Annotated in this window: 48 protein-coding genes, 7 tRNA genes and 1 pseudogene (2 of these 56 cut by a window edge); 13 read left to right on the top strand and 43 right to left on the bottom strand. The window is 72.3% G+C overall.

Annotation, left to right across the window (positions count from 1 at the left end):
• From relA to pgsA, 15 genes are all read right to left on the bottom strand, one after another.
• A protein-coding gene (gene relA / locus AB0J12_RS16740; protein WP_363265024.1) for a GTP pyrophosphokinase crosses the window boundary here: on the bottom strand, positions 1-542 show its beginning. Its footprint begins 1,996 nt before the window's first position; only the first 542 of its 2,538 coding nucleotides appear in the window; it begins with the start codon at positions 540-542; the stop codon falls past the left edge of the window.
• 173 nt (positions 543-715) lie between these two features.
• Positions 716-1,255 (bottom strand): adenine phosphoribosyltransferase, encoded by a 540-nt coding sequence (locus AB0J12_RS16735; RefSeq protein ID WP_363265023.1) that lies wholly within the window; start codon positions 1,253-1,255, stop codon positions 716-718.
• Positions 1,252-2,358, bottom strand: a complete 1,107-nt coding sequence (secF, locus tag AB0J12_RS16730) for a protein translocase subunit SecF (RefSeq protein ID WP_363265022.1) — start codon at positions 2,356-2,358, stop codon at positions 1,252-1,254. Before secF ends, AB0J12_RS16735 begins: the two co-directional genes overlap by 4 nt.
• Before the next feature lie 3 nt (positions 2,359-2,361).
• Positions 2,362-4,152, bottom strand: coding sequence for a protein translocase subunit SecD (secD, locus tag AB0J12_RS16725; protein WP_363265021.1), 1,791 nt, complete (start codon positions 4,150-4,152; stop codon positions 2,362-2,364).
• Positions 4,153-4,288: 136 nt separating this feature from the next.
• Positions 4,289-4,807, bottom strand: a complete 519-nt coding sequence (gene yajC / locus AB0J12_RS16720; RefSeq protein WP_363265020.1) for a preprotein translocase subunit YajC — start codon at positions 4,805-4,807, stop codon at positions 4,289-4,291.
• Positions 4,808-5,003: 196 nt separating this feature from the next.
• The gene (gene ruvB / locus AB0J12_RS16715; protein ID WP_363265019.1) at positions 5,004-6,074 is read right to left on the bottom strand and encodes a Holliday junction branch migration DNA helicase RuvB; all 1,071 of its coding nucleotides are present in this window, start codon (positions 6,072-6,074) and stop codon (positions 5,004-5,006) included.
• A 42-nt stretch (positions 6,075-6,116) separates the two neighbouring features.
• A complete protein-coding gene (gene ruvA, locus AB0J12_RS16710; protein ID WP_363265018.1) occupies positions 6,117-6,722 on the bottom strand; it encodes a Holliday junction branch migration protein RuvA in 606 nt (201 codons plus the stop codon).
• On the bottom strand, positions 6,719-7,258 hold the full coding sequence (gene ruvC, locus AB0J12_RS16705) for a crossover junction endodeoxyribonuclease RuvC (protein ID WP_363265017.1): 540 nt from the start codon (positions 7,256-7,258) through the stop codon (positions 6,719-6,721). Before ruvC ends, ruvA begins: the two co-directional genes overlap by 4 nt.
• 125 nt (positions 7,259-7,383) lie before the next feature.
• Positions 7,384-8,136: a YebC/PmpR family DNA-binding transcriptional regulator gene (locus tag AB0J12_RS16700; RefSeq protein ID WP_363265016.1), complete on the bottom strand. Its 753-nt coding sequence runs from the start codon at positions 8,134-8,136 to the stop codon at positions 7,384-7,386.
• Between the two features lie 57 nt (positions 8,137-8,193).
• Complete coding sequence (gene pdxT, locus AB0J12_RS16695) at positions 8,194-8,790, bottom strand: pyridoxal 5'-phosphate synthase glutaminase subunit PdxT (protein ID WP_363265015.1); 597 nt, start codon at positions 8,788-8,790, stop codon at positions 8,194-8,196.
• A 34-nt stretch (positions 8,791-8,824) separates the two neighbouring features.
• Complete coding sequence (gene pdxS / locus AB0J12_RS16690; RefSeq protein WP_363265014.1) at positions 8,825-9,730, bottom strand: pyridoxal 5'-phosphate synthase lyase subunit PdxS; 906 nt, start codon at positions 9,728-9,730, stop codon at positions 8,825-8,827.
• 171 nt (positions 9,731-9,901) lie between these two features.
• Positions 9,902-10,444: a hypothetical protein gene (locus tag AB0J12_RS16685; RefSeq protein ID WP_363265013.1), complete on the bottom strand. Its 543-nt coding sequence runs from the start codon at positions 10,442-10,444 to the stop codon at positions 9,902-9,904.
• A 125-nt stretch (positions 10,445-10,569) separates the two neighbouring features.
• Positions 10,570-11,736 (bottom strand): glycosyltransferase family 4 protein, encoded by a 1,167-nt coding sequence (locus AB0J12_RS16680; RefSeq protein ID WP_363265012.1) that lies wholly within the window; start codon positions 11,734-11,736, stop codon positions 10,570-10,572.
• Positions 11,733-12,641 (bottom strand): phosphatidylinositol mannoside acyltransferase, encoded by a 909-nt coding sequence (locus AB0J12_RS16675; protein ID WP_363265011.1) that lies wholly within the window; start codon positions 12,639-12,641, stop codon positions 11,733-11,735. Before AB0J12_RS16675 ends, AB0J12_RS16680 begins: the two co-directional genes overlap by 4 nt.
• Positions 12,638-13,318, bottom strand: a complete 681-nt coding sequence (gene pgsA / locus AB0J12_RS16670) for a phosphatidylinositol phosphate synthase (RefSeq protein WP_363265010.1) — start codon at positions 13,316-13,318, stop codon at positions 12,638-12,640. Before pgsA ends, AB0J12_RS16675 begins: the two co-directional genes overlap by 4 nt.
• 272 nt (positions 13,319-13,590) lie before the next feature.
• Between pgsA and AB0J12_RS16665 the strand changes: the two genes are divergently transcribed.
• Both AB0J12_RS16665 and AB0J12_RS16660 read left to right on the top strand, forming a co-directional pair.
• On the top strand, positions 13,591-15,789 hold the full coding sequence (locus tag AB0J12_RS16665) for an elongation factor G-like protein EF-G2 (protein ID WP_363265009.1): 2,199 nt from the start codon (positions 13,591-13,593) through the stop codon (positions 15,787-15,789).
• Between the two features lie 184 nt (positions 15,790-15,973).
• On the top strand, positions 15,974-17,629 hold the full coding sequence (locus tag AB0J12_RS16660; protein ID WP_363265148.1) for a hypothetical protein: 1,656 nt from the start codon (positions 15,974-15,976) through the stop codon (positions 17,627-17,629).
• 42 nt (positions 17,630-17,671) lie between these two features.
• Here the strand turns inward: AB0J12_RS16660 and AB0J12_RS16655 are convergent, their stop codons facing one another.
• From AB0J12_RS16655 to AB0J12_RS16640, 4 genes are all read right to left on the bottom strand, one after another.
• A complete protein-coding gene (locus AB0J12_RS16655) occupies positions 17,672-18,220 on the bottom strand; it encodes an HIT domain-containing protein (protein WP_363265008.1) in 549 nt (182 codons plus the stop codon).
• A gap of 82 nt (positions 18,221-18,302) precedes the next feature.
• Positions 18,303-20,279, bottom strand: a complete 1,977-nt coding sequence (gene thrS / locus AB0J12_RS16650; RefSeq protein ID WP_363265007.1) for a threonine--tRNA ligase — start codon at positions 20,277-20,279, stop codon at positions 18,303-18,305.
• Positions 20,280-20,517: 238 nt separating this feature from the next.
• Positions 20,518-21,726: a hypothetical protein gene (locus AB0J12_RS16645; protein ID WP_363265006.1), complete on the bottom strand. Its 1,209-nt coding sequence runs from the start codon at positions 21,724-21,726 to the stop codon at positions 20,518-20,520.
• Positions 21,723-22,289, bottom strand: coding sequence for a DUF4365 domain-containing protein (locus tag AB0J12_RS16640; RefSeq protein WP_363265005.1), 567 nt, complete (start codon positions 22,287-22,289; stop codon positions 21,723-21,725). Before AB0J12_RS16640 ends, AB0J12_RS16645 begins: the two co-directional genes overlap by 4 nt.
• Before the next feature lie 168 nt (positions 22,290-22,457).
• Here AB0J12_RS16640 and AB0J12_RS16635 point away from each other — a divergent pair, with 168 nt between their 5' ends.
• The gene (locus AB0J12_RS16635; protein WP_363265004.1) at positions 22,458-23,183 is read left to right on the top strand and encodes a 3'-5' exonuclease; all 726 of its coding nucleotides are present in this window, start codon (positions 22,458-22,460) and stop codon (positions 23,181-23,183) included.
• 46 nt (positions 23,184-23,229) lie between these two features.
• On the opposite strand, the gene AB0J12_RS16630 is transcribed toward AB0J12_RS16635, so the two are convergent.
• Together AB0J12_RS16630 and AB0J12_RS16625 are read right to left on the bottom strand one after the other, a co-directional pair.
• A tRNA-Val gene (locus AB0J12_RS16630) sits at positions 23,230-23,301 on the bottom strand.
• A gap of 39 nt (positions 23,302-23,340) precedes the next feature.
• Positions 23,341-23,787 carry an SRPBCC family protein gene (locus AB0J12_RS16625; protein ID WP_363265003.1) on the bottom strand — a complete coding sequence of 149 codons (447 nt, stop codon included), beginning with the start codon at positions 23,785-23,787 and terminating at the stop codon, positions 23,341-23,343.
• Between the two features lie 100 nt (positions 23,788-23,887).
• On the opposite strand from AB0J12_RS16625, the gene AB0J12_RS16620 reads away from it, so the two are divergent.
• Positions 23,888-26,269 carry a hypothetical protein gene (locus AB0J12_RS16620; RefSeq protein ID WP_363265002.1) on the top strand — a complete coding sequence of 794 codons (2,382 nt, stop codon included), beginning with the start codon at positions 23,888-23,890 and terminating at the stop codon, positions 26,267-26,269.
• Between the two features lie 16 nt (positions 26,270-26,285).
• Here the strand turns inward: AB0J12_RS16620 and AB0J12_RS16615 are convergent.
• The 7 genes and pseudogenes from AB0J12_RS16615 to AB0J12_RS16585 form a co-directional block, all read right to left on the bottom strand.
• Positions 26,286-29,020: pseudogene (locus tag AB0J12_RS16615) on the bottom strand (Tat pathway signal sequence domain protein).
• A gap of 126 nt (positions 29,021-29,146) precedes the next feature.
• Complete coding sequence (locus tag AB0J12_RS16610; protein ID WP_363265001.1) at positions 29,147-29,794, bottom strand: hypothetical protein; 648 nt, start codon at positions 29,792-29,794, stop codon at positions 29,147-29,149.
• 10 nt (positions 29,795-29,804) lie between these two features.
• Positions 29,805-30,713 (bottom strand): carbohydrate ABC transporter permease, encoded by a 909-nt coding sequence (locus AB0J12_RS16605; RefSeq protein ID WP_363265000.1) that lies wholly within the window; start codon positions 30,711-30,713, stop codon positions 29,805-29,807.
• Positions 30,710-31,666, bottom strand: a complete 957-nt coding sequence (locus AB0J12_RS16600) for a sugar ABC transporter permease (RefSeq protein ID WP_363264999.1) — start codon at positions 31,664-31,666, stop codon at positions 30,710-30,712. Before AB0J12_RS16600 ends, AB0J12_RS16605 begins: the two co-directional genes overlap by 4 nt.
• Positions 31,667-31,700: 34 nt before the next feature.
• A complete protein-coding gene (locus AB0J12_RS16595; protein ID WP_363264998.1) occupies positions 31,701-32,987 on the bottom strand; it encodes an extracellular solute-binding protein in 1,287 nt (428 codons plus the stop codon).
• Between the two features lie 1,050 nt (positions 32,988-34,037).
• Positions 34,038-34,109: transfer RNA gene (locus tag AB0J12_RS16590), tRNA-Val, on the bottom strand.
• Between the two features lie 94 nt (positions 34,110-34,203).
• Entirely contained in the window at positions 34,204-34,665 is a 462-nt protein-coding gene (locus AB0J12_RS16585) for a TIGR02611 family protein (RefSeq protein WP_363264997.1), read from the bottom strand.
• Between the two features lie 190 nt (positions 34,666-34,855).
• On the opposite strand from AB0J12_RS16585, the gene AB0J12_RS16580 reads away from it, so the two are divergent.
• Together AB0J12_RS16580 and AB0J12_RS16575 are read left to right on the top strand one after the other, a co-directional pair.
• Positions 34,856-35,269, top strand: a complete 414-nt coding sequence (locus AB0J12_RS16580) for an SsgA family sporulation/cell division regulator (RefSeq protein WP_030011909.1) — start codon at positions 34,856-34,858, stop codon at positions 35,267-35,269.
• A gap of 357 nt (positions 35,270-35,626) precedes the next feature.
• The gene (locus AB0J12_RS16575; protein WP_363264996.1) at positions 35,627-36,187 is read left to right on the top strand and encodes a CGNR zinc finger domain-containing protein; all 561 of its coding nucleotides are present in this window, start codon (positions 35,627-35,629) and stop codon (positions 36,185-36,187) included.
• Between the two features lie 53 nt (positions 36,188-36,240).
• Here the strand turns inward: AB0J12_RS16575 and AB0J12_RS16570 are convergent, their stop codons facing one another.
• The gene (locus AB0J12_RS16570; RefSeq protein WP_363264995.1) at positions 36,241-36,408 is read right to left on the bottom strand and encodes a hypothetical protein; all 168 of its coding nucleotides are present in this window, start codon (positions 36,406-36,408) and stop codon (positions 36,241-36,243) included.
• Positions 36,409-36,570: 162 nt separating this feature from the next.
• Positions 36,571-37,011: a hypothetical protein gene (locus AB0J12_RS16565; RefSeq protein ID WP_363264994.1), complete on the bottom strand. Its 441-nt coding sequence runs from the start codon at positions 37,009-37,011 to the stop codon at positions 36,571-36,573.
• Between the two features lie 286 nt (positions 37,012-37,297).
• On the opposite strand from AB0J12_RS16565, the gene AB0J12_RS16560 reads away from it, so the two are divergent.
• Entirely contained in the window at positions 37,298-37,843 is a 546-nt protein-coding gene (locus tag AB0J12_RS16560) for a DsbA family protein (protein WP_363264993.1), read from the top strand.
• A 69-nt stretch (positions 37,844-37,912) separates the two neighbouring features.
• Here the strand turns inward: AB0J12_RS16560 and AB0J12_RS16555 are convergent, their stop codons facing one another.
• The 3 genes from AB0J12_RS16555 to AB0J12_RS16545 are packed head-to-tail and all read right to left on the bottom strand — an operon-like array spanning position 37,913 to position 40,735.
• Positions 37,913-38,737: a GNAT family N-acetyltransferase gene (locus AB0J12_RS16555; protein ID WP_363264992.1), complete on the bottom strand. Its 825-nt coding sequence runs from the start codon at positions 38,735-38,737 to the stop codon at positions 37,913-37,915.
• Between the two features lie 52 nt (positions 38,738-38,789).
• Positions 38,790-39,611 carry an aminodeoxychorismate lyase gene (locus AB0J12_RS16550; protein WP_363264991.1) on the bottom strand — a complete coding sequence of 274 codons (822 nt, stop codon included), beginning with the start codon at positions 39,609-39,611 and terminating at the stop codon, positions 38,790-38,792.
• The gene (locus AB0J12_RS16545) at positions 39,608-40,735 is read right to left on the bottom strand and encodes a chorismate-binding protein (RefSeq protein ID WP_363264990.1); all 1,128 of its coding nucleotides are present in this window, start codon (positions 40,733-40,735) and stop codon (positions 39,608-39,610) included. Before AB0J12_RS16545 ends, AB0J12_RS16550 begins: the two co-directional genes overlap by 4 nt.
• 199 nt (positions 40,736-40,934) lie before the next feature.
• Here AB0J12_RS16545 and AB0J12_RS16540 point away from each other — a divergent pair.
• The 5 genes from AB0J12_RS16540 (at position 40,935) to AB0J12_RS16520 (ending at position 41,415) form a co-directional block, all read left to right on the top strand.
• Positions 40,935-41,007, top strand: a tRNA-Gly gene (locus AB0J12_RS16540).
• 40 nt (positions 41,008-41,047) lie between these two features.
• Positions 41,048-41,121, top strand: a tRNA-Cys gene (locus tag AB0J12_RS16535).
• A 1-nt stretch (position 41,122) separates the two neighbouring features.
• Positions 41,123-41,194: transfer RNA gene (locus AB0J12_RS16530), tRNA-Val, on the top strand.
• Between the two features lie 48 nt (positions 41,195-41,242).
• A tRNA-Val gene (locus AB0J12_RS16525) sits at positions 41,243-41,314 on the top strand.
• A 29-nt stretch (positions 41,315-41,343) separates the two neighbouring features.
• A tRNA-Val gene (locus tag AB0J12_RS16520) sits at positions 41,344-41,415 on the top strand.
• Between the two features lie 50 nt (positions 41,416-41,465).
• Here the strand turns inward: AB0J12_RS16520 and AB0J12_RS16515 are convergent.
• The 3 genes from AB0J12_RS16515 to AB0J12_RS16505 all read right to left on the bottom strand — a co-directional run bounded on the left by AB0J12_RS16515 (position 41,466) and on the right by AB0J12_RS16505 (position 43,720).
• On the bottom strand, positions 41,466-41,759 hold the full coding sequence (locus tag AB0J12_RS16515) for a zf-TFIIB domain-containing protein (RefSeq protein ID WP_363264989.1): 294 nt from the start codon (positions 41,757-41,759) through the stop codon (positions 41,466-41,468).
• An 81-nt stretch (positions 41,760-41,840) separates the two neighbouring features.
• The gene (locus tag AB0J12_RS16510) at positions 41,841-42,824 is read right to left on the bottom strand and encodes an aminoglycoside phosphotransferase family protein (RefSeq protein WP_363264988.1); all 984 of its coding nucleotides are present in this window, start codon (positions 42,822-42,824) and stop codon (positions 41,841-41,843) included.
• A gap of 701 nt (positions 42,825-43,525) precedes the next feature.
• The gene (locus tag AB0J12_RS16505; protein WP_361625205.1) at positions 43,526-43,720 is read right to left on the bottom strand and encodes a hypothetical protein; all 195 of its coding nucleotides are present in this window, start codon (positions 43,718-43,720) and stop codon (positions 43,526-43,528) included.
• Positions 43,721-44,335: 615 nt separating this feature from the next.
• Here AB0J12_RS16505 and AB0J12_RS16500 point away from each other — a divergent pair.
• Positions 44,336-45,784: a serine/threonine-protein kinase gene (locus tag AB0J12_RS16500; protein ID WP_363265147.1), complete on the top strand. Its 1,449-nt coding sequence runs from the start codon at positions 44,336-44,338 to the stop codon at positions 45,782-45,784.
• Between the two features lie 34 nt (positions 45,785-45,818).
• Here AB0J12_RS16500 and AB0J12_RS16495 read toward each other — a convergent pair whose 3' ends face one another.
• The 7 genes from AB0J12_RS16495 to AB0J12_RS16465 form a co-directional block, all read right to left on the bottom strand.
• Positions 45,819-46,637 (bottom strand): RNA methyltransferase, encoded by an 819-nt coding sequence (locus tag AB0J12_RS16495; protein ID WP_363264987.1) that lies wholly within the window; start codon positions 46,635-46,637, stop codon positions 45,819-45,821.
• Between the two features lie 116 nt (positions 46,638-46,753).
• On the bottom strand, positions 46,754-47,980 hold the full coding sequence (gene cobA, locus AB0J12_RS16490; RefSeq protein WP_363264986.1) for a uroporphyrinogen-III C-methyltransferase: 1,227 nt from the start codon (positions 47,978-47,980) through the stop codon (positions 46,754-46,756).
• A 143-nt stretch (positions 47,981-48,123) separates the two neighbouring features.
• Positions 48,124-52,545, bottom strand: a complete 4,422-nt coding sequence (gene cobT / locus AB0J12_RS16485; RefSeq protein WP_363264985.1) for a nicotinate-nucleotide--dimethylbenzimidazole phosphoribosyltransferase — start codon at positions 52,543-52,545, stop codon at positions 48,124-48,126.
• 344 nt (positions 52,546-52,889) lie between these two features.
• Positions 52,890-54,101, bottom strand: coding sequence for a precorrin-6y C5,15-methyltransferase (decarboxylating) subunit CbiE (gene cbiE, locus AB0J12_RS16480; protein ID WP_363264984.1), 1,212 nt, complete (start codon positions 54,099-54,101; stop codon positions 52,890-52,892).
• A gap of 85 nt (positions 54,102-54,186) precedes the next feature.
• Positions 54,187-54,825, bottom strand: coding sequence for a GNAT family N-acetyltransferase (locus AB0J12_RS16475; protein WP_363264983.1), 639 nt, complete (start codon positions 54,823-54,825; stop codon positions 54,187-54,189).
• 140 nt (positions 54,826-54,965) lie between these two features.
• Positions 54,966-55,799 carry a MetQ/NlpA family ABC transporter substrate-binding protein gene (locus tag AB0J12_RS16470; protein WP_363264982.1) on the bottom strand — a complete coding sequence of 278 codons (834 nt, stop codon included), beginning with the start codon at positions 55,797-55,799 and terminating at the stop codon, positions 54,966-54,968.
• A 72-nt stretch (positions 55,800-55,871) separates the two neighbouring features.
• Positions 55,872-56,009, bottom strand: partial view of a methionine ABC transporter permease gene (locus AB0J12_RS16465; protein WP_363264981.1) — the final stretch only. It continues 606 nt past the right edge of the window; the window shows 138 of its 744 coding nt (coding positions 607-744); its start codon lies off the right edge, out of view; the stop codon is at positions 55,872-55,874.

Raw genomic sequence — 56,009 nt, 5'->3', positions numbered from 1 at the left:
GTGTCCTCGACGGTGTCGTGCAGCAGGCCGGCCATCAGGGTGGCCGGATCCATGCCCAGCTCGGCGAGGATGGTGGTGACGGCGAGCGGGTGCGTGATGTACGGGTCGCCGCTCTTGCGCTTCTGGCCGCGGTGCCAGCGCTCGGCGACCTGGTAGGCGCGCTCGATCTGGCGCAGCGTGGAGTTCTCGATCTTGGGGTCGTTGCTGCGGACTATCCGCAGCAGCGGTTCCAGGACCGGGTTGTAGGGGTTGGCGCGCTGGACGCCGAGGCGGGCCAGACGGGCGCGGACGCGGTTGGAGGAGCCGGAGCGGGCGGGCGGGGCAGCGGGCGTGCGGACCACGGGAGAGTTGACGGGCTGCTCGGGGGGCGCGGGCTTGGGGCGGGTCTCCTCGGCCGGCTTGTCGACGGGCGCCGACTGGGCGTGCTGGACCGGCCCGCGGGTGTCGTTCTTCGCGTGCGGCGCGGTCGGCGCGGGCTGCGCCGCGGATCCCGGGACGGGCTCGGGCTTGGCGGCGGTCAGGTGCTGGGCCTCGTCTGGCAAGAGGACTCCTCGTGCGCGATCCGGGTCCCCCGGTCAGGCTCCGGAGTCCCCATCGTAGCGAGCCTGGGCTCCAGGATCGCCTTCAGGCCACTGTGCGACCCGTGTACCCCGAAAACACAAGGGGCGGGCGCCGGATTCCTCCGGGCCCGCCTCTCGGGTGAACGACAGGTCGCTCAGACGGTGAGCAGCGCCTCCAGCGGGGCCTCACCGAGGGCGGCCTGCAGGCGTGGGCGGCCCTGGAGGAAGCTCAGCTCCATCAGCACCGCGGCGCCCGTGACCCGGGCACCCGCCCGCCGGATCAGCTGGACCGCGGCCTCGGCGGTGCCGCCGGTGGCGAGGACGTCGTCGACGATCAGAACGCGGTCGTCGGCGGTCAGGTCCTCGGCGTGCACCTCGATCTCGGCCGAGCCGTACTCCAGGTCGTAGGACTGGCCGAGGGTGGCGCCGGGCAGCTTGCCCGCCTTGCGCACCGGGATGAAGCCGAGGCCCGCGCGGACGGCGACGGGGGCGCCGAGGATGAACCCCCGCGCCTCCAGGCCGACGATCTTGGTGGCGCGGGTGCGCTCGGCGATCTCCGCGAACGCGTCGGTGAGCGCGGTGAACGCCGCCGGGTCCGCGAGCAGCGGGGTGATGTCCTTGAACATCACGCCCGGCTCCGGGTAGTCGGCCACGTCCCGGATACGGCTGAGCAGCAGCTCTCGCATCTCCGTCATCGGCGCTTCCCCGAGGGTCGGCCACGGCCGCGGTTGCGGGCGGCGGACTGGTCGCGGGGGCCGACGACCGCCGGTGCGGCGTCGTCGGAGTCGGCGGCACCGGTGCGGGCGCCGGCGAACTCCTCCTGGGAGCCGGCCTGGGCCCGCTTGGCCAGCACGCGCTTGCGCAGGGCCTTCATCTGCGGCTCGCGCTCCTTGAGGTCGGCGACGAGCGGCGTGGCGATGAAGATCGAGGAGTACGCACCGGCCGCGAGGCCGACGAACAGCGACAGGGAGATGTCGTTGAGCATGCCCGCGCCGAGGAAGCCGCCGCCGATGAACAGCAGGCCCGCGACCGGCAGCAGCGCGACCACCGTGGTGTTGATGGAGCGGACCAGGGTGCCGTTGATGGAGCGGTTCGCGACGTCGCTGTAGGTCCACCTGGTCTGCTTGGTGATGTCCTTCGTCTGCTCCTTGAGGCTGTCGAAGACGACGACCGTGTCGTAGAGCGAGTAACCGAGGATGGTCAGCAGACCGATCACCGTGCCCGGCGTGACCTCGAAGCCGACGAGGGCGTAGATGCCGGTGGTGATGGTGATGTCGTGGATCAGGGCGACGAGCGCGGCCACGGCCATGCGCCACTCGAAGGCGATCGCCAGGTAGATCACGACGAGGACCATGAAGATGCCCAGGCCCTGCCACGCCTTGTTGGCGATCTGCTCGCCCCAGCTGGGGCCGACCAGGTCGGCGTTGATCTTCTCCGCGTCGACCTTGAGGTCCTTGGCCAGCTCGTTCTTGATCTTGGTGGCGTCGCTGGTCTCGATGCCCGCGACCTGGATGCGCAGGCTGCCGTCACCGAGCTTCTGGACGATCGCGTCGTGGCCGGAGGCCTCCTGCGCGTAGTTCTCGGCGCCGGCGACCGAGACGGACATGTTCTTCGGGGTGGTGAAGACGGCACCGCCCTGGAACTCGATGCCCATGTTCAGGCCGCGCACCGCCAGGCCCAGGATGGCCGTGATGGTGATCAGGATCGAGACGCCGTACCAGATCTTGCGCTTGCCGATGAAGTCGTAGCCGATTTCGCCACGGTGGAGCCGGGCGCCGAGGTTGCCGAGCTTCGACATCTCTCACGCCTCCTTCGGGTCGACGGGGCCGGCGGCCGAACGGGAGGAACGACGAGTACTGCGCAGCGGCGGCTTGGCGCCCAGGCTCCTGGGGTCGAGTCCGGACCACTTGTGGCCGTCGGCGAAGAACTTCCGGCGGGCCAGGAGCGTCAGCAGCGGCTTGGTGAACAGGAACACCACGACGACGTCGAGCACGGTGGTCAGACCGAGCGTGAACGCGAAGCCCTGCACCTTGCCGACCGTCACGATGAACAGCACCGCGGCGGCGAGGAAGGAGACGAAGTCGGAGACGAGGATGGTGCGCCGGGCACGCGGCCAGCCGCGCTCCACAGCGGGGCGCAGCGAGCGGCCCTCGCGGATCTCGTCCCGGACCCGTTCGAAGTACACGATGAACGAGTCCGCGGTGATGCCGATGGCGACGATGGCACCGCACACGGCCGGCAGGTTCAGCGCGAAGCCGATGGCCGGGCCGAGCAGCGCCATGATCACGTAGGTGAGCGCGGCGGACACCAGCAGCGAGGCGCAGGCGATCAGTGCCAGGCCGCGGTAGTAGACCACCAGGTAGATCACGACCAGGGCGAGTCCGATCGCGCCGGCGATCAGACCTGCCTTGAGCTGCTCACCGCCGAGCGCCGCGGTCACCGTGGTGACGCTGTCCTCCTTGAAGGTCAGCGGCAGGGCGCCGTAGGACAGCATGTTGGCGAGGCTCTGCGCCTCGTCCTGGGAGAAGTGACCGGTGATCTCGGCGCTGCCGCCGGTCAGTGCCTCGCGGACGAACGGGTCGGAGACGACGTTGCCGTCGAGCACGATCGCGAACTGGTTCTGCGGGGTCTGCTGCTGGGCCAGCTTGCCGGTGATGTCGGCGAACTTCTTCGCGCCCTTGGAGGTGAACTCCATGGTGACGGTCCAGCCGGAGGCGTTCTGCGTGTTGAAGACGGCCTGCGCCTTCTTCACGTCGGTGCCGTCCACGCCGGCCGGGCCGAGGACGTACTTCTGCCACTGGCCGCTGGAGTTGCCGCACGCCAGGGTCGGGTCGCCGGGCTTGGCGCCCTTGCCGGCCGCGGCGCGCTGGTCCGGCTTGGAGCAGTCCAGAGCCGCGAACCGCGCCTGGAGCTTGGAGGTGGCGTCAGCGGGAGCGCTGCCCGACGGCGAGGGAGACGCCTTGGAGCCGCCGGAGCTGCTCGCGGACGGCGTGGCGTCCGCCTTGAGCGCGTCGGAGACGGCGCGTCCCTGGGAGGTGGCGCTCGCCGACGAGGTGGCGGACGGCGAGGACGATCCCTTGCCGGTCGCCTCCGGCTTGTCCGAGGCCTTGCCATTGGCCTTGCCGCTCGGCGACGCCGAGGCGTTGCCGGTGCCGCTCGGCGTCGGGGTCGCCGTGCCGGGGCCGGAGAGCTCGGTGGCCAGGACGGGGCGGAAGTAGAGCTTGGCGGTGGTGCCGACCTGCTGGCGCGCCTGCTCGGAGTTCGTGCCCTTGGGGATGTTGACGATGATGTTGCGATTGCCCTGGGTCTGGACCTCGGACTCCGACACACCAAGACCGTTGACGCGGCGCTCCATGATCTCGACCGCGGTGTCCATGTTGGTCTTGTTGATCGCGGACTCCTGGCCGGCCTCGGGGACCGCCCGGAGCGTGATGCTCGTACCGCCGGCAAGGTCGATGCCCAGGCGCGGGGTGGTGTGCCCGGAGGCGAACATCCCGCCGGTGAGCGCCACGATGGCGATCAGGATCAGGGCCAGCGCGCGCCACGGCTTGCTCTGGGCGCTCGCGCTCCGGCCCTTTCTAGGTGCTGCCACCTTCTCGTACTCCCTCTCGGGCCGCTCCGCGCCGGGTCAGCGCTGCGGCGGCCATGACATGGTTGGGACCCCCTGCGAGAAGCGCACGTCGCACAGGGCACGCGCGACGGTCGTGGCGCGTGCCCCGGGGACGCGACTACTTCGCGTCGGTGTCGCCCTCGGACTTCTTCGGCTCTTCGTCGGCCTGAGCCTTCGCCTCGGCCGCGTCGGCCTTGTCCTCGGCGGCCTTGATCGCGTCGTCGCCTCGCTCGGCGGCGTCCTGCTTACCGAGGTCGATCTTGCCCTCGGAGGCGGCAGCGGCGGACTCGTCGTCTTCGGTGAGGGAGGACGCGTCGTCGGGGACGATGTCGGCGTCGGACTTCAGGTCGTGCTCGACGCCGTGGACGATGCGGTTGTACTCGTCGTCGCTCAGGACGGCGCCGATCGAGTTCTTCGCGAAGAGGAGCTCGATACCGGGACCGGCGTCAAGGAGGACCGTCTCCTCGTTCACCTCCTTGACCGTCGCGTACATGCCCCCGATGGTGCGGACGCCGGAACCGGGTTGCATGTGGTTCCGCATGTCCGCGGCCTGCTGCTGCTTCCTCTTGGCGGAGCGGGTCATCAGGAACATGGCCCCGATGAGCACGATGAACGGGAGGAGGGTCACGAGACTCACGGGTCGGTACTTCCTTCACACGACCGCGATGGTGAGCGGCCTGATGGCTGGGGGTGTATGGGGGCTGCCGTCACAGGCGGCATCGGCGGAGTCTAAGCGAGTCCGCGCGCAAGGAACAACGCTCAGCATGGCACCTGGGTTCCTGCGCCCGCCAATCCCTCGCCGATGTCCCTCCGTCATGCACCGTCTCCTGCTGTCATGCCCCGAACAGATCTGCTTGTCCGTTTCCGGCCGCCGAGGAGCGGGGCGGGGTCAGGCCGAGGTGGGCCCAGGCGGCCGGCGTGGCGACACGGCCACGCGGGGTGCGGGCCAGCAGACCGTCGCGTACCAGGAAGGGTTCGGCCACCTCCTCGACCGTCTCCCGCTCCTCCCCCACCGCGACCGCCAGGGTCGACAGGCCGACGGGGCCACCGCCGAAGAGCTTCAGCAGCGCCTGCAGCACGGCCCGGTCCAGGCGGTCCAGGCCGCGCGCGTCGACTTCGTAGACGGCGAGGGCGGCGGCGGCGATGTCGCGGGTGATCAGGCCGTCGGCCTTGACCTGCGCGTAGTCGCGTACGCGGCGCAGCAGCCGGTTGGCGATACGGGGCGTGCCGCGGGAGCGGCCGGCGATCTCGGCGGCGCCGTCGGGGTCGATCTCGACGTCCAGCAGCTGCGCCGAGCGGTGTACGACGCGCTCCAGCTCGTGCGGCTCGTAGAACTCCATGTGCGCGGTGAAGCCGAAGCGGTCGCGCAGCGGGGGCGGCAGCAGGCCCGCGCGGGTGGTGGCGCCGACCAGGGTGAAGGGAGGCAGTTCGAGCGGGATGGCGGTGGCGCCGGGGCCCTTGCCGACGATCACGTCGACGCGGAAGTCCTCCATGGCCATGTACAGCATCTCCTCGGCGGGCCGCGACATGCGGTGGATCTCGTCGAGGAAGAGCACCTCGCCCTCCTGAAGGGAGGACAGGATCGCGGCGAGGTCGCCGGCGTGCTGGATGGCGGGTCCCGAGGTGATGCGGATGGGGGCGCCCATCTCGGCCGCGATGATCATCGACAGGGTGGTCTTGCCCAGGCCGGGGGCGCCGGAGAGCAGCACGTGGTCGGCGGTGGCGCCGCGCGCGCGGGCGGCGCGCAGCACCAGGTCGAGCTGTTCGCGCACCTTTTCCTGGCCGATGAACTCGCCCAGGTCCTTGGGGCGCAGGGCGGCCTCGACGGCCTGGTCCTCACGGTCGGCGACAGAGTCCACCAGCCGATCGGGGGCGGGGGTGTCGGTGGCGTCGTCCCAGTTCATGTGGTGTGCCTTCGGCTATCGGGGTCAGCGGGCGCGATGCGGTCAGCGGGCGCGGTTCAGGGTCTGCAGGGCGGCCTTCAGCAGCTGCCCGACCTGGGGCGTGCCGCCCGCGGCCTCGGCCTGGGGTGCGACGGCGGTCACCGCCTCGTCGGCCTCCCTGGTCGCGTAGCCCAGCCCGATCAGGGCGGCGTGCAGCTGGTCGCGCCAGCCCTGGGAGACCGGGGCGCCGACGGCGGGCGCCCCGACGGGCTCGCCGAGCCGGTCCTTCAGCTCCAGCAGCAGCTTCTGGGCGCCCTTCTTGCCGATGCCGGGGACGGCGGTGAGCGCCTTCTCGTCACCGGTGGCGACGGCGCGGCGCAGCGCGTCCGGGGTGTGCACGGCGAGCATCGCCTGGGCCAGGCGCGGTCCGACTCCGCTCGCTGTCTGCAGCAGCTCGAAGACCTGGCGCTCGTCGTCGTCGGTGAAGCCGTACAGGGTGAGGGAGTCCTCGCGGACGACGAGGGACGTGTGCAGCTTGGCGGGCTGGCCCATCCGCAGCGTGGACAGTGTGTTCGGCGTGCACTGGACGGCCATGCCGACCCCGCCGACCTCCACCACCGCGGCGTCGGGGGCGAGCGCGGCGACCGTGCCGCTGACGAAGGCGATCATGCCGTACGGCCTTTCGATACGGGGACGGTGTGCCGGGCGACGGCCTGCTGGAGCCGGTTCTGGGCGGGGGCGCGCCAGATGTGGCAGATGGCGAGCGCGAGGGCGTCGGCGGCGTCGGCGGGCTTGGGCGGCGAGGCGAGTCTGAGCAGCCGGGTGACCATGGCCCCGACCTGTGCCTTGTCGGCGCGGCCGCTGCCGGTGACGGCGGCCTTGACCTCGCTGGGGGTGTGCAGGGCGACCGGGATGCCGCGGCGGGCGGCGCACAGCATGGCGACGGCGCTGGCCTGGGCGGTGCCCATGACCGTGCGTACGTTGTGCTGGCTGAAGACGCGCTCGACGGCGACGAACTCCGGCCGGTGCTCGTCCAGCCACTGCTCGATGCCCTGCTCGACGGCGAGGAGGCGGTGGCTGAGGTCGTCGCCCGCCGGTGTGCGGACGACTCCGACGCCGAGCATGGTGAGCGGGCGGCCCGCGACCCCCTCGACGACGCCGACACCGCACCGCGTCAGTCCGGGGTCCACCCCCAATACGCGCACCGCGCCCCTCCCTCGGATCCCTCGATCACCTGTTTGTGCAGGCTATCGGGTCCCACTGACAATGACGGCGGGCCGGTGGACGTGTCCCACCGGCCCGCCGCCATTGCGCTCGTTTCAGCGGAGCGTCACGCGTCGACCTTCTCCATGACCTCGTCGCTGACGTCGAAGTTGGCGAAGACGTTCTGCACGTCGTCGCTGTCCTCGAGCGCGTCGATCAGCTTGAAGATCTTCTTGGCGCCCTCCTCGTCCAGCTCGACCTGCATGGTCGGGACGAAGTTGGCCTCGGCGGAGTCGTAGTCGATGCCGGCGTCCTGCAGGGCGGTGCGCACGGCGACCAGGTCGGTGGCCTCGCTGATGACCTCGAAGGTCTCACCGAGGTCGTTGACCTCCTCGGCACCGGCGTCCAGGACGGCGCCGAGGACGTCGTCCTCGCTCAGCTCACCCTTGGGGACGATCACCACGCCCTTGCGGTTGAACAGGTACGACACCGAGCCCGGGTCGGCCATGGAGCCGCCGTTGCGGGTCATGGCGACGCGGACCTCGGAGGCGGCGCGATTGCGGTTGTCGGTGAGGCACTCGATGAGCACCGCGACACCGTTCGGGCCGTAACCCTCGTACATGATCGTCTCGTAGTCGGCGCCGCCGGCCTCCAGGCCCGCGCCGCGCTTGACCGCGGAGTCGATGTTCTTGTTCGGGACCGACGACTTCTTCGCCTTCTGGATGGCGTCGTACAGCGTCGGGTTGCCCTCGGGGTCCGCGCCGCCCATGCGCGCCGCGACCTCGACGTTCTTGATCAGCTTCGCGAAGAGCTTGCCGCGCTTGGCGTCGATCACGGCTTTCTTGTGCTTCGTCGTGGCCCATTTAGAGTGGCCGGACATCTGCCTGTCTCCTTCGCGTAACCAATCTCTGTACGAACGCCTGGAATCCTACAAGGACTACGGCGTCCCGTTCGCGCGCACCATGTCGACGAACAGCGAGTGCACGCGGTGGTCGCCGGTCAGCTCCGGGTGGAACGACGTGGCGAGCGCGTTGCCCTGACGGACGGCGACGATGTGGCCCTCGTGCTCGGCGAGCACCTCGGCGCCGGCGCCGACGGACTCCACCCAGGGGGCGCGGATGAAGACGCCCTCGACGGGAGCGCCTTCGACGCCCCGGACGTCGACCGACGCCTCGAAGGACTCGTTCTGGCGGCCGAAGGCGTTGCGGCGCACGATCATGTCGATGCCGCCGATCGTCTCCTGGCCCGAGCGCGGGTCGAGGATCTTGTCGGCGAGCATGATCATGCCGGCGCAGGTGCCGTAGACGGGCATGCCGGCCCGCACGCGTGCGCGCAGGGGCTCCATCAGGCCGAACAGGACGGCCAGCTTGGAGATGGTGGTGGACTCGCCGCCGGGGAGGACGAGACCGTCGACCTCGGCGAGCTCTTCGGGGCGCCGCACCGGCCTGGCCACGGCGTCGGCCGCGGCCAGGGCGATGAGGTGCTCCCGGACGTCGCCCTGGAGAGCCAGGACGCCGATGACAGGAGTGTTCATGAGTGGCTTACCTGTAGTGGCGTGACCGGGGTGCTCACCAGCCGCGGTTGGCGTAGCGCTCGGTCTCGGGGAGGGTGTCGCAGTTGATGCCGACCATGGCCTCGCCGAGGTTGCGGGACGCGTCCGCGATGATCTTCGGGTCGTCGTAGAAGGTGGTGGCCTTCACGATGGCGGCGGCGCGCTTGGCCGGGTCGCCGGACTTGAAGATGCCGGAGCCGACGAACACGCCCTCGGCGCCGAGCTGGCGCATCAGGGCCGCGTCGGCCGGGGTGGCGACGCCACCGGCGGAGAAGAGGACCACCGGGAGCTTGCCCAGCTCGGCGACCTCCCTGACCAGCTCGTAGGGGGCGCGCAGCTCCTTGGCGGCGGCGTACAGCTCGTTGTTGTCGTAGCCGCGCAGGCGGGCGATCTCGTTCTTGATCTGGCGCAGGTGGCGGACGGCCTCGACGACGTTGCCGGTGCCGGCCTCACCCTTGGAGCGGATCATCGCGGCACCCTCGGCGATACGGCGCAGGGCCTCGCCCAGGTTGGTGGCGCCACAGACGAAGGGGGTGGTGAAGGCCCACTTGTCGGAGTGGTTGACCTCGTCGGCCGGGGTGAGCACCTCGGACTCGTCGATGTAGTCGACGCCGAGGGACTGCAGGACCTGGGCCTCGACGAAGTGGCCGATGCGGGACTTGGCCATGACCGGGATGGAGACGGCGTCGATGATGCCCTCGATCATGTCCGGGTCGGACATGCGGGCCACGCCGCCGTCCTTGCGGATGTCGGCCGGGACCCGCTCGAGGGCCATGACGGCGACGGCGCCCGCGTCCTCGGCGATCTTCGCCTGCTCCGGCGTGACGACGTCCATGATCACGCCGCCCTTGAGCTGCTCGGCCATGCCGCGCTTGACGCGGGCGGTACCGATCTCGGGAGCCTGGTTCTCGGTGCTGGACACGGGTGACCTCACTGAAGGAAAAGAGGGGTTACTGCAGCACTGAGGAAACGTGACGGGACCAGTCCACAGCAAGGGCCAATGAAAACCCGGTGGCTCCTTTTGGCCGGAAGCGGTCTGTCCGGAACGGAATCGTATGCGGAGGACGGTGCGCGCTGCCGGGGCCGGCCGGGGTCAGGCGGAGCGGTCCGCCAAGGGGGACGGGGGCTCGTCGTCCATTTCGAAGGCCATCGGGAACGGGGCGTGGCCGGCGAGGCGGAACCAGCGGACCTTGCGGTGCTCGCGCAGGCGGCGGGCCGCGCCGACCGCGTCGTTGTGGAAGCGGCGGGCCATCGGGACGCGGCGCACGGCCTCCGTCAGCTCGTGGGCCGCCTGCTCTCCCCCGGGCGCCTCGCGGACGGCCTCCAGCTGCTCGCGTTCGGCGAACACCGCGCGCAGCGCCTGGCTCAGGTCGCTCTCGGCGACCTCGCGCTGCTCCTCCTCGGCCTGCCGGGCGGCGTGCGCGGCCTCGTACAGCACGATCGACGCGGCCGGGTCCAGCACACCCGAGGTCGCCACCTCCTGCGCCACCGAGGCCCGCCGCAGCAGCTGGGCGTCCAGGGAGGCGCGGGCGGCGTCGATCCGCGCGTGCAGCCGGTCCAGCCGCCCCGCGGTCCAGCTCAGGTAGAGGCCGATCGCGACAAGGACGACGAGGGTCCAGATGAGGGTTGCGGTCACGGGCGGCCACCTTACCGGCGCGGCACCCGCGGACCTCCGGCCCGTACGGCCCTGCGGGCATCACCGGGGCCTGCCACCGGCTGCCTCGTCCGCGCGCCGTGGAAACCCGCCCTGGCAAGGCCCTCTCAGTCCCGCGCCAGCCCCCACCGGGCCCGCAGTCCCGTCGGCCCCGTGTCCTCCGCGGCCACCGCGGCCGCGCCGGCCGTCACCGTCTCGTACACCGACAGGATGTCCGCGCCGACCGTGGACCAGTCGAAGCGGCGGACATGGGCGCTGCCGCGCTCGCGCAGTTCCGCCAGGCGAGCCGGGTCCTCCAGCAGCCGTACGGCGGCCTCGGCGAGCGCGTCGGCGTCCTCGTTGGCGAACAGCTCGCCCGCCTTGCCCTGGTCGAGCACCTGGGCGAAGGCGTCGAGGTCGGAGGCGAGCACGGGCGCGCCCGCCGACATCGCCTCGACCAGGATGATCCCGAAACTCTCGCCGCCGGTGTTGGGCGCGACGTACAGGTCGACGGAGCGCAGGAAGCGGGCCTTGTCCCCGTCGCTGACCATGCCGAGGAACTCCACCCGGGAGCGCAGCTCGGCCGGCAGCGAGGCCACCGCTTCCTCCTCGTCGCCCCGCCCGGCGACCAGCAGCCGGGTCTGCGGCCGGACTGCGAGGATCTTGGGCAGCGCCCTCATCAGCACCGGCAGGCCCTTGCGGGGTTCGTCGATACGGCCGATGAAGCCGAGGGTGTCGCCCTGCCACGCGGGGTTGGGCTCGGCCTTGGCGAAGAAGTCGACGTCCACGCCGTTCGGGATGACGACGGCGTCCCCGCCGAGGTGCTCCACCAGCGTGCGCCGCGCGTACTCGCTCACCGCGATCCGCGCGCTGATCTTCTCCAGCGCGGCCTGCAGGATGGCGTACGCGGCGATCATCGCCTTGGAGCGCGGGTTGGAGGTGTGGAAGGTGGCGACCATCGGACCGCGCGCCGCCCAGCAGGTCAGCAGGCCCAGCGACGGCGAGGTCGGCTCGTGGATGTGCACGACGTCGAACGCGCCGTCGTGCAGCCAGCGCCGCACCCGCGCGGCGGACAGGAAACCGAAGTTGAGGCGGGCGACGGAGCCGTTGTACGGCACCGGCACCGCACGCCCCGCGGAGACGACGTACGGCGGCAGGGGCGTGTCGTCGTCGGCCGGGGCAAGCACGGACACCTCGTGGCCGAGCCGGACGAAGTACTCGGCGAGGTCGCGGATGTGGAACTGGACGCCGCCGGGCACGTCCCAGGAGTACGGGCAGACGATGCCGATCCTCACGCGGTCCCCTTCGACGGGTCGAGATCAGCGAGCCACAACCGCTGCAGCATGTGCCAGTCCTCCGGATGGTCGGCGATCCCCGTGGCGAAGGCGTCGGCCAGCGCCTGTGTCATGGAGGACGTCTTCTCCGCGCGCGTGCCTGACTCGGGGACGTCGATCGGGGGATGCACCCGGCCCCGCATGACCGGCGAGTCGTCGTACCACAGGGTCACCGGCAGCAGCAGGGCGCCGGTCTGCTGGGCCAGCAGGGCGGGTCCGGCGGGCATCCGGGCCGTGTCGCCGAAGAAGTCGACCTCGACCCCGGAGGAGGACAGGTCGCGATCGGAGACCAGGCAGACCAGGCCGCCGTCGCGCAGCCGGCGCGCGAGCGTGCCGAAGGCGGTCCCGCCGCTGTGCGGCAGGACCTCCATGCCCAGGCCCTCGCGGTAGGCGACGAAGCGGTCGTAGAGCGTCTCCGGCTTGAGGCGCTCGGCGACCGTGGTGAACGGGATGCCGAGCTTCGTGGTGACCCAGGCGCCGGCCAGGTCCCAGTTGGCCAGGTGCGGCAGGGCGAGTATCACGCCCTTGCCGGCGGCCATGCCCTCGGTGAGGTAGTGCAGGTCCTTGGGGTCGAAGCCGGCCTTGATGCGCTCGGTGCTCCAGGCCGGCAGCCGGAAGGACTCCATCCAGTAGCGCAGATAGGAGCGCATGCCCGCGCGGGAGAGCTCGGCGAGCCGTTCCGGGCTCGCGCCGGGCACCACGCGCGCGTAGTTGGACTCCAGCCGCTCGACGCCCTTGCCGCGCTGCTTCCAGGCGAGGTCGGCGACGGCCCGGCCGAGGCGCACCGCTGCCGGCTCGGGGAGTTTCTTCACGGTGCCCCAGCCGAGGCCGTACAGGGCGTCGGTCAGCCGCTCCTGGGCGCTCACTTCGCCGTCTCCCTCCCCTGCGGCTCACCGGGCGTCGCGGCGGCCGCGGCCTCCGCCTCCGCCGACTCGCGGCGCACGGTGACGACCCGCTGGATCAGCGTGACGAGGCTGCCGACGGCGACGATCCACAGCGCGACCGGCAGCAGGTACTGGATGCCCGGCACCCCGAACTTGTGCAGGCCCGCGAAACCGGCCGCGACCAGCGAGATCACCAGCCGCTCGGCCCGCTCGACGAGCCCGTTGACGGCGACCGGCAGCCCGATCGACTCGCCGCGCGCCTTGGTGTAGGACACCACCTGACCGCTGGCCAGGCAGAAGATCGACACCGCGCACAGCACGTTGTCGTCGCCGTGTCCGGCGTACCAGAGCGCGAAGCCGCCGAAGATCGCGCCGTCGGCGACCCGGTCGAGCGTGGAGTCCAGGAAGGCGCCCCAGCGGCTGGAGCGGCCCAGCTGGCGCGCCATGTTGCCGTCGACCAGGTCGGAGAAGACGAAGAGCGTGATCACGACCGTGCCCCAGAAGAACTCGCCCCGGGGGTAGAAGACCAGCGCTCCGGCGATCACTCCGGCGGTGCCGATCAGCGTGACCGCGTCGGGGCTGACCCCCCGGCGGATGAGAAACGCGGCGAACGGCGTGAGAACACGCGTGAAGAAAGCACGCGCGTACTTGTTCAGCATGGCCTTCCCGACTGGTCGGTGTCGCCGTGCGGCCCCTGCTGGCCACCGGCTGGCCCATCGTAGCCACGCGCGCGTACGGGCGAGGGCCGGGCACCCGCAGCCGTGTCACACATCGGCGCACGCCGGGCGCCGCCGCGCTCGCGTCCCTCGTATGGACGCGGCGTTACGGGAGTGGAAAGCTCGAAGGACGCGGGCGTCGCCGGAGCCGCCCACACGCGGCCTCCCGCGTGTCCGCGCCCACAGTGACCTCACCGTGCACGGGAGGCAGGATCATGGGCGACAAGGCACAATCCCACCCCGGAGCCGCCGGCAGGGCTACGGCGGCCGACCACCCCGCGTCCATTCGGAATGTGGTGCTGGTCGGCCACTCCGGATCGGGCAAGACGACTCTGGTGGAGGCTCTCGCGCTGACCGCGGGAGCGGTGAACCGGGCGGGCCGCGTGGAGGACGGCGGCACCGTCTCCGACCACGACGACATCGAGCACCGCCAGCAGCGCTCGGTGCAGCTGTCCCTGGTACCCGTCGAATGGGACAGCATCAAGATCAATCTGCTGGACACCCCGGGATACGCCGACTTCGTCGGGGAACTGCGGGCCGGTCTGCGCGCGGCGGACGCGGCCCTCTTCGTCGTCTCGGCCTCCGACGGGGTGGACGGCTCGACGCGCATGGTGTGGGACGAGTGCGCGGCCGTCGGCATGCCGCGCGCGATCGTCGTCACGCACCTGGAAGCGGCCCGCGCGGACTTCGAGGAGATGACCCGGATCTGCGCCGAGGCGTTCGGCGGTGACGACCCCGACGCCGTGCTGCCGCTGTACCTGCCCCTGCACGGCTCCCAGGGACCCGACGGGCACGCGCCCGTGACCGGTCTGGTCGGGCTGCTGACGCAGAAGCTGTTCGACTACTCCTCCGGTGAGCGCAAGGAGTCCGAACCCGGCGAGGACCAGCTGCCGGACCTCACCGAGGCCCGCAACCGGCTGATCGAGGGGATCATCGCCGAGAGCGAGGACGAGACCCTCATGGACCGCTATCTCGGCGGCGAGCAGGTCGAGCTGAAGACACTGATCCAGGACCTGGAGCGGGCCGTGGCACGCGGCACGTTCTTCCCCGTCCTGGCCGCCGCCCCGGCCGCCGAGGGCGCCAAGCAGGGCATCGGCACGGTGGAGCTGCTGGAGCTGATCACCGGCGGGTTCCCGACCCCCTTCGAGCACCCCACGCCCGCGGTGACCACCATCGACGGCGCGCCGCGCGAGCTGAAGCCGTGCGACACCGACGGACCGCTGGTCGCCGAGGTCGTCAAGACCTCCTCCGATCCCTACGTCGGCCGGATCTCCCTGGTCCGCGTCTTCTCCGGCACCCTGCGCCCCGACCAGACCGTCCACGTCTCCGGGCACGGCCTGGCCGACCGCGGTCACGAGGACCACGACGTCGACGAGAAGATCGGCGCCCTGTCCGCCCCGTTCGGCAAGCAGCAGCGGCCGGTGGCGCACGCCGTCGCGGGCGACCTGGTGTGCGTGGCCAGGCTCAGCCGCGCCGAGACCGGTGACACGCTCTCCGCCAAGGACGATCCGCTGCTGATGGAGCCCTGGCAGATGCCGGACCCGCTGCTGCCGCTGGCCATCCAGGCGCACAGCAAGGCCGACGAGGACAAGCTGTCCCAGGGCCTGGCGCGGCTGGTCGCCGAGGACCCGACGATGCGCCTGGAACAGAACCAGGACACCCACCAGGTGGTGCTGTGGTGCCTGGGCGAGGCGCACGCCGACGTCGCGCTGGAGCGGCTGCGCAGCCGCTACGGAGTCCAGGTCGACGTCGTACCGCACCAGGTGTCGCTGCGGGAGACCTTCGCGAACAAGTCGGCCGGGCGCGGCCGGCACGTGAAGCAGTCCGGCGGGCACGGGCAGTACGCCATCTGCGAGATCGAGGTGGAACCGCTGCCGGGCGGCTCGGGCATCGAGTTCGTCGACAAGGTGGTCGGCGGGGCCGTCCCCCGGCAGTTCATCCCGTCGGTGGAGAAGGGTGTGCGGGCGCAGGCGGCCAAGGGGGTCGTGGCCGGCCACCCGCTGATCGACGTGCGGGTCACGCTGCTCGACGGCAAGGCGCACTCGGTGGACTCCTCCGACGCTGCGTTCCAGACCGCCGGCGCGCTCGCCCTGCGGGAGGCCGCTGCCGACGCGAAGATCCATCTGCTGGAGCCGGTGGCCGAGGTGTCCGTGCTGATTGGCGACGAGTACGTGGGCGCCGTGATGAGCGACCTGTCCGGCCGGCGTGGCCGGGTCCTGGGCACCGAGCAGACCAGCGGCGGGCGCACCCTGGTGCGGGCCGAGGTCCCCGAGATCGAGATCGGGCGGTACGCCATCGATCTGCGGTCGATGTCCCACGGCACGGCGCGCTTCGACCGCCGCTACGTGCGGCACGAGCCGATGCCGGCGCAGGTCGCCGAACGGATCCGGGAACAGGAGCGCGCGGCTTCATAGTTGGCACCGCCCGCGCACAACCGGCGTGCGGGCGGGGCGCTTCCGGCTCGGCGGGCGGCTCCTTCAGCCGTCCGCCGACGGATGTCAGTGTGTGCGGATACGCTGATGACCTGATCAACAGGTGTGCGCAGGACGGAAGTCGGGAAGGCCGCAGAAGCGAGCAATGCGGCGACCGGGGGTGGGGATGAGCGTGGACGGCGGTTACGCGGACTTCTTCGGGCCACAGGTGCCGCGCACCGGCGACGCGGGCCAGACGGCGACGTTCGCGCTGGCCTCCGCGGCCTACCGGGACAACCCGATGGAGGAGATGAAGAAGGCCGACAACGAGTGGCACCAGTCGGAGGTGAAACCCGGCAAGCTCGCGCTGTTCCGGCCGAACCTGGGCGAGGCGTTCGCCCGCGCGGTCGTGGACCGCATGATCGGCGAGGGCCGCAAGCCGCTCATCCAGTCCTTCGGCGCCGAACCGCAGGTGGTCGTCGAGCACTGCCTGGCGGCGAACAACATCCGCCGGGACCGCGACAACCGGCTCACCGCGGCGATCGTGCTGTGCGGAGTGCTCTTCCTGCCCGGGTTCCTGGTCTGGCTGCTGGTCTTCCAGATCCGCACCACCATCGACAAGACGGACAACAGGCGTGCCTCGGCGCTGGCGACCACGCTGCTCGTCGCGGTGGCCGCGCTCGCCGTGGTCTTTCTGCTCCGCATGCCGTTCAGCGGCTTCTGGGGCTGGTACGCCCGCGCCGCCGTGGTGATGCCGGTGGTCGGCTGGTTCTGGGCCCGGCGGATCTGCGAGCGCACCGCCGTGGACCTCCGGGAGCGCTGGAACAGCCTGCTGTCGGGCAGCAGCGTCGGCGCCAAGGTGCCCGAGGCCGTGCCCACCGGCCCGCGTGAGACCGCCGCCGAGCAGCTGCGCCAGTCCCTGGCCCGGCTCGGCGCCGAGCAGCAGTCGAACTCGGTCTTCTACGCAGGCCCCAAGGGCATCCTCGGCATGGGCACCCGCTGGGGCTCGTGGCAGCTCGCCGAGGAGCTGGTGCCGGCCGATCCCGGCCGGGAGATCCACCCCTTCCGCAGCTGGGACGTGATCCGCTCGATCCACGACCAGCTGCGCATGCTGGAGCGCGGCCCGCTGAACACCGGCGGCTTCCCCGCCCCGTCGATACGGCACTGGGTCGTCACGCCGATCGGTGAGAACGCCAAGGAGGTGGCCCGGCCGTCGGGCACGGACGTCGAGGCCTACCAGGTCAAGTCGCACGCGATACAGGACATCTGCAACAAGCAGCAGTTCGGCGCGGGTGACCGGCACTACCTGGGCGTGCAGTGGACGCTGTGGGACGGGCAGCTGGTGATCACCATGCTGATCACCGTGACGGTGCTGCACGCGACGCTGCGCATCGAGGTCACCGGGCATGCGCTGGGTCCGGTCAATCCGCTGTTCACGACCAAGCCGGAGGCGCCGACCAAGGAGGTCGCCAAGTCCTTCAAGCCGTGGGAGACCCGCAAGATCAACCTGCCCCTGGTCACCACCAACGAGGTGGTACGGCTCGCGGTGCGGGCGCCGCTGACCTGGTATCCCCCGGCACTGAAGTGGCTCGGCGGCACGATAGGGCTGCCGGAGCCGTTCGGTCTGCGGCACGCGTGGGCGGACCAGCCGTGGCGGCACCGCTTCATGGCGGACGACGCGCTGCGGGCGGCGACGCCGGTCCTGCGCGTGGTGCACGCGGCGGCGATCAAGGTGCTGGAGGAGAACGGGGCGGACACGGAGAAGTTCGGCACGCGCTCGGCGTTCCTCAGCACGGCGGTCCAGGACGCGTCGCCGAAGAAGGCGGACGTCTACGACGCGTGAGCGGTGCCCGCAGCCGCGCAGGCTGCGGGCAGCCCGGTCACATCACGCCGCCGGCCAGGCCTCCGCGAGCATCTTGCGGGTGTCGGCCAGGAGCTGCGGCAGCACCTTCGTATGTCCGACCACCGGCATGAAGTTGGTGTCGCCGCCCCACCGGGGGACGATGTGCTGGTGCAGGTGGGCCGCGATGCCCGCGCCGGCCACCGAGCCCTGGTTCATGCCGATGTTGAAGCCGTGCGCGCCGGAGGCGGTGCGCAGCGCCGTCATGGCCTGCTTGGTCAGCTCGGCGAGCTCCGCGGTCTCGGTCTCCGTGAGGTCGGTGTAGTCGGCGACGTGGCGGTACGGCACGGTCATGAGGTGGCCGCCGTTGTACGGGTAGAGGTTGAGCACCGCGTACACCTGCTTGCCCCGCCTGACGATGAGCCCGTCCTCGTCGGACTTGGCCGGGAGTGAGCAGAAGGGGCAGCCGTCGTCCGCCCCCGGGCCGGTCGGCTTGTTCTCGCCCTGGATGTAGGCCATCCGGTGGGGCGTCCACAGGCGCTGGAACGCGTCCTGCGTCCCCACTCCGATCTGCTGTTCCGGCTCACTCGTCATGCGTGCAGCATATGGCGTCCGGGTGAGGGACAGGGCAAGGCCCCCGGCGACATCGAGTCACCGGGGACCTGCTCAAGCGGGGTCAGATCTGCGCCCGCTCCTCGACGACCTTCCTGATCTTCGCGATGGCCTCGTCGAACGGGATGCCGTTCTCCTGGGAGCCGTCGCGGTAGCGGAAGGACACCGTGTTGTGGCCCATGTCCTCGTCGCCCGCGATGACCATGAACGGCACCTTCTGCTTCTGGGCGTTGCGGATCTTCTTCTGCATACGGTCGGAGGAGGAGTCCACCTCGACCCGCAGGCCCTTCTCCTTCGCGGCCTTCGCCCACTGCTGGAGGTAGTCGACGTGGGCGTCGCCGATCGGGATGCCGATCGCCTGGACGGGGGCGAGCCAGGCCGGGAAGGCGCCGGCGTAGTGCTCCAGGAGCACCGCGAAGAACCGCTCGATGGAGCCGAACAGCGCGCGGTGGATCATCACCGGACGCTGCTTGGTGCCGTCCGCGCCGGTGTACTCCAGGTCGAACCGCTCGGGCAGGTTGAAGTCGAGCTGGATGGTCGACATCTGCCAGGTGCGGCCGATGGCGTCCTTGGTCTGCACGGAGATCTTCGGGCCGTAGAACGCGGCGCCGCCCGGGTCGGGAACCAGGGGCAGGCCCTGCTTCTCGGCGACCTGGCGCAGCGTCTCGGTCGCCTCCTCCCAGGCCTCGTCCGTCCCGACGTACTTCTCCGGGTCCTTGGTGGACAGCTCCAGGTAGAAGTCGGTCAGGCCGTAGTCGCGGAGCAGGCCGAGGACGAAGGTGAGCGTCTTGTCGAGCTCCGACGACATCTGCTCGCGGGTGCAGTAGATGTGCGCGTCGTCCTGCGTGAAGCCGCGCGCACGGGTCAGGCCGTGCACGACACCCGACTTCTCGTACCGGTACACGGTCCCGAACTCGAAGAAACGCAGCGGCAGTTCACGGTACGAACGCCCGCGCGCGTCGAAGATCAGGTTGTGCATCGGGCAGTTCATGGGCTTGAGGTAGTAGTCCACGCCCTCGTCGAGCTGCATGGGCGGGTACATGCCGTCGGCGTACCAGTCCAGGTGGCCCGAGGTCTCGAAGAGCTTCCCCTTCGTGGCGTGCGGGGTGTAGACGAACTCGTAGCCCTCTTCCTCGTGGCGGCGCCGCGAGTAGTCCTCCATGACCCGGCGGATGATGCCGCCCTTGGGGTGGAAGACGGCGAGGCCGGAGCCGATCTGCTCCGGGATGGAGAACAGGTCGAGCTCGCTGCCCAGCTTCCGGTGGTCGCGCTTCTCGGCCTCGGTGAGGAAGTCGAGGTGGGCCTTCAGCTCGTCCTTGGACGGCCAGGCGGTGCCGTAGATGCGCTGGAGCATGGGGTTCTTCTCGCTGCCCCGCCAGTAGGCGGCCGCGTTGCGCATCAGCTTGAACGCCGGGATCAGGCGGGTGGAGGGCAGGTGCGGACCGCGGCAGAGGTCCTTCCAGCACAGCTCGCCGGTCTTGGCGTCCAGGTTGTCGTAGATCGTCAGCTCGCCGGCGCCGACCTCGACGTCCGCGCCGTCGTCGCTGGAGGCGGCACCCTTGAGGCCGATCAGCTCCAGCTTGTAGGGCTCGTTCGCCAGCTCCTCGCGAGCCTGCTCGTCGCTGACCACGCGGCGGGCGAACTTCTGCCCGCGCTTCTGGATCTCCTGCATCTTCTTCTCGATGGCCTTGAGGTCATCGGGATGGAAGGGCTTCTCGACGTCGAAGTCGTAGTAGAAGCCGTCCTTGACGGGCGGGCCGATGCCGAGCTTCGCCTCGGGGAAGAGCTCCTGCACCGCCTGGGCCATCACGTGCGCGGTGGAGTGGCGCAGGATGTCGAGGCCGTCCTCGGAAGAGATCTCGACGCCCTCGACGGACTCGCCGTCCTGGAGGACGTAGGCGAGGTCCTTCAGCTCGCCGCCCACGCGCGCGGCGATGATCGAGCGCTCGCCGGCGAAGAGATCGGCGGCCGTAGTGCCCGTCGTCACCACGCGTTCTTCCCGCTCGGAATCGCGCTGGATGATCACACGGACGTCTGACACCGGTCTCTCCTGACTGAAGGTGGGGATGCGGCGCCATACCGGAGCGCACGCACGAGTAAGGATCGTACCGACCCGATACCCCCGGAGGCGAAACCGGTGCGGGGAGCGAGCCAGGGTGAACTCGTGACCGAGGGTGAGTGCAGCCCACCCAGGAGCGCGGGGAACTGCGCCACCGGCCACGACGCACCCGCACAGGCCGCCGCGGGCGCCCGCGACCAGCCGCCGGCAGGCAACCCGCTCAGTCCCCTCCGCACGCCTCCTCGAAAAAGTCCAGGTTCTCCTGGAGCGACTTGATCAGCCGGTCCCGCTCCGCCTCGTCCACCTCGACCGGCACCACCCCGGACACCCCCGTGAGCCGGCGGAAGCCGCCCCGGCTCTCCAGTCGTCCATGGACCCGGACCGGCAGCCCGACCAGATGCGCGTGCCCGGCGATGCGGTAGTCCTCCTCGTCGAGGGTCAGCCCTACGTGCGGAACCTCCGCGCCGGCGAGGACGCGCAGCCGTATCGTCCCCTCGCCGCGCGGGGCAGCGCGGCGCATCCGCACCACCGTCCCCGTCAGAACCACCGGCACCGCGGGCTCGGCATGCAGATAGCGCGCCCCGGCCTCCCGCAGCACCGTCAGATCCCCCGGCGAGAACTCCACCGGCTCCCCGTCCGCCGCGCAGCCCTCCGGAATCCCCGCCCCCGGCGCCCACTGCACCGCGACCCGCGCCCCCTCCGTCCCCTCCACGAGCGCGATCAACGCCTCGGTGAACTCCCGGCTGACCCCCGCCTGCACCGCGCCGTCGAACGCGTCCATGCCGCCGGTGGCGCGCTGGTAGTCGACGGCCTCGCGCGCCGCGTACAGCGCCTGCTGCAGCCGCACGGCCAGCGGACGTGCGGAAGCGACCGGCGCGAACGCGGTCAGGCCGGCGCCGTCGCCCCCTGCCCCGACCAGCACGTGGTCCAGCAGTGCGGCGGCCGGCCGGCGGTGCCGGGCCCCGTGGTACCCGGCCCGCGCCCGAGTGGCCAGCGCCGCCGCGAGCAGCATCCGCCGGGCGGCGCCGCGCAGCCGCTCGTCGGCGGTCCAGGCCGCGCTGCCGGCCGGTCCCGCGGGCGGGGCGTCCCGCCACCAGCGGATCTCGTCGCTCGGCACGGCGAGGGAGACGAGCACCTCGCGCGCGGACGGCGTACCGCTGCGGGCGAGCGCGTCGAGCGCCTCCCCCAGCAGATCGTCACTGTCGGGGAAGGCGCGGCTGACCGGCACGAGCAGGCTGGTGCCGGCCCCGCCCGGCCCGGGCGGTGTCCAGCGGCCGTAGCGGCCGGGGGCGCCGCCGCGGCGCTGCCAGCCGTGCCGGTGCAGCAGGGCGGTGAGGACGGCCGGGTCGACGTCGCCGGACGCGGGCGGACGCTCCGGGAAGATCTCGGGGTGGGCCCGCGGGACGTCCCGCGGTGGGCGGTGGGTCATGGTCTGCCTCCCGTCCCGACCCGCGTCATGATCTCGCACAGCGCCCGGTCGTCGAAGATGCGCGAGGTCGGGATCCGCACGGTTGTGCGGTTCCGCCCGGTGATCGGGTGCCCGGCGAGGTTGACCCAGTAGCAGCAGTGCCGCAGGTCGAGCCGGTCGTGGCCGGCGCGCAGCCACTGGTCCTGGGACCGCGGGACGATCATGACGACGAGGATCTTGTGCACGGAGACCGGTGTGCGGGCCAGCTTGCGCAGGTGGTCGTTGTCGAGCGTGAAGGAGAAGGAGCGGCCCGGTGGATGGGGCGCGACCTGGTACGTGGCCTTCAGCTGCACCTTGATGGTGACCTCGTCGTCCACGGTGTGCCCGGGCGAGCCATGGCTGACGTGCCAGTCGATGCCGTTGTCCGGGAACGGCTGGGACAGCGAGCACCCCGCGGCCGCCGCGACCGCGTGCAGATAGCCCACCTGCAGTGTCTCCATGCAGGCGGTGGTGGCGAGTGTGCCGCGAAGGGTGGCCGTGCGATCGGGCAGCAGCCCGCCCCGCTCGGGCTGCGCTATCGCCATGGCGAACAGCCTTCCACGCAAAGTGATTCCCCGCTGCGGGCCGCTGAACTGCAAAGACCCGTACTCCTGTTGTCTCCTTCCGGCGTACGGCGCAAACAGCCCGGGTATCACCGAAACGGGCAGAAGACGGTGCGTCAACTGCCGACGGTGAACGAGGGGTTGTTGGGTATGGCGTGCTGGTACGAGGGGCCCCTGGCCGCTTTCGACACGGAGACCACGGGTGTGGACGTCGAGACCGACCGGATCGTGTCGGCTTCCCTCGTCGTCCAGGACGGTCCGGGCTACCGGCCGCGGGTGAGCCGCTGGCTGGTCAACCCGGGCGTTCCGGTGCCGCAGGAGGCGACGGCGGTGCACGGACTGACGGAGGATCATCTGCAGCGCAATGGCCGCTGGCCGGCGCCGGTGATGTACGAGATAGCCGAGCAGCTGGCCGAACAGGCGCTGGCCCGCCGCCCGCTGGTGGTGATGAACGCGCCGTTCGACCTGACGCTGCTGGACCGTGAGCTGCGCCGGCACCGGGCCTCCAGCCTGGACCGCTGGTTCGAGCGGGCCCCGCTGCTGGTGCTGGACCCACGGGTGCTGGACAAGCATCTGGACCGCTACCGCAAGGGCCGCCGCACGCTGACCGATCTGTGCGCGCACTACGGCGTCACGCTGGACGAAGCGCACGACGCGGCGGCGGACGCGCTGGCCGCGCTGGAGGTCGTACGGGCCCTGGGCCGCCGGTTCGCCGCGCGGCTGGAGCGGCTGACCCCCGCCGAGCTGCACACCCTGCAGGCGACCTGGCACGCGGCACAGGCCCGCGGTCTGCAGGCGTGGTTCGCGCGCAGCGGTTCGGAGGAGGAAGTGGACCCGGCGTGGCCGCTGCGCCCGGAGTTGCCGGCGGCGGCGTGAGAACGCGGAAGGCCGGTCCGCTGCTGCGGACCGGCCTTCCTCCCGGTGGGCGATACTGGGTTCGAACCAGTGACCTCTTCGGTGTGAACGAAGCGCTCTCCCACTGAGCTAATCGCCCGGGAACGCACTGAACAATACAGGTGCCGGCGCGCTTCCTTCAAACCGTTCCGAGATACGCCACGAGTCCGCGCCGCCCGGCGCGCATCATCAGCCGGTGGTTGGCGCGGAACAGCGGCCGTCCGGGCACGGCCAGCCGCCTCAGCAGCGGCTTGTTCACCTCGACGACCTGCTCGTAGTGGACGAGGCTGCCGGGGCCGGCGGGGGTGACCGTCCAGCGCGCCCAGCCGTCGATGTCGCCGGACATCGCGATCTCCAGCACGCCGGCCGCCGCGTCGCGGCGCACCGACCGCGCGGTGAACGTCACGGCGTACGGCAGCAGGGAGCGGATCGTGATCACGCCCGTCGTGTCGTCGAGCCGGGTCGCCGTGCGCACCTGGGGCCACCAGCGGGGATAGTCCTCGGCCCGCTCCAGGACGGCGAAGACGGCGGCCGGCGGGGCGGGCAGGGGCCACTCGCTGAGGAAGCGGTAGTGCGTCCAGTCCATACGCCGAGTCTGCCCGCCCGGGGCCCCTGACCGGGACCTGAGTACGTTCTGAGTACGTGCGCTCATGCCGTACGGCGTGACACGGCCCACACTCCGAACCATGACACACCTTCCGCCACCGGCCGAGGAGCTGCGGCTCATCGACGCCGAGCTGTGGCAACTGGACGCCCGCCGGGCCCAGTTGCTCGCCCGCCGCGCCTGGCTGGTCGCCCGTCTGCCCTCGCTGCCGCCGCACGCCCCGGTGCCGTCCGCGGCCACGCCCGCGCAGCCCGGCGCGGAGGCCTCCGCCCCGCGGGTGCAGAACCTGCTGCTGCTCCTCGGCGGCCTGCTGCTGACCATCGCGGCGATCGCGTTCACGCTGGTCAGCTGGGGACACCTGGGGATCACCGGCCGCTCGCTGGTGCTGGGCGCGGTCACGGTGGCCGCGCTGGCCGCCCCGCTGCCGCTGCTGGGGCGCGGCCTGCGGTCGACGGCCGAGGCGGTGGCGGGGCTCGCCCTGGCACTGACGGTGCTCGACGCGTACGCGCTGCACGAGGCCGCCCTCACCGGCGTGGACGGCACGGCGTACGCGGCCGGGGCGTCGGCGGTACTCGCCGCCGTGTGGACGGGCTACGGGCTGCTGCCGCGCACGGCTGTGCTGCGGCTGCCGCGTCCGGCGGCGCTGGCCGCGGCCCAGCTGCCGCTGCTGCTGTGGGCGACGGCGGCCGACGCGGGGCGCTACGGGATCACCGCAGCGCTGCTGGTGACGGCCGCATGCGACACGGTCGTGGCGCTGCGCGCGCCGGCCGGGGCGGTGCGGATCACCGCCATGGTCGGCGCGTACGGCACGGGGGCGTGGGGCGCGCTGGCCGCGGCCGGGCTGTCGTGGACGGCCGGTGGTCCGGGCGCCGGGGCTCGTGCGGCGGGACTGCTGCTGTTCGCGGCCGCCGTCGCGCTGGCCGCGGCCCGGGACGAACGTGCCGAGGGGCACGCCGTCGGGCTCTCCACCGCGGCCGGTCTGCTCGTGGTGACCGCGCTCGGCGGTACGGCCCGCCCGGCCCTGCCGGTCACCTGGACCGTTCCGGTGCATCTCGCCTTCGGTATCGCGCTGTTGGCGGCGCAGCGGGCCGGTCTGCCGGAGCCGGTGCGGCGCGGCCTCGCCGTCGCCTCCGCCGCCGTCCAGGCCTTGGCGGTGCTGTGGGCGCTGCCGCTGCTCGCGCTGACGCTGATGGGACCGGCCACCTCGGTGACCGGGGTGTGGTCGGGGGCGCCGGGCGGTGCCCGGGAGGCCGTGACGGCCGGTGAACCGTGGCTGCCGCAGCTGCAGAGCGCCCCGCTGGTCCTGGCCGCCGTCGCCGCCGTCCTCGCGCTCGCGGTCCGCGACGTCGCATGGCGGCCCCGGGCGCTGACGGGCGCGTCGGCGCTCGGGTGGGGCGCGGTCGTGGTCGTACCGGTGGCGCTGGACGCGCCGTACCCGGCGGCGCTGCTGGTGGAGGCGCTGGCGACGGCGGGCCTGCTCGCGGCGGCGGCGCGGAGCCGGACGGCCGGGCGCGCCGAGGCGCTGCCCGCGCTGGTGCTCGCCCTGCTCACCTCGGTCTCGCTCGCGCTGCTGGCACTGCCGGTGCGGTCCGCGACCCTGGGGGTGCTCACCGCCCTGACGGCGCTCTTCGCGGCCGCCTCCCTGAGGCCGCGCCTCGCCCCGGTGACGGCCCCGGCCGCGCTCGGGTACGGCGCCGCCCTGGCCTGTGCCCTGGGGGCGGCGGCGCACGGGGCGCCGTGGCACACCGCGCTGCTCGTGCTCGTGGTCCCGTCGGTGGCGGCGCTGCTCGCCGCCCGGATCGCCGACGTGCCGACGACCGTGGCGGTGGAGGCGACGGGCGCGGCCGCCGGTCTCCTGGCGATCGCACTCGCGGTCACCGAACCGGCGATGCTCGCGCTGGTGCTGTCCGCGTGCGCGGTGATCGCCGCCGGGACGGCCGTGCGCGCCGACCGCCGCCCCGCCGCCTACGCGGCCACCGCGCTGTTCGCGCTGGCCGCCTGGGTGCGCCTCGCGGCCTGGGACGTCACGGCACCGGAGGCGTACACCCTGCCGGTGTCCGTCCCGGCGCTCGCGGTGGGCGTCCTGCGCCGGCGCCGGGATCCGCAGGCGTCGTCGTGGGCGGCGTACGGGCCCGGTCTCGCGGTGACGCTGGTGCCGAGCCTCGCGGCCGCCTGGACCGATGCGCACGCCACCCGGCCCTGGCTGCTGGGCGCCGCGGCGCTGCTGGTCACCCTGCTGGGGGCCCGGCACCGGCTGCGGGCGCCGCTGCTGCTGGGCGGCGGGGTGCTCGTGCTGGACGCGCTGCACGAACTGGCCCCCTACCTGGTGCAGGTCGCCGACGCCCTCCCCCGCTGGGTACCTCCCGCACTGGCCGGAGCCCTGCTGCTCGCCGTCGGCGCGACCTATGAACGGCGCCTGCGGGACGTGCGACGGGTGCGGGAGGTGCTGGGGCGGATGAACTAGCCCACGGAGCCCACGGCTACGGCATCCTGTCGCCCAGCAGCGCCAGGTTCTCGATGGCGGCGAGGCCGTACAGCGCGGTGTCGTTGCTGGACACCCAGGCGGCCTCGCTGCCCTCGACGAGGGTGGCGGGACCGGTCAGCCGCTCCGTCTTCCAGGGCGCGGACTCCTTGTAGCCGTCGGAGTCGTAGAACTTCTCCCACGCCCGCTTGGCCAGCTTCGCGTCGCCGGTCTGCACGGCGGCGTAGGCGTCCAGGCGGGAGTGGCCCTGGAAGAGGATCAGCGAGCCGAAGTTGGAGCCGTACCGGGCCGCCTGCTCGGCCTTCGTGGCGTTGAAGTAGCGGCAGTAGTCGAGGTAGGCCTCCTTGAACTTCGGCATGTCGACCAAGTGGATGAGTTCGGCGCACAGTTCGTTGAGGCCGAAGACAGCCGACAGGTGCGAGACGCCGACGACGGGCTGCGTGGCGACGGCGAACTCGCCCGTGTCCAGGTCGTACAGTCCGCTGCCCTGGACGAAGCCGTTGGGCTGGGCGGCGATGCCCTCCATCGTGGACAGCACCCGCGCCTTGGCCTTCTCCCACTTGGGGCCCTTGCGTTCCCACTCCGTCAGCCAGGCCGACACCAGCCCGCTCCAGTCCGTGCCGAAGCCGATGGACAGGGCGTGCCGGTCGGGCGTGTACGGGTCGGTGCGGACCTTGCGCTGCGGGTCGAGGACGAGGAACGTCTCGTCGGAGTCGACGTTGGCGGCCATGAGGTCACCGACGCGTTCGTCGGCGGTGAGGAAGTAGTAGAAGCGGCGGTAGGTGGTGTTGGCGATGCGCTGCTGCTTGGCGCTGTCGGCGTAGTGCTGCACGCCGTGCCGGGTGCCGAGGCCGGCCCACTGGCCGATGTGGTAGACGTCGACCTCGCCGGTGTGCCGGGTCATCGCCTCGGCGAAGCGGAAGATGTCCGCGCGGCCGGAGCGCAGATAGGCGTACCAGAGCCACAGGTCGGGCGACAGCTCGGAGTTGTCCCAGGCATAGCCGCCGATGTCGTAGCGCCACACGTGCCGCGCGGCGTCGTACGTGTGCATGATGTCGCCGTAGTCCCAGAAGCCGTACCAGCGGCGCATCTCCACCTGGTCCTTGTAGTGGGTGAAGAGGAAGTCCAGGTGGTCCTCGATCTTCGCCTTGGCCGGGGTGGAGCGGTCCGGCTCGGAGTACAGGCCGGGGCCGAACACCTTGGCCTTGATGAGCTGCTTGGGCGGCGCGGCGAGCTGCGGGAGCGTGCGGACGGCCTGCACCTGCTGGGCGAGGGCGTCGGCGGTGGGCGTCGACTCGTTGGCCCAGAAGAGCAGTTCGGAGGTGCGGGCGATGCCGTAGGGGGTGCCGAAGCCCGGCTCGTAGTCCTCGTAGGTGATGTTGAGGCCCTCGAGCTGCTCGGCGTAGGTGTCCTGGCCCATGCCGTCGTGGTAGAAGCGCAGGTCCATCGGCTGGGCCTCGGGCGACCAGAGCCACAGGGTGACCTCGGCCTCGTCGGTCCGGGCGCCGCGGATGTCGAGCTGGGCGGGGAACTTCTCCCAGAAGTCGCGCAGGCCGAAGGAGAAGCCGCCGCTCACGCCGCCCACGTAGCCGAACCCGGAGGCGCGCCGGCCGCCGCCCGCGGTGATCCAGCCGTGGCCCTTCTTGGTGCGCTTGCGGACGGTGAAGCCGTCGGCGGAGAGCTGGGAGAGGGTGTAGTCGCCCCACTCGGGGATGTACTGCAGGCGCGTGGTGACACGCTGGTCCCAGGTCGCGGGGTCGGGCAGCTTCCTGCCCTCGTACTGGGCTGACTGTACGGCCGCGCCGGGGTCGCGGCGCAGGCCGGTGATGCCCTGGACGGCCTCGCGCAGCAGGCCGGTGCCCTCGCCGCCGATGCGGATGTGCCGGTCGTAGGCGGCGTCGCGCATCGGCACGGTGAAGCGCACCCCGAGGCCGCGGATGAAGTCGCCGGACGCCTTGCCGGGCTCCTGGGTGCCGTCGTAGGTGAGGGTGTGCACCATGCGGAAGGACTCGGCGCCGGCGTAGAAGTAGAGCCGGATGGAGAACGGCAGCCAACTGCGGTCGCCCTTGCGGTGCTTGCCGTCGATGCGGACGACGGCGCGGACCGGGCCCTCCTGTTCGACGGTGACCTTGTCGATCGCGCCGTCGAAGCGTTCGGTCTTGACCGCGCCCTGGTCCTCGTCCTCGATCTCGGGCTGGCGGATCAGGACCAGCCTGCCGTCCTTGGCGATCTCGGTGGAACCGCGGGTGACGGACTTGACGAGGGTGGAACCGTTCTTGCCGATCTTCGCGGTGATGACCCCCGTGGAGACGGTGACGGTACCGCCGCCGCTGTCGACGGTCACCTTCTTCTCGGGGGCGGCGGGGGTGCCTGCGGTCACGGTGAGCTTGCCGTTGCCGGAACTGACGGCGTGCGCGTCCACTTCAGGGAGCCGTCGGGCCAGTACGCGAGCGGCCAGGTCTGGACGGGGACGGCCTTGCCGTCGGCATCGGTGAGGGCGAAGGTCTGGTCCTCCTGATGGGCGCCCATGGGCCAGGGCACGCCGACGGTGGAGCCGGGGGCGGCGCCGAGGCCGCCGTCCTCGAGCCAGTCCAGGGTCACCGGGTCGGTGTCGGCGGCGCCGGCGGTGGCCACGGCCTGGGCGTCCCTGCTGCCGAGCGCCCAGCTGAACTGGGCGGCGGCTCCGGCGACGGCGGCGGCCTTCAGAAGGGATCTGCGCGGGATGGAAGACATGGGGTGCCGTGGGTCCTTTCCGTACGGGGACGTGCGGAGGCATGCGGGGGCAAGGCGTGCAGGGGCAGGGCAGAGAGAGGTGCGGGCGCGCGGGGGCGCAGCCCTGGGCGCGGTTCGGGGCGGAGGTCAGCGGTGGTGCCGGTACCGCGTCTCGACGGCGAGGGCCGCTGCCGCGACGGCTCCGAGCACCGGGACCGCCAAGGGGGCGACGAACCAGCCGGACAGCGCCACGACGGCGAGCCCGGCCACGAGGAGGAACGATCCGGCGGGATCGCGCACGGTACGGCGGCCCGCGTCCGTGAGCAGCGCGCGCCATCCGGCTCCGGGCGTCCAGGTGGCGGCGGCGCGCATACCGGTGACGGCCAGGCCGATCAGCGCGGCGAGACCGACGGACCCGACCAGCGGCCCGCCGGGCAGCCCGGCGCCCGCGGCCTGGACGTCGACCCACACCATGGCCGCCAGCACCCAACCGACGAGCCCGGCGAGCCATCCACCCCGCAGGGCGGCCCGGAAGTCAGCGGCGAACTCGCGTAGCCCGCCCGCCTCATGAGCGGTACCGCGGCGCAGATGCCGGCATCCGGCGGCGAACGCGGCCGGACAGGTGACGACGCCGAGCGAGGCGATCGCGATCCACACGCCGGTCAGCAGACACTCCGAGAAGAGAGCGAACCTTCCCCAAGCTCTCGACTCCGCTCGAGCAGGGGAGACCCCATTGGCGAGGGCGGACTCGCGGGGCTCCTTGCGGCCGAGCGCCTTGGTGCGGGCCTGTGCCATGGGTGCCGCCTCAGCCCTTCAGTCCGGAGGTCGCCATGCCGTCGATGAGGTACCGCTGGAAGGCGAGGAAGAACAGCAGCACCGGCAGCAGCGCGACCAGGGACATGGCGATCATGCCGCCGTAGTTGGCGACGCTCTCCTGGTCGCGGAACATCATCATGCCGAGCGAGACGGTGTACTTGCCGGGCTCGTTGAGGTAGATCAGCGGGCCCATGAAGTCGTTCCAGGCGTTGATGAAGGTGAAGATCGCGCTGGTGATGAGCGCGGGCCGGCACAGCGGCAGCACGATCGACCAGTAGATCCGCAGATGGCCGCAGCCGTCGATGCGGGCGGCCTCGTCCAGTTCGCGCGGCAGGTTCCGCATGAACTGCACCATCAGGAAGACGAAGAACGCCTCGGTCGCCAGGTACTTGCCGAGCAGCAGCGGCACATAGGTGTTGATCAGCTCCATCTTCTGGAACATCACGTACTGCGGGATGAGCAGCACGTGGTACGGCAGCAGCAGCGTGCCGATCATCAGGCCGAACAGCAGGTTCCGCCCGGCGAACCGGATCTTGGCGAAAGCGTACGCGGTCAGCGAGCAGGAGATGAGGATGCCGGCGACCGAGACGAGCGCGTAGAAGAGGGAGTTCTGGAAGAACGTCCGGATCGGGATGTCGGCGATGCCGTCGGCCAGGCCCTTGAAGTTGCCGAGGTTCGGCCTGGCGGGGAACAGCTCCAGGCTGCCGATGATGTCCCGGCTGGGCTTGAAGGAGGCACCGACGACCCAGACGACGGGGTAGAGGACGACCGCGAGGACCAGCAGGGCGCCGATGTGCCAGGCGAGCGATCCGGTGCGCCGGCGGCCGAGACCGGAGGACCTGGGGGCGGCGGGCGTGGGGACGGCGGGGGTGGGGGCGGTGGGAGTGGTGGCGCTCATCGGGCGTCCTCCGCGTAGTGCACCCACTTCTTCTGCGACCAGAACAGCACGGCCGTCACCAGGGCCACGGCGAGCAGCAGCATCCAGGCCATCGCGGAGGCGAAGCCCATCTGGGACTCCTTGAAGCCCTTCTGGTACAGGTAGCAGGTGTAGACGAGGGTGGCGTCGGCCGGACCGCACTGCGTGTTGGAGACGACGTAGGCGGAGCCGAAGATCTGGAAGGAGTGGATGGTCTCCAGCAGCACGTTGAAGAAGAGCACCGGGGAGATCATCGGCAGCGTGATGCTCCAGAACTGACGGAACCGCCCGGCGCCGTCCATCTCCGCCGCCTCGTACAGCTCTCTCGGCACCTGCTTCAGCCCCGCCAGGAAGATCACCATCGGCGCGCCGAACTGCCACACCGTCAGTGCGACCAGGCAGTACAGGATCCAGTCCGGGTTGCCGACCCAGCCCCCGATGTCCATGCCGAACAAGGACAGCCCGCGGTCCACGACGGCGTCGTCCGAGAACAGCGCTCGCCACACGAAACCGACGGACACGCTGGCGCCGATCAGCGACGGGGCGTAGAAGGCGGCCCGGTAGAAGGCCTGCCCGCGCCGGCTCTGGGCGAGCAGCAGCGCGACACCGAGGGCGAGGAGCAGCTTCAGTGGCGTGCCGATGACGACGTACTTCGCGGTGACCTCCACCGACTTCTGCCACCGCGGGTCGTCGAACATCCGGGTGAAGTTGTCCAAGCCGATCCACTTGGGGGAGGCGAAGAGGTTGTAGTCGGTGAAGGCGAAGTACAGCGAGGCGACCATGGGGCCCGCGGTCAGGAGCAGGAAACCCGCGATCCACGGGGACATGAACAGATAACCGGCGAGGTTCTCCCGGCGGCCCCGCCGCTTGCCGGCGGCGGGGGCGGCGGAGCGGACCTTCCGGGTGTCGAGCGGTGAGTCCTTGACGAGCGTCACGGGGGTTCCCATCGAATTCCGGGTGAGGTCCGAATCAGGCCTGGAAGGCGGCCTCGGCCTCGGAGAAGAACTGCTTCACCGCGTCCGGGACCTTCGTCTTGCCCTGGGCCATGTCACCGCCGATGCGCAGGAAGGCGGCCTCGACGGTGTCGGCTCCCGACGGGTGCGGGGTGATCGTGCCGAGGACGCCCGCCTTGGCGGTGTCCTTCTCGTACTGGGCGATCTCCTTGTTGACCGGGTCGGCCGGCCGGTACGCCTGGTACTGCTCGGTGCCGGCCAGGATTCCGCGGTCGTAGCCCATGATCTTGCCGACCTCGGGGTCGTGGACCATGAAGTCGATGAACTGCGCGACCTCCTTCGGGTGCTTGGTGCGCGCGGAGGCACTGAGCATCAGAGAGGCCAGGTACTGCCCGGTCTGCTTGCCGTCCGTGGTGGGGACGGGGGCGAGGCCGTACTCGCTGTCACCCTCGGCCGTGTAGCGGACGGTGAAGTTGTCCCAGGTGAATTCCGAGGCGCCGTGACCGGCGGTCACGGATGACTTGGGCTTGTCCTGCTCGACGATCTTCGGATCGGTGATGATGCCGGCCTTCACCCGGTTGTAGGCGTCCGTCCACCACTCCGTCAGGTCGGCCTGCTCGAAGCCGAGTCCGTCCTTGGTGAAGAAGGCCTTGCCGTGCTGCCGCAGGTAGAGGTCGTACAGGTACATGATGGCGAAGTAGCCGGTGTCGCCGGCCACCTTCGTCTTGTCGTGAATGGTCTTCAGGGCCTTGAAGTACTCGTCCCAGGTCCAGCCCGGCTTCGGCTCCACGCCGGCCTTCCGGAAGAGCTTCTTGTCGATGACCAGCGCCATGGTGTTGGAGCCGACGGGGATGGCGAGCTGCTTACCGTCCACCTCACCAACGGATGTGACGCCGGATCGGAAGTTACTGAGCCTCAGATTCCCTGCGTCGATCTGGGACTTGAGGTCGAGAAGGACTCCGCGCTTGTCGTACTTCCTAAGAAATGCGACGGAGTTCTGGAAAACATCCGGGGGATTTCCGCCCGCGGCCTGCGTCTGGAACTTCTCCCAGAAAGAGACGTAGTCCTGGAAGTCGGTCTTCACCTCGATCTTCGGGTACTTCTTCTCGAACAGTGCGATCGACTGGTTGATCCTCTTGGCGCGCTCGTCGGCACCCCACCAGGAGTAACGGATCGTCACCGTGCCGTCGGCCGCCGTGCCGTCGCCCCCACCGCAGCCGGTGGCCGCGGCCAGGCCCAGCGTGGCCATGGAGGCGCCGGCCGCCCTGAGGATCGTGCGCCTGTCAACATTCCCGGTTCCCATGATCGGGCCCTCCCCGCAGTGTGTGCTCGCCGCCTCGTGAATCGTTTCAAGTAAGCGCTTGCTGGCACAAGGTACGGAGGGGTGGGGAGTGCGTCAATGATTCGCACAGGATTTTCTTGCGGGGCACGCTGGGGGGTGGTGGCGGGTGGGGGTGCGGGGGTGGCGACGGGCGAGGGATGGCGCAGGTGGGGAGGGGTGGTTCGAGGAGTGGGACGGGGGGCGGGGTGAGGTGGATTGAGGGCCGGGCCGGGGTGGAAACCGTTGGGGCGCCGGTGCGGGGCAGACGGGTGCCGGCAGGGCCCTCGCGCGGCGGGGGCGGGGGCGGCTCTGCGGCAGGCAGCGGGTGGCTGGGAACGTGGATCGGCGGCGGCCACGCGTGCCGGCCGAGACTCCGGCTCGGGCCGCGCCCGGCGACAGGCGGATCGACGGGAGGCAGGGGTCGAGTCGTCCGACCGCGTGACGGAACGGCCGACGTCCGGGCGGCGGCCCGCCGGACCAGCTCGCCCGGCACGGAGGAGGCCCACGCGTCACACAGCCGCGCGCCCGTCGTGCCGGGTCTTCGCCGCCGCGCCCCGACGGACGGCAACCGACCTCTCACGTGCAGAAACGACGCGGGGGGGGTCCCGCGCCGCACAGAACCGCACCGACAGCGCCGGTCCGCGGACCGAGGACCCCCGCCGCCACGCCTGGCCGACCGCCTCCGACTCCCCGCCGCCATGCCCAGCCGACCGGCCGCCACGCCACGCCCCGCCGACCGCCCCCGGCGCCCCGCTGGAGACCCACCAGGTGCGGCACGGGGGCCCTGCCTCCCACAGCGGCGCGCCAGCGGCATCCGCGCGCCCGAAAACGCCGCCGAGCCGCCTGCGGTCTGCCGCCGGGGATACGGCATCGGCCCCGCCCCCGAAGGCGCCGGCGCCGTGCACAGCCCACGCTTCCCCAAGCGGACGCGGTACCTCACCAGCCGTAGGCGACCACGCACCGCCGGGATGGTTCCGCGCATCAAATGACACCGGCCCGCCTGCGTTGTCGCAGGCGGGCCGGTGTTCCGGGTGGGCGATACTGGGTTCGAACCAGTGACCTCTTCGGTGTGAACGAAGCGCTCTCCCACTGAGCTAATCGCCCGGACGCAGGAAGAACATTACCCCATGTCAGGGGGTGCCTGTGACCACCCGGGGACCCGGCAGGGCGCCCCGCGCCGCCCGCGCCCCGGTGCCTGTCACTGATCCTTGATCTTCCACGGCATCACGAGACCGAACTTCCACACGTAGAAGCCGACCAGCGCCGCCACGATGACCAGGCCGATACTGGTGAGGATGATGTTGCGCCGCCGTACCTTGGGGTCGAGCGCCTTGTGGGCCGCCTCGGTGACCTTCCGTTTCGTCCAGCGGAGCACCAGCTGTGCCCAGACGAACTCCGTCGCCCAGATCGCCATGCCGCCGAAGATCACGACCCACCCCGGCCCGGGCAGCGGCAGCATGACGATGCCGGCCGCCACGACCGCGAGGCCGATCACGAAGACGCCCACCTGCCAGCTCAGATGGAGCATCCGGCGGGACTTGATGAATTCCGGCGCCCGGGAACCGAGACCCCGCTCGCCCTCGTTCGTCTGCGCCTCCTCCGGCTTCTCGCCGTCCGCCGACACGACAACCTCGCCAGAACCGTCACTCCCCGTATTCATACGGAGAAACTTTACCCGAGGGAAACCAGTCACCGGAATGGACGTAGTTCGCGAAGATCTCTCGGCCGGAAGAGTTACGTAAAGACACGCAAAACCCTCAGAGGGGTTTACAACGGCACCGTAGGTGGCATGTCGATTTCGCCGACGTGCGAATCCCCGAGCGCACACTGAGCGAAAGGCCCTGGCGCTTATGAACACCACGGTCAGCTGCGAGCTGCACCTGCGCCTCGTTGTGTCGAGCGAGTCCTCCCTGCCTGTCCCCGCAGGCCTGCGGTACGACACGGCCGACCCCTACGCCGTGCACGCCACTTTCCACACCGGAGCCGAGGAGACCGTCGAGTGGGTGTTCGCCCGCGACCTCCTCGCCGAGGGGCTTCACCGACCCACCGGCACCGGCGACGTCCGTGTCTGGCCGTCGCGCAGTCACGGTCAGGGCGTCGTCTGCATCGCCCTGAGCTCGCCGGAGGGCGAAGCCCTGCTCGAGGCCCCTGCGCGGGCCCTGGAGTCGTTTCTGAAGCGGACGGACGCCGCCGTGCCTCCCGGCACGGAGCACCGGCACTTCGATCTCGACAAAGAGCTCTCCCACATCCTGGCGGAGAGCTAGGCCGCGGCCCTCACCAAGCCGCCCGGCGCCGTCCACTCGGGGAGACGGCTCGGGCCAGGACAACCGCACAGGGCATGCGCCGACGTCGTCTGAGCAGTTCGCTGCCAGACGGCGTCGGCGTGCGCGCGTCAGGGGCATCGGGGCCCCCACCCGCTCGGCCTCACTCGCCACGTTCCTCCCCGCACGCGTCACGCTCCGTCCCTCACTCTTCGCGTTCGCCCGGGAACCCTCGCGCACCTCGTCGCCGTTCTCCCGGCATACACGGGTCGGAGCACACGGGTGCGCAGTCGACGGGAGCCATTACCATCGGCCACCATCGGCGGGCGCCCGCCCGACCCCCAGGCCAGGGAGCGAAACGTGCTGATCACCCATGACACCCGGTGCGCCCTCGACGCCGTGGTGGATCTGGTGAACACCGCACCGGAGGACGATGCGACGCCGGACGGGCTTCCGGACGTCGCCGCACTCGCGGAGTTCGTGCAAAACCACCAGATCAGCGATGTGGGGGTGCTGTCGGAGTTCGATCTCTCGGCCGTGCGCAAGATCCGCGGACGGTTCGCCGGCATCTTCGCCGCGCCGGACGCCCGCAGCGCTGCCGTCCTGATCAACGATCTGGTGGCCGCGGCCGGGACCACCCCGCGCCTGACGGACCACGACGGCTACGACTGGCATGTGCACTACTTCGCCCCCGGTGCGTCGGTCGCCGACCACCTGGCGGCCGACTGCGGGATGGCGCTGGCGTTCTTCGTGGTGGCCGGGGAGCAGGAGCGGCTCCGGCGCTGCGAGGCACCGGACTGCCGGCGCGCCTTCGTCGACCTGTCCCGCAACCGCTCGCGCCGGTACTGCGACAGCCGCACCTGCGGCAACCGTCTGCACGTGGCCGCCTACCGGGCGCGACGCAAGGAAGCGGCGGGCTGACCCGGGCGAGGTCGCGAGGCCCGGCGGGTGACGCCGGGCTCCACGGGTACGGCTCACAGCAACAGCAGATCGTGCAACGAAGCCATGAGCAGCAGACACCCGATCACCGCAAGGAAGATCATCAGCGGTGGCTGGGAAAGGGCGAAGAGGCAGCCGCGCGGCTCTTCCTGCGGCGGCGCGGCCTCGCTCTGTGTCGTGTCCGGCTGCGTCGTGTCCAGCATCTCGCGGTGATGATGGCGCAGCCGGGCCCCCCTCGGCGATCAACACGACCTAATGTCCAGGAGTCGCTGGAATCCGTGATGACCTGCGCGAACCGTGATCATTGAGTGATCACTTCGGGCCGTGCGCGGACCCAGTGTGTCGTTTCGGTCCGCCGGCGTCCGTCATATGCCGTGCTTCTTGAGGATGGCCTCGATGTCGGAGAAGTCGTCGGACGCGTTCGCCTTGGGTGCGGTCGCGGGCCGGGTCGCCGGCCGGGTGCCGGGGCCGAGGGATGCGGCGGAGGCGGTCGGGGCGACCGCGTCCGGCTGTGCGGCGCGGGCGGCCTTGCGCTCGGCGCGGGTGCCGCCGCGGCGGCGTTCGACCACGCGGGTCGTCATGAAGAGGCCCCAGGCACCGACGAGTACGACGACACCGGCCCAGGCCGTGGGGCTGAAGGCGGTGTGGGCTGCCCACTCGACGACCCCGGTCATGACCAGGCCCAGCGGCACCAGGGCGTACGCCGCGATGCGGGCAGCGGCGAGGAAGCGCTTGCGGTAGGCGGTGACCACCGCGATGCCCAGGCCGGCCACGGCGACGGCTGAGCAGACGGTCTCGGCAATCATCCGGTCCTCCAGCGGGCTCGGTCGGGTGCAGACGGCCGGTCGGTCGGTTCGTCCCTTCCATCCTGCACCGCCCGATCCCCCTCGGGCCATGCCTGAGGCCGCACATCAGGGAGATGTCGGGGTCGCCTCCTCCCGGGTGTCAGGGTCCTCTCCACCCCGGGGAGCAGATTCCCCTCCTCCCCGGGGCCCGGGCGGCATGGCCTCCGGCCGCACCCTCAATGCCGTACGGGGGCGGCCTGCCCGGTCCGGATTGGGGTGTGGCGGGCCGGGCTGGGAGACTGGGCGCATGAGCGAGTCCTCCCCCGCGGCCACCCCTTCCGCGTCCCCCGCCACCCCTGTCGTCCTCGACGTGTGGTGCGAGTTGCAGTGTCCCGACTGCCGCACCGCCCTCGACGACGTGCGCGCCCTGCGTGCCCGCTACGGCGAGCGGCTGGAGCTGCGGCTGCGGCACTTCCCGCTGGAGAAGCACCAGCACTCCTTCGCCGCGGCGCAGGCCGCGGAGGAGGCCGCGGTGCAGGGGCAGGGGTGGCCGTACGTGGAGGCCGTGCTCGGCCGGGTCGAGGAGCTGGACCGCAAGGGGGAGCCGTTCCTCGTCGAGGTGGCCGGCGAACTCGGCCTGGACGCCGAGGAGTTCGACACCGCGCTGATCGACGGCCGGCACATCCTGATCGTGGACGCCGACCAGGCCGAGGGCAAGGCGATCGGCGTGACGGGCACCCCGACGTACGTCATCGGCGGCGAGCGTCTCGACGGCGGCAAGAGCCAGGAGGGCCTGCGCGAGCGCGTGCAGGAGATCGCCGACCGCCTGCTGGCGTCGGGCCAGGAGAGCTGACGGCCCCGGCCCCTCCTCCGGCAGCGACGCCTCCGGCACCTGCTCTTCGGTACGGCCCCTGCGGTACGGCTACACCAGCTGCTTGTAGAGGGAGTACAGCGTCGTTTCGTAGCCGAGTGACTCATAGAGCCGCTCGGCTGGCGTGTTGCCCGCGAAGACGTTGAGGCCGATCCTGCGCTCCCCCGCCGTGACGGCCTGGGCCTCCGCCAGGAGCATGAGGGAGCGTCCGTGGCCGCGGCCGCGGTGGGCGGCGTCGGCCTCGACGTCGAAGACGAAGGCGCCGTCCTCGCGCAGCGCCAGCCACAGCGTGCCGACCGGTGTCCCCTCGTGTTCGAGGACGCTGATGAGCGTGCCGGGCGTGGCGCGGCCCTCGGGCAGCAGGGTGGCGTGGTCCCGCTCCGACTTGGCCCGCGCCTCGGCCTCGGGCACCCCGCGCTGGATCCAGCTGCGGGCGTAGTCCTCCTTGCCCTTGGCCAGCCAGGGGCCGAACTCCTCGTCCGTCATGGGCCGCCCGGTGCTGCCTCGGGGCAACCGTGGCGGGGTGCCGTCGAGCGGCTTGGCCATGGTCCGGTTGCGCACCACGTATCCGAGCGCCGTGGCGAGGCGGAGCGCGGCGCCGGCGTCGGCCGGGACGCTCGCCTCGATCCGCCGGCAGCCCCAGCCGCGTACGACTTCCTCGGCGGCCAGCGCGGCCACCGTGGCCCGGCCGCGCCCGCGGTCGGGTTCCTCGATGCGCAGGTCGAGGACCTGGGCGACGGCGTCGCCGAAGACGGGGTGGGTGCGGAGGTGGAGCGCGCCGACGGGGCGGCCGTTCACGCACACCTGGAAGCGGCGCGAACGGGTCCCGTCGGCGTTTCGCTGGAGCGGCTCGGTCGGCCGCAGGGTGGTGGTCATCACGGGTGTTCTACCCGCCGTACGGCCCCGCGTCAGCCGAATATCGCGGGGTCTACGGGTCGAGGTCGTCCCCGGCGCGCTCCTGGAAGATCCGCATGGCCTTGGCGGTCACCGGGCCGGGGGCGCCGGGCAGTTCGCGGCCGTCGATCCGGTGCACGGCCTGTACGTCGCGCAGCGTGGAGGTCAGGAAGACCTCTTCGGCCCGCTGGAGCACGTCGAGCGGCAGGTCGGTCTCCTTGGCGCCGGTCCACTCGACCACCAGCTGCCGGGTGATGCCGGCGAGGCAGCCGGAGGCGACCGGCGGGGTGTGGATCTCGCCGTCGAGCACGACGAAGACGTTCGAACCGGTGCCCTCGCACAGCTGCCCGACGGTGTTGGCGAACAGCGCCTCCGAAGCGCCCTGTTCATGGGCGCGGGCGAGGGCGACGACGTTCTCGGCGTAGGAGGTCGTCTTCAGTCCGGTGAGGGCGCCGCGCTCGTTGCGGGTCCAGGGGACGGTGACGACGGCCGTGGTGTCCGGGCGGCGGGTGGTCTCGCCCAGGGCGACGACCAGGGTGGGGCCGTGCTCGCCGCGGTCGGAGCCGAGGGGGCCGTGGCCTCCGGTGTAGGTGATGCGCAGCCGGCCGAGCGGCATCGGGTTGGCCGCGAGGACGGCCGTGCAGGCGCGGCGGACCTCGTCGTGGTCGGGGTCGGGCAGGCCGAGGCCGCGCGCGGAGCGGGTCAGCCGGTCGAGATGGCGGGTCAGGGCGAACGGCGTGCCGTCCACCGCCTTCACCGTCTCGAAGATGCCGTCGCCCACGGTCAGCCCGTGGTCGAAGACGGAGACGCGGGCGGACTCGACGTCCTGCAGCGCGCCGTCCAGCCAGATCTTCACTGGTCGCTACCTCGCAACTTCGGGCCGGGGACCTGACTGCGGCCGGCGGTCCGGGGGGCGTCCCCCGGATCGGCACAGCACGTCGCCGGTCCCTCCTCACTCACCTCGTACGTCCCCGACGCTACCGCGAGCAGCCGGGACGCCTTCAGCTCGGTCTCCCGCCACTCCCCCTCGGGGTCGGATCCCCAGGTGATCCCGGCGCCGGTGCCGAAGCGCAGCGTGCCCTCGCCACGGTCGATCCAGAAGGTGCGGATGCCGACGGCCAGCTCACCGACGCCCCGGTCGGCGTCGACCCAGCCGATGCCGCCGCAGTACGGGCCGCGGGGTGCCGTCTCCAGCTCCTCGATGATCCGCAGGGCGCTGGACTTCGGGGCGCCGGTGACGGAGCCGGGAGGGAAGGCGGCGGCGAGCAGCTCGGGCCAGCCGGCCCCCTCGCGCAGCTCGCCGCGCACGGTGGAGACCAGGTGGACGAGGCCCGGGTGCTTCTCGACGACACACAGGTCGGGGACGGTGACGCTGCCGGTGGCGCACACCCGCCCGATGTCGTTGCGGACCAGGTCCACGATCATCACGTTCTCGGCGTAGTCCTTCGCGAGCAGGTCCGCCTCGGTCCGCCCGGTGCCCTTGATCGGCCCGGACTCGACGACGCGCCCGTCGCGGCGCAGGAACAGCTCCGGCGAGGCGGTGGCGATCTCCACGCCGTGCGCGGGCAGCCGAATCGTTCCTGCATACGGCGCCGGGTTGCCCCGGGCCAGCAGGGCCGTGAGGGCGTCGACATCGGCGTCCGGCGATACCGGCGCGGACAGGACGCGGCAGAGGTTTGCCTGGTAGACCTCGCCGGCCGCGATGTACTCGCGGATCCGCCGCACCCCCGCGGTGTACGCGGCGCGGTCCAGGGACGACGTCCAGTCGCCGGTCGCGGGGCCGTGCCAGGCGCCGGACACGGGCGCGGGCACCGGCTCCTGACGGACGTCCGAGAAGCGGGCGCAGGTCAGCCGGCCCTCGAAGTCGGCGGCGACCGCCCAGAAGCCGGAGGAGTCCAGGGCCGCGGGGTCGTCGGTGACGTCGGTCAGGCCGATGGCGAGGCGGTCGCCGAACCGGGCGAGCGGGGGCAGTTCGAGCACGCTGTCGAGTCTATGGCGGGTGTCCGTCGGGTGGCCCGGGCGTGTCCGGGCGGTGCCCCCGGCGGGGGTGCGAGCGGCCCTGACCAGGTCGTCGCGGGCACGCACCGCAGCACGCTGCGCAAACGCGTTTTTGTGCTGGCCCAGGAATCCGCTAGAGTTCAACACGTCGCCGGGCCGCGGAAGCGGACCGAAACGACAGGCGGACGTAGCTCAGTTGGTAGAGCGCAACCTTGCCAAGGTTGAGGTCGCGAGTTCGAACCTCGTCGTCCGCTCGAAGGAAGTAAGGGACCTTCCCGGATCCCCTACACTCCTGGTGGAGTGGCCGAGAGGCGAGGCAACGGCCTGCAAAGCCGTCTACACGGGTTCAAATCCCGTCTCCACCTCCAAGGACGATTAGCTCAGCGGGAGAGCGCTTCCCTGACACGGAAGAGGTCACTGGTTCAATCCCAGTATCGTCCACTGGATCTCCCCGGAGGTCCGAGGATCTTCTCGAAGATCCGCATCCCCGCGCGATTAGCTCAGCGGGAGAGCGCTTCCCTGACACGGAAGAGGTCACTGGTTCAATCCCAGTATCGCGCACTGTCGGTGACCCGGTGGTCACTGATCCCGGACGATTAGCTCAGCGGGAGAGCGCTTCCCTGACACGGAAGAGGTCACTGGTTCAATCCCAGTATCGTCCACACACCGAAGCCCCCGGTCCTGCGACCGGGGGCTTCTTCGTGCCCCGCTCTCAGCTGGAGAAGAGCATGTGGCCGAAGCTCTTGTGACGGTGGTGACCGCCGTGGCCGTAGTGACCACCGTGGCCGCCGTGCTGCGGAGCGCCCCAGGCGGGCGCCTGCGGGGCCGGGTAGGACTGCGGGGCGGGCGGGGGCGGGGCGGGCTGGGACCACTGCGACTCCAGGCGGGTCAGCGCCTCCAGCTCGCCGTAGTCGAGGAAGATCCCCCGGCAACCGCTGCACTGCTCGATCTGCACGCCGTTGCGGTTGTAGGTGTGCATGGGCGCATGACACTTGGGGCACTGCATGGTCGGCTCCAACTCCTCGCCGTTCGGTCCTGCTTCGCGTATCGCCAGGACAGACTCCGTCCGGCCGCGGTCGGTTGCACCCTACGGTGTGACCTGCACCGCCGTCTGCGCCGGGGCGCCGTCCATCCGCGCGCAGGCGTTCACGACGGCCTGCTCCACCTCGTCCAGCGGGCGGCCGGCCGCATGGGCCTTGACGAGCGCGCGGGCGGCGGTCTGCACGGTCAGGGTGCGCGCCGGGACGTCCAGGGCCGGCCAGGGATCGCCGGTCGCGGGGACCGCGGGGCCGCCGGCGGCACGGTAGGCGTCCAGGAAGCGGGAGAACTCCTCCGGCGGCAGCAGCCCGCAGGCGTACCAGGCGCCCGGACGGGCCAGATCCCAGGCCGGTACGCCGACGCCGAGATCGTCGACGTCGATGAGCCGCCAGGCACCGGCCGCGGCGGGGTGCCGGACGAGCTGGCCGAGATGCAGGTCGCCGTGGCAGAGAGCGAGGGGGCCGGGCATGGGCGCCTCGGCGCGGGCCCAGTCGGGCAGGGCGGCCCAGGCGCGCAGGACGGGCGTCGCCGCGGTGAGGGGGGCGGGGATGCGTGCGGTGCCCTCGGCGGGCGGGGTGGGAGTGACGCCGAGGGCGGCACGCAGGCGGGTGACCGCGTCCGCCGCCTTGGCCGGGCCGCGCATGTCGGGCAGGTCCCGCGGGGCGGGGGTGCGGTGCAGGTGGGCGAGGAGGGTGGCGGCGGCCTCCCACGGGGCGGCGTCCGGGTCGTCGGGGTCCACGGGGGCGCCGTACGGCCAGAAGGTCACCAGGCGTCCGTGCAGGGTGAGCGGGCTCCCGGTCAGCGGGGGCAGGAGGACGTCGGGCAGCCGGGCGGCGGTGGCGAGGCGGGGGGCCAGAGCGGCGGGATCGGTGTGCGGGGCGTGCGCCTTGGCGACCGTGCCGGCGTGGCGGACGACGGTGGCGTCGGGGCGGTCGGCCAGCGTGGTTGCCGCGCAGGCGGAGCAGGGGGTGTCGGCGGGGTGGGCCCTTTGTCTGACCTCGCGGGTGAGGTCGGCGAGGAGGGCATGGGGCATGGGCTGAGGGTACGGCTATGAGCTCGGCGCGTTGCAAGGGGGCGGTTGGTTGGCGCCGGCCGGGGGCGGGGTGCGCAACCCGGCGCGGCGGGGTGCCCCTGGCTTCCGCCGGCCGGGGGCGGGGTGCGCAGCCCGGCGCCGCGGGGTGCCGCTGGCTTCCGCCGGCCGGGGGTGGGGTGCGCAGCCCGGCGCCGCGGGATGCCGTCCGCGCCCTCCCGTGCCGCCCTGCGGCACGACTGCCCGCGGGCTTGCGAAGCGGGCTGAGCCGCACGCGGCATGACGGACCGGCCGAGCACCGCGCCGCACGCAGGGTGGCGGGCCGACCGGGAACCACGCCGCACGCGGGATGACGGGCCGACCGGGCACCGCGCCGCAAGCGGCATGACGGACCAGCCGACACCGCGCCGCACGCGGATGACGGACCAGCCGGGCACCGCGCTGTGCGTGGGAGGAGGGAGCTGTGTGACGTGGCCGCTCGCCGCGTGTGGCGTTCGCGCGGGTGCGGGAACGGCCGTAGGGCTCGGCTCGCCGTCCGCGGGATCGTGGTGCCGGAGGGGTGAGGGTGCTCGGGGGAATGGCAATGCCGGCGCAGCTCCCCAGCTGCGCCGGCATTTTTTGCCGTCCGCCGCACCCCCGTCCCCACGGGGTTTCATGGGTGGATGTCCCCGCCCGGACCGCTCTTCCGGGCCTGGGGTCGCCGCTCAGCGCCCCAGCATCACACCCACGGACGACGCCTGTGTGGCCACTGTCTCCCAGCCGTCGAAGACGAGCAGGAGCAGGGCCGCCAGGGGAAGGGCCATCAGCGTCGCCACCAGGGGGTGGCGGCGGCCTGTGCGGCGGGGGCGCGTGAGGCGTCCCTGCGTGCGGAGCAGTGTCCGCGGTGCCGTGTGGGCCATGGTCCCTCTCCCGACCGTGTCAGTCGTCCTTGGCAGCGGCGAGTGTCGTGACCTCGGGGGACGAGTGCTGCCACCCGCCGCTTGACCTCAAATCTAGGCGGGCGGCGGACCCGGCACGTCATGCCTTCGTATCGATTGGCGGGCCTCCCGGAGGATGAGCCACCACCTGGGACGTACTCCCCTGGGTGGAGACGCGGACCCAGGACTCGGGGTCTTCCCGGAGGGGGCGTCCGCTCCGGGGCGGTTTGCCCCGTCCGTTCGGCCCCGCACCGGGAGCCCGGCCGGGTGACTTCGATCACTTCGCCCGGTCTGCGGCATACCGCCGTCGTCGCCCGGCGGCCCGCCCCGCCCGACCGCGTCCCGCCCAGGCGCAAGGTGTCCCCCACTGCGGGGTCCGACCCGGGGCGGTCGTGCAAGTCAAGATCAACAGGCTTGGCGGGGTGGGAGGTTGGGGACCGCAGTGGCTCGGAAGCAGGTCGTCCGTACTGCTTCTGATCCGTCCTCAAGTGCCGTGCAGGCAACCGGGAACGCATCGGCACGAGAGGGCGCGGCCTCTGCGCGCAACCGGCCGCGGAAACGTAAGCTGTGCCACGTCACACGGACCGGGCAGCGGGGATGAACATGGCGATGATGCGCCTGAGGCGCGAGGACCCGCGCGTCGTCGGCTCGTTCAGGCTTCACCGACGGCTCGGCGCGGGCGGGATGGGCGTGGTCTACCTGGGCTCCGACAAGAAGGGGCAGCGGGTCGCGCTGAAGGTGATCCGCCCCGATCTTGCGGAGGACCAGGAGTTCCGGTCGCGGTTCGCGCGCGAGGTCTCGGCTGCGCGGCGCATCCGCGGCGGGTGTACGGCCCGGCTGGTCGCCGCCGACCTGGAGGCGGAGCGGCCCTGGTTCGCGACGCAGTACGTACCCGGACCGTCGCTGCACGACAAGGTCGCCGACGAGGGGCCGCTGATCGCGGCCGACGTCGCGGCGGTCGGGGCCGCCCTGTCGGAGGGGCTGGTCGCCGTGCACGAGGCCGGCGTGGTGCACCGGGACCTGAAGCCGTCCAACATCCTGCTCTCCCCCAAGGGCCCGCGGATCATCGACTTCGGCATCGCCTGGGCCACGGGCGCCTCCACGCTGACGCACGTCGGTACGGCCGTCGGCTCGCCCGGCTTCCTGGCGCCGGAACAGGTGCGCGGCGCGGCCGTCACACCGGCCACGGACGTGTTCTCGCTGGGGGCGACCCTGGCCTACGCGTGCACCGGTGACTCACCGTTCGGGCACGGCAGTTCCGAGGTGATGCTGTACCGGGTGGTGCACGAGGAGCCGCAGCTGCACGGCGTACCGGACGCGCTGGCGCCGCTGGTGCGCACCTGCCTGGCGAAGGATCCCGAGGAGCGGCCCAGCACGCTGGAACTGTCGCTGCGGCTGAAGGAGATCGCGGCCCGCGAGGCGCAGGGCCTGGCCGACGTGCGCCCGCCCGCGCCCCGCGCCGCCGAGGCCGACCGGCCCACGGGTCGGCTGGCCGACACGCTGTACCCGGACCACACCCAGCGGCGGCCGCAGGGCCCCGCGAGCAACCCGGGAACTCCGCTGCCGCGCGGGAACGCGGGGTCGCGGGCCGGCGCCGCCCGGGGCGGGACGCCCTCACGCGCCGACAGTCCCTCCCGGGGCGGGAGCGCGGCCGCGCGCGGCGGGGGCCCGGCGTCGCGGAGCGGTTCCGGGTCCCGGTCCACCGGCCGGCCGACACCGGCCTCGCGCGACGGACGGCGGCCGGGCAGCGGCAGTCGGCCCGCGCAGGGCGGCGGCTCCGGACGGCCGGCACCGCGCACCACGGGGACGCGGCTGCGCCCGGCCAACCCCCGGCTGCTGCGCCAGCGGCTGACCGTGTTCGTGGTGGTGACACTGCTGGTGGCCCTCGGTATCGCCCTGGTCCAGGGCTGCGAGGGGCCGGACCGGGGGCTCGGGGACAACAGCGGCGTACGGCAGACGCAGGAGAGCGCGCGGCCCGGCTTCACGTCCCTGCCCGAGGACGGGCTGATGTCGCAGCGGTACGAGTCGACTCTGCGGCGGGACTGAGAGAACGCCCTTCCTCAGAGGCGAGGACGCGCTCTCAGAGCTGCGGGCGGCCCGTCGCGACCGCGTAGAAGGCGACCGCGGCCGCCGCGCCCACGTTGAGGGAGTCCACGCCGTGGGACATCGGGATGCGGACCCACTCGTCGGCGGCTGCCAGGGCCTGCCGGGACAGGCCCTCGCCCTCCGCGCCGAGCATGAGCGCGACCCGGTCCATGGTGTGCGGGGCGCACTCGTCGAGGGTCCTGGCCTTCTCGTCGGGGGTGAGGGCGAGCAGCGTGAAGCCGGCCTCACGGACCGAGTCGAGCCCCTTGGGCCAGGTCTCCAGCCGGGCGTACGGCACGGAGAAGACCGCGCCCATCGACACCTTCACGCTGCGCCGGTAAAGGGGGTCGGCGCAGTCCGGGGACAGCAGCACCGCGTCCATCCCGAGGGCGGCCGCCGAGCGGAAGATCGCGCCGATGTTGGTGTGGTCGTTGACGGACTCCATGACCGCGACGCGGCGGGCGCCCGCCAGCAGCGCGCGCGCCGTCGGCAGGGGCTTGCGCTGCATGGAGGCGAGGGCGCCGCGGTGGACGTGGTAGCCGGTGACCCGTTCGGCGAGCTCCGGGTCGATTCTGTAGACGGGGGCCGTCGACTCCTCGATGACGTCGCGCATCGTGTCGATCCACTTGGCCGACAGCAGCATCGAGCGCATCGCGTAACCGGCTTCCCCGGCCCGCCGGATGACCTTCTCGCCCTCGGCGATGAACAGGCCCTCGGCCGGCTCGCGCCTGCGGCGCAGCTCGACGTCGGTCAGTCCGGTGTAGTCGGTGAGGCGAGGGTCGTCGGGGTCGTCGATGGTGATGAGTTCGGCCACGGGGTGATACTGCCTTGTCGTGCGGGCTTGTCGGGCGGGCTTGTCGTGTCGGCTTGTCGGGCGGGCTGTCGCGCGCACGGAGCCGACGGCGCGGGTGAGGGGTGCGGCGCCCGGGGTTACGGCGTAGGGCCGACCTTCACGACCTCGCCGATGACGATGACCGCCGGGGGCTTCACGTCCTCGGTGCGGACGGCCTCGGCGACCGTCGCGAGGGTGGCGTCGACGCGGCGCTGCGCGGCCGTGGTGCCCTCCTGGACGAGGGCGACGGGGGTGTCCGGGGACTTGCCGTGCGCCACCAGCGTCTCGGCGATCTTGCCGATCTTGTCGACGCCCATGAGGATCACGAGCGTGCCGGTCAGCTTGGCCAGTGACGGCCAGTCGACCAGGGAGCGCTCGTCGTCGGGGGCGACATGGCCGCTGACGACGGTGAACTCGTGGGCGACCCCGCGGTGGGTGACCGGGATGCCCGCAGCGCCCGGGACGGAGATCGAGCTGGAGATGCCGGGCACGACCGTGCAGGGGATGCCCGCCTCGGCGAGCGCCTGGAGTTCCTCCATGCCCCGGCCGAAGACGTACGGGTCGCCGCCCTTGAGCCGGACCACCGACTTGCCCTGCTTGGCGTGCTCGATGAGCGCGTTGTTGATGGCCTCCTGGGCCATGAAACGGCCGTAAGGGATCTTCGCTGCGTCGATCACCTGGACGTGCGGCGGGAGTTCGGCGAGCAGGTCGCGCGGGCCGAGCCGGTCGGCGATGACGACGTCGGCCTCGGCCAGCAGACGGCGGCCGCGCACGGTGATCAGGTCCGGGTCGCCGGGGCCGCCGCCGACCAGGGCGACACCGGGGGCACGGGTGCGGTGGTGGGGGGCGACCAGGGTGCCGTCGCGCAGGCCCTCGACGACCGCGTCGCGGATGGCGGCGGTGTGGCGCGGGTCGCGGCCGCGGGCGTCGGTGGTGAGCACGGCGACGGTGACGCCCTCGCTGTGGCCGGTGGCCGGGGTCCAGGCGGTCGCCGCGTCGGCGTCGTCGGAGCGCACGCACCACACACGGTGCCGCTCGGCCTCGGCGGAGGCCGCGGTGTTCGCGTCGGCGTCACTGGTGGCGATCAGGGCGTACCAGGCCTCGGCGAGGTCGCCGTCCCGGTAGGGGCGCCGGTGCCAGGTGATCTCGCCGGCGTCGGCCATGGCCTCGACCGACGGGGTCGCCTCGGGCGACACGAGGTGGATGTCCGCGCCGGCCGCGATCAGGGCGGGCAGGCGGCGCTGGGCGACCTGGCCGCCACCGAGGACGACCACGCGACGGCCGGTGAGGCGGAGTCCTACGGGGTAGGCGGGGTGTTCGGCCATGAGGGACGGCTCCTCGTGCAGCGGTGCGGTGGGGCGCGCTGCGGCTCCGGAGCGGCCCTGACGTGCGGATTTTAGGCGGTGGGCGGGGCGGACCGCACGGGTGGTCCGGCAGGTGAACGCCGGACCACCCGTCAGTGGGTCGCCTACTTCTCGGTGACGCCGGCCGAGTCGAACGTCGCCACCTCGTGCATCGCCCGGGCCGTGGACTGCACCAGCGGCAGGGCGAGCAGCGCGCCGGTGCCCTCACCGAGGCGCAGGTCGAGGTCGACCAGGGGGCGCAGGCCGAGCCTGTTGAGCGCGGCGACATGGCCGGGTTCGGCGCTGCGGTGACCGGCGATGCAGGCGGCGAGCACCTCGGGCGCGATGGCCCGGGCGACGAGGGCCGCGGCGCCCGCGCTGACACCGTCCAGGATCACCGGCGTACGCAGGGAGGCACCGCCGAGCAACAGGCCGACCATGGCCGCGTGCTCGAAGCCGCCGATCGCCGCGAGCACGCCGATCGGGTCGGCCGGATCCGGCTGGTGCACTTCCAGGGCGCGGCGGACCACCTCGGTCTTGCGGGCCAGCGTCTCGTCGTTGATGCCGGTGCCGCGGCCGGTGACCTCGGCCGGGTCGGCGCCGGTGTAGACGGAGATCAGCGCGGCGGACGCGGTGGTGTTCGCGATGCCCATCTCGCCGGTGAGCAGCGCCTTGTTGCCGGCCGCCACCAGGTCGCGGGCGGTCTCGATGCCGACCTCGATGGCCTTCTTGGCCTCTTCGCGGGTCATCGCGGGGCCGGTGGTCATGTCGGAGGTGCCGCCGCGGATCTTGCGGGGCAGCAGGCCGGGCGTGGCGGGCAGGTCGGCCACGACACCGACGTCCACCACACAGACCTCGGCGCCGACCTGGTTCGCAAAGGCGTTGCAGACCGCTCCGCCGCCCAGGAAGTTGGCCACCATCTGGGCGGTGACCTCCTGCGGCCAGGGAGTGACGCCCTGTGCGTGCACGCCGTGGTCGCCCGCGAAGATCGCGACGGCGGCGGGCTCCGGGATCGGCGGAGGGCACTGCCGGGACAGGCCGGACAGCTGCGCGGAGATGATCTCCAGCATGCCGAGCGCACCGGCCGGCTTGGTCATCCGCTTCTGCCGCTCCCAGGCCTCGCCGAGCGCCTTGGCGTCCAGCGGGCGGATCTGCGCGACCGTCTCGGCGAGCAGGTCGTGCGGCTCCTCGCCGGGCAGCGCGCGGCGGCCGTACGTCTCCTCGTGCACGACCCAGGACAGCGGGCGGCGCTTGGACCAGCCGGCCTGCATCAGCTCGGGCTCGTCCGGGAACTCGTCGACGTACCCGACGCACAGGTAGGCGATGACCTCCAGGTGCTCGGGCAGGCCGAGCGCGCGGACCATCTCCCGCTCGTCGAAGAAGCTGACCCAGCCGACGCCGAGGCCCTCCGCGCGGGCGGCGAGCCACAGGTTCTCCACGGCGAGCGCGGCGGAGTACGGCGCCATCTGCGGCTGGGTGTGGCGGCCGAGGGTGTGGCGGCCGCCGCGCGTCGGGTCGGCGGTGACGACGATGTTCACCGGGGTGTCGAGGATCGCCTCGATCTTCAGTTCCTTGAACTGCTTCGCCCGGCCCTTCGGCAGCGACTTGGCGTACGCCTCGCGCTGCCGCATCGCCAACTCGTGCATCGCGCGGCGGGTGTCCGCGGAGCGGATGACGACGAAGTCCCACGGCTGGGAGTGGCCGACCGACGGCGCGTGGTGGGCCGCCTCCAGGACGCGCAGCAGGACCTCGTGCGGGATGGGGTCGCTGCGGAAGCCGTTGCGGATGTCGCGGCGCTCGCGCATCACCTTCAGCACGGCTTCGCGCTCGGCCTCGTCATAGCCGGGTGCGGCCGGACCGGTGGACTCTGGTGCCTCTGCCACGGCGGCCTTGCTCTCTTCTTCCCGGTCGTCCCGGGCTTCCGGCTGTTCCTGGTCCACCTGCGGTGCCAGGTCTTCCTGGTCCGCGGCCCTCGTCTGCAGATCGTCCGCGTGCTGTACGACGCCGGCGTCGGCCTCGGCCTCGCGGGGGGCCGGGACCGGGGCGGCCGGGTGCGCGACCTGTTCCTCCGCGGGCAGGGTGAGGGGGTGCGGCGGGGTCGGGGCGAGGTGCGGAGTGGTCGGCACCTGACCCTCCACCGGCACGAACTGCCCGATCGGCAGCGGGGTGACGAAGCCGGAGGGGGCGGGCTGCAGGTCGGAGGGCGCGGGAAACGCAGCGGGGGCGGGCTGCGCGGCCTCCGGAGCGGTGGCCTGCGGAGCGTCGGGGACGGTCGTCTGCGGAGCCTCGGGCGCCGCGACGGCCGACGGCGGCTGCGGGGCGTCCTGCGCCTGCGGCACCTGCGGGCCCTGGAGGGGCGGGGCGGCGGGGACCGTGACGGCGGGCGGGGTGTCCGGCGGGGAGGCCGGGGCGGGCGCGGGCTGCGCCGCTTCGTCCGGGGTCGACAGGGGGACCTCCTGGGCTGCGGCGGCGGCCACCGGGGGGTGTGCGGCGGCGGACGCGTCCTGCGGGGCGGCGACCTGGGCGGTGCCCTGGTCGGCGGCCGGGGCCTCGATGAGCTGCGGGGACGCGGCGGCGCCCGGCTCGGTGGCCGGGGCGGTCGCGTCGACGGGCAGCGGGACCTCGGCGGGGGTGGGCTCGACGGGCTGGTGCGCTGCCGCGGGGGTGGGCTCCGTGGCCTGGACGGCTTCGGCCGGGATCGGCTCGGCAGCGGCGGGCTGGGGGGCCTGGTCCTCGGAAGCGGCAGGCTCAGGAGCCTGCGGGGCCTCGACAGCGGGTTCGGCTGCCCCCGGTGCGGACGCATGCGACGCCTCTGCCTGCGGAGCCGGTGCGGCGGCTGCTTCCTCGGCGGTGACGGCAGCGGGCGCCTCCGCCTGCGGTGCCGCGGCGACGGGCTGTGCCTCGGCGGGCGCGGTGGCCTCGGGCGCCTGCGCCGCCGGGACCTCGGGCGCCTCGGGCGCCTGCGCTGCGGCGGGGACCTCGGGCGTCGCGGGCGCGTCCGCCGGGATCGCGTCGGTGTTCTGCGCCTCGGGTGCGCCGGTTGCCTGGGCGGCGTCGGCCACGGACGGCTCGTCGGCCTGCGGTGCCTCGGGGGCAGCCGACTCGGGAGTCTGCGCTTCGGCGGGAAGTGCGGAAGCCTGCGGTGCCTCGGCGGCGGCCGGTTCGGGGGCCTGCGCTGCCTCGGCCGGGGCGGCGAGCGGCTGGACGGTCTCGGGCGCCACGGGCTCGGCGGGCTCGGCCACCTGGGCTGCGACCGGCTCGGCGGCAGGCGTGTCCTCGGCCGGGAGCGGCTCGGCGGCCGGCGCGGGCTCGACGACCGGAGCGGCGGACTGCGCCGGTTCCACGGCCGGAGCGGCGGACGGGGCGGCATCGGCGGGCTGGTCCGCTACGGCGACCGGCTCAGGCGTCTGCGCGGCGGCGTCCTCGCTCGGCTGGGCGCCCACGGTCTCCCCCGCCACGGCCGGTTCCGCCGCGGTCGGCTCGTCGGCGATCGGCTCGGCGGCCGTCCGCTCGGCGGCCGTCGGCTCGTCCGCCGACGCGTTCTGGGCGCCGGGGGCCTCGGCGGCCTCGGGCACGGCCACGACCGTCTGCTCCGGGGCGTCGGCCGGTGCCTGCGCGCCCGCGGCGGCGGCGCCCACGGCGCCGTCGGCAGGCGCCGCCTCGGCACCTGCCTCGGCCGCCGTGTCCTGCACCGGCGTCTCGGCAGGGACGGGCCCGGCAGCCGCCGGCGCCTCCTGCTCCGGCTCCAAGGCGTCCGGCAGTTCGGCCGGTGCAGGCACCTGCGTCGGGGCCGGCGTTTCGGTCGGCGCCTGCGCCTCGGCACCGGCGTCGGCTGCCTCGCCGTGCGCCGCCGCCTGCGTCTCCGCCTCCTGGGCCTGCGGCGGCAGCACGTGGCTGCCCGTCGCCGTGACCGCTTCCGTCGCGAGGCGGGCCACGGCGGCCTGGGCCGCGTCCACCGGGCCGGGCTGCGGGGCCGCCGCCGGAACAACCGTTTCGGCAGGGGCCGCCCCGGCGGCCGCCTGGGCCTGCGCGGGCCACGGCGCGGCCTCCGGGGACGCCGGCGCGGCGCCCTGCTGCGGGGCGTCCAGGTACTCGGGGCCGGTCGTCGACGGGGCCGCCTGCCGGACCGGCGCGTCCGCGGGGCCGCGGTCGGCAAGGGAGCGGACCGGGCTGGCGGAGGTGTCCGGGATCGGCGGGCCGAGGTGCAACGGCCGGCGGGGCGTGATCGGCGGGATGGGTCGGGTGGGCGCCGTACGCTGCGGCGCCGGGCCCGGGAGCCGTACCCCGTTCAGATCGACGGAGCCGCTGTCGCGGCCGGACAGCTCGTGCGGGCCCGGCTCGTGCACGGCCTCGACGACCGGCTCGGGCGCGGGCGGCGCCACCTCGTTGCCCCAGGCCCCGTGGGAGCCCGGCAGCAGCAGGTCTTCGTCCTCGGCGGGACTCTCGGAGAGGTAGGCGTACGCACCGGGCGCGGAGACGCCCGGCTGCTCCACCGTGCCTGCGTTCTCCGGCAGCCCCTCGCCCGGGACCTGGCCGGTGTCGGTCATGCGTACCCCTCGCCCATCGGTTAGTGCCTCTACGACCAGTTCACCCGGAACGGCGCACCGACCGCCCCGCAGTGAAGAACGAGCGGGCGTGCCCAGCGGCACGAACGACCGCCCGGAAAAGGCGACAAAGCCATTCAGTGGCATTGTCCCGGCCGTTGCGCCGTCGCGACAGCGTGATCCGCGACAGCCCGCTGTGGACTGCGCCACGTTGCGCATCCACGCGTTCTGCCGTACCACACCCGCCCCGAAACGGACCGGTTTTTACGGACATTGACCGGCGGAGCGCCGGACGACCGGTTGCGGTACGACGATCGGCCAGCCTACCCCGCGATACGACAAGCCGATCACGGGGTTCGGTCCGCGAGCACCCCGGTGAGCAGGAACGCCACGCTCCGCTCGGTCTCGGTCCAGGCGCGGGTGTCGAGCTCGACGGACTGCAGCAGGGCGCACTGGACGTGGTAGCCGTGCTCGGTCAGGTCGCGGCCGATGAGTTCGGCGGCGTCCCGGGTTCCGGCGTGGGTCACGATGCGCTGCGGGCGCCGGTCGGCGACGGCCGAGACGACGGCCGCTCCCCCGCCGCCGACCCGTACGACGTCGGGTTCGGGCAGGTCCTCCAGGACCTGCGGGGCGGTGCCGTGGACGACCTGCAGCTGGACGCCGTGGCGGCGCGCGGCGGCGTCGGTGCGGGCGCAGGCGTCCAGGTCCCGGTCGACGGCGAGGACGGCGGCGCCGGCGCGTGCGGCTTCGGTGGCGAAGGCGCCGGAGCCGCAGCCGATGTCCCACACGAGGTCGCCGACGCGGGGTCCGAGGCGGGCGAGTTGCGCGGCGCGCAGCTGTTCCGTCTCGCCCTCGCCGAGGTCGCCGTCGTAGGCGTCGGCGGGCAGGGTCCAGCCGCGCGGGGTGGTGGCCGGGTCGCGGCCGGCGATCCAGCCGCCGTCCTCCGCGGCGCCGGCCCGGCCGCCGATGACGATGACGACGTTCGGGTCGCGCCAGCTGTGGTCGGCGGCTTTGTCGGAGGTGACGACGGAGACCTGTTCGCGGTCGGTGCCGAGTTCCTCGCAGATGACGAAGGTGCGGTGGACGCCGTCCAGGAGCAGCCCCAGCTCGGCGGGGCCGGCGCCGGGGGCGGTGAGGACGGCGACCTTGGTGTGGGCGCGGCACACGTTGACCGCGCGGCGCAGGGTGCGCGGGTGGGCGACGACCACCAGGGCGTCGTCCCAGGGCATGGCGGCGCGGGCGAAAGCGGCGGCGACGGAGGAGACCGCGGGGACGACCTCGACTTCGAGGCCGAACTCGGGGGCGCGCAGGGTGCGCACGACGCCGAAGAAGCCGGGGTCGCCGTCGGCGAGGACGACGGCGGTGCCGCGGTGGGCGGCGATGCGGCGGGCGGCGAGGGCGACGCTGCCCAGGCGGATGCGCTCGGCGCCGGGCGGCACCTCGGGCAGTGCCAGGTGGTGGGCGGCACCGGCCACCAGCGTGGCGGCGCCGAGGGCGGCGCGTGCCGCCTCGGTCAGCGGCGAGCCGTCCCAGCCGATCACCGTGACCCGGTCGGCCATCGTCGTCAGTCTCCAGGTTTGCGCAGGTCGTCAGGGGTGCTGGGCCCGGGGGCGGCTTCGAGCGTACCTGGTGGGGTGCCGCGACTCAGTTCCAGTCGGAGTACGGCGCGAACCCACCGGTGTCGGCGAGCTGCTCGTCGGCGCCCTCGAGGTCCTCCGGGAGCAGGCTCCACACGATGAAGTCGGTACGCACGTCGGTCCACGTACCGTCCTCGGTGCGGACGTGGACTATGCAGGCGTTGCGCAGCACGCCCTCGCTGATGCAGCCGATCTTCTGGGCGACCTGCTGGGAGGCGGTGTTGTCGGCGGCGGTGCGCAGCTCGATGCGTTCGAACTTCTGGTCGTTGAAGAGCCACTGGGACGTGGCGAGCGCGGCCTCGGAGGCGTAGCCCTCGCCGCGGGCCCAGGGGGCGACGATGTACGACAGTTCGGTGGACCGGATGTGCCAGTCGGTCCTGGTGAGCTGGACGACGCCGACCAGGCGCTGGGTGAGGAACTCGGTGACGGCGAGGTCCAGGCCGCGTCCCGTGGTGCGCTCGGTGCGGGCGTACTCGGTGATCCACTGCCGGGCGGCGTCCTCGGTGAACGGCCGGGGCACGTCGGTCCAGGCGGCGACCTGCTCGTCGTTCATCATCTCGGTCAGTGCGGGCACATCGTCCTCGTCGAGGGGACGCAGCACCAACCGCTCCGTGCTGATGGAGATGTTGGGGAAGGTGCTAGTCATGCGCCGCTCCGTAACCTTCGGGAGATTCTTGAGAGACCGTCAGGCCTGCTGAACTGCCCAGCATGCAGCATGTAACCACTGAACCGCACAACGGGGTCCACCCCCCGTGAGGAGTGGACCCCGTTGGCGCACGTGCCGGCTCAGAACGCCGGGACGACGGCGCCCTGGTACTTGTCCTCGATGAACTTCTTCACCTCGGGCGAGGTGAGGAGCCCAGCGAGCTTCTTGACGCGCGGGTCGCTCTCGTCGCCCTTCTTCACGGCGAGGAAGTTGGCGTACGGGTTGTTCTGGGCCTTCTCCGCGACGAGGGCGTCCTTGGCGGGGCTGAGCTTCGCCTCCAGCGCGTAGTTGCCGTTGATCACGGCGGCGTCCACGTCACCGAGGGAGCGCGGCAGCTGGGCCGCCTCCAGCTCCTTGAACTTCAGGTTCTTGGGGTTGGACGTGACGTCCTTGGGGGTCGCGGAGTACCCGGCACCGGCCTTGAGCTTGATGACCCCGTTGTCCTCGAGGAGCTTGAGCGCGCGGGCCTCGTTGGTGGTGTCGTTGGGCAGCGCGACGGTGGCGCCGGCCTTGAGGTCGTCGAGCTTCTTCAGGCTCTTGGAGTAGACGCCGAGCGGTTCCAGGTGCACCGTGCCGCCGGGCACCGGGACGATGTCGGTGCCGTTCTTCTTGTTGAAGTCGTCGAGGTACGGCTTGTGCTGGAAGTAGTTGGCGTCGACCTCGCCCTGCTGGACGGCCGTGTTCGGAGTCACGTAGTCGGTGAACTCCTTGACCTCGAGCTTGAGGCCGGCCTTCTGCGCCAGGTGGTCCTTGATATAGGTGAGGATCTCGCCCTGCGGGGTGGGCGTGGCGGCGACCGTCAGCGTGGCGCCCGGGTCCTTGGCGGAGTCCTTGTCCGAGCCGCACGCGGACAGGCCCAGGGTGAGGGCTGCGGCGGCGAGGACGGCGGTGGTGATCTTGGCGGTGTTACGCACGAAAAGTGCCTTTCCTTATGGGTGGTGCGACCCCGTCATGAGGTGGACGGGGAGTTCGGGGGTGCGTGCCGGTCAGCCCTTGCGGACGGCGTCGGCGGCGACCGTGCCGCCGAAGACGCCCCGCATGGGCCGGAACAGCAGCAGGCCGCCGGTCTTGCCGGTGCGGCGGTGCAGGGTGCGGGCGGCGTAGTCGCCGACGAACTGCAGCAG

The sequence above is a fragment of the Streptomyces sp. NPDC049915 genome, from assembly GCF_040656475.1.
GTDB lineage: Bacteria > Actinomycetota > Actinomycetes > Streptomycetales > Streptomycetaceae > Streptomyces.
Note: the sequence above shows the minus strand (reverse complement) of the source record. Positions and strands in the feature narration are given on the sequence as shown.

Excerpts from the sequence above, each read along its gene's own strand:
- AB0J12_RS16505 (WP_361625205.1), bottom strand. The coding sequence starts at position 43,720 with ATGGCCCACACGGCACCGCGGACACTGCTCCGCACGCAGGGACGCCTC.
- AB0J12_RS16570 (WP_363264995.1), bottom strand. The coding sequence starts at position 36,408 with ATGCTGGACACGACGCAGCCGGACACGACACAGAGCGAGGCCGCGCCG.
- ruvA (WP_363265018.1), bottom strand. The coding sequence starts at position 6,722 with ATGATCGCCTTCGTCAGCGGCACGGTCGCCGCGCTCGCCCCCGACGCC.
- AB0J12_RS16595 (WP_363264998.1), bottom strand. The coding sequence starts at position 32,987 with ATGGGAACCGGGAATGTTGACAGGCGCACGATCCTCAGGGCGGCCGGC.
- pgsA (WP_363265010.1), bottom strand. The coding sequence starts at position 13,318 with ATGCTGAACAAGTACGCGCGTGCTTTCTTCACGCGTGTTCTCACGCCG.
- AB0J12_RS16610 (WP_363265001.1), bottom strand. The coding sequence starts at position 29,794 with ATGGCACAGGCCCGCACCAAGGCGCTCGGCCGCAAGGAGCCCCGCGAG.
- AB0J12_RS16620 (WP_363265002.1), top strand. The coding sequence starts at position 23,888 with ATGACACACCTTCCGCCACCGGCCGAGGAGCTGCGGCTCATCGACGCC.
- AB0J12_RS16515 (WP_363264989.1), bottom strand. The coding sequence starts at position 41,759 with ATGCAGTGCCCCAAGTGTCATGCGCCCATGCACACCTACAACCGCAAC.
- AB0J12_RS16735 (WP_363265023.1), bottom strand. The coding sequence starts at position 1,255 with ATGACGGAGATGCGAGAGCTGCTGCTCAGCCGTATCCGGGACGTGGCC.
- secF (WP_363265022.1), bottom strand. The coding sequence starts at position 2,358 with ATGTCGAAGCTCGGCAACCTCGGCGCCCGGCTCCACCGTGGCGAAATC.
- AB0J12_RS16645 (WP_363265006.1), bottom strand. The coding sequence starts at position 21,726 with ATGACCCACCGCCCACCGCGGGACGTCCCGCGGGCCCACCCCGAGATC.
- AB0J12_RS16585 (WP_363264997.1), bottom strand. The coding sequence starts at position 34,665 with ATGAATACGGGGAGTGACGGTTCTGGCGAGGTTGTCGTGTCGGCGGAC.
- AB0J12_RS16605 (WP_363265000.1), bottom strand. The coding sequence starts at position 30,713 with ATGAGCGCCACCACTCCCACCGCCCCCACCCCCGCCGTCCCCACGCCC.
- AB0J12_RS16475 (WP_363264983.1), bottom strand. The coding sequence starts at position 54,825 with ATGACTAGCACCTTCCCCAACATCTCCATCAGCACGGAGCGGTTGGTG.
- AB0J12_RS16580 (WP_030011909.1), top strand. The coding sequence starts at position 34,856 with ATGAACACCACGGTCAGCTGCGAGCTGCACCTGCGCCTCGTTGTGTCG.
- AB0J12_RS16500 (WP_363265147.1), top strand. The coding sequence starts at position 44,336 with ATGAACATGGCGATGATGCGCCTGAGGCGCGAGGACCCGCGCGTCGTC.
- AB0J12_RS16660 (WP_363265148.1), top strand. The coding sequence starts at position 15,974 with ATGAGCGTGGACGGCGGTTACGCGGACTTCTTCGGGCCACAGGTGCCG.
- AB0J12_RS16635 (WP_363265004.1), top strand. The coding sequence starts at position 22,458 with ATGGCGTGCTGGTACGAGGGGCCCCTGGCCGCTTTCGACACGGAGACC.
- AB0J12_RS16700 (WP_363265016.1), bottom strand. The coding sequence starts at position 8,136 with ATGTCCGGCCACTCTAAATGGGCCACGACGAAGCACAAGAAAGCCGTG.
- AB0J12_RS16565 (WP_363264994.1), bottom strand. The coding sequence starts at position 37,011 with ATGATTGCCGAGACCGTCTGCTCAGCCGTCGCCGTGGCCGGCCTGGGC.
- AB0J12_RS16655 (WP_363265008.1), bottom strand. The coding sequence starts at position 18,220 with ATGACGAGTGAGCCGGAACAGCAGATCGGAGTGGGGACGCAGGACGCG.
- AB0J12_RS16560 (WP_363264993.1), top strand. The coding sequence starts at position 37,298 with ATGAGCGAGTCCTCCCCCGCGGCCACCCCTTCCGCGTCCCCCGCCACC.
- cobA (WP_363264986.1), bottom strand. The coding sequence starts at position 47,980 with ATGGCCGAACACCCCGCCTACCCCGTAGGACTCCGCCTCACCGGCCGT.
- cobT (WP_363264985.1), bottom strand. The coding sequence starts at position 52,545 with ATGACCGACACCGGCCAGGTCCCGGGCGAGGGGCTGCCGGAGAACGCA.
- AB0J12_RS16625 (WP_363265003.1), bottom strand. The coding sequence starts at position 23,787 with ATGGACTGGACGCACTACCGCTTCCTCAGCGAGTGGCCCCTGCCCGCC.
- pdxT (WP_363265015.1), bottom strand. The coding sequence starts at position 8,790 with ATGAACACTCCTGTCATCGGCGTCCTGGCTCTCCAGGGCGACGTCCGG.
- AB0J12_RS16555 (WP_363264992.1), bottom strand. The coding sequence starts at position 38,737 with ATGACCACCACCCTGCGGCCGACCGAGCCGCTCCAGCGAAACGCCGAC.
- AB0J12_RS16665 (WP_363265009.1), top strand. The coding sequence starts at position 13,591 with ATGGGCGACAAGGCACAATCCCACCCCGGAGCCGCCGGCAGGGCTACG.
- ruvB (WP_363265019.1), bottom strand. The coding sequence starts at position 6,074 with ATGAACTGGGACGACGCCACCGACACCCCCGCCCCCGATCGGCTGGTG.
- AB0J12_RS16640 (WP_363265005.1), bottom strand. The coding sequence starts at position 22,289 with ATGGCGATAGCGCAGCCCGAGCGGGGCGGGCTGCTGCCCGATCGCACG.
- cbiE (WP_363264984.1), bottom strand. The coding sequence starts at position 54,101 with ATGGCCGACCGGGTCACGGTGATCGGCTGGGACGGCTCGCCGCTGACC.
- AB0J12_RS16510 (WP_363264988.1), bottom strand. The coding sequence starts at position 42,824 with ATGCCCCATGCCCTCCTCGCCGACCTCACCCGCGAGGTCAGACAAAGG.